Here is a 57,273-nt window from a genome sequence, read left to right on the forward strand (position 1 = left end):
GCCGCGGCCAGCGCGGCGGTGGGGTCCGGGGTGGTCACGACGCGACCCTACGGGCGGCGCGCGGACGGGGGCTCCCCACCGGCGCGGCGGTCAGGACCGCCGCGCCGCCGCCTGCGCCATCGTCTCCGACACCGCCCGCGCCAGCGACGCCGCGCGCTCGTTGCCGGGCAGGTCGTCCACGAGCACGACCTTCCCCTCGGAGTCGGTCAGCGGCATCCGCCAGTTCGGGTACTCCAGGGCCGTGCCGGGCTGGTTCTGCGTGCGCCGGTCTCCGACCGCGTCGACGAGCGCGACCCCCACCATGCGCGCCGGGGCGAGGGCGATGTGCCGGTGCAGGGCCTCCACGACCTCCTGCTCCCCCGCGCCCTCGGCGAGCAGGCCCTCCTCGCGCAGCAGCGCCAGCACGCTCTCCTGCTCGGCTCGGTCGGCGGCGTGCTCCTCCTCGGCGGGCCGGGTCAGCAGCCCCAGCCGCTCGCGCAGCTTGACGTGCTCGCCGGCCAGGTAACCGGCTGTCGGGGGCAGGTCGTGCACGGTCACGCTGGCCAGCGCCAGCTCCCGGTAGTCCTCGGGCGGCGTCGGCCGGCCGCTGTCCCAGTCCCGCTCGAACCACAGCACGGCGCTGCCGAGGATGCCGCGTTCGGACAGGTAGCGCCGCACCCAGGGCTCGACGGTGCCGAGGTCCTCGCCGATGACGACGGCGCCGGCCCGGTGCGCCTCCAGGGCGAGGATGCCGATCATCGCCTCGTGGTCGTAGCGGACGTAGGTGCCGTTCTGCGGCCCCTGCCCGGCCGGCACCCACCACAGGCGGAAGAGGCCGAGGACGTGGTCGACGCGCAGGCCACCGGCGTGGCGCAGGATGGTGCGGACCATGTCGCGGAAGGGCGCGTAGGCCAGCTCGGCGAGCCGGTCGGGGCGCCACGGCGGCTGGCTCCAGTCCTGGCCCTGCTGGTTGAAGGCGTCCGGGGGCGCGCCGACGCTCACGCCGCGCGCGAGGACGTCGCCGAGAGCCCACACGTCGGCGCCCTCGGGGTGCACCCCGACGGCGAGGTCGTGGACGATCCCGACGGGCATGCCCGCCGCGGTGGCGGTGGCCTGGGCGTCCTCGAGCTGCTCGTCGGCCACCCACTGCAGCCAGCGGTGGAACTCGACGCGGTCCGCGAGCTGCTCGGCGAGCTCCGCGACGGCGGGCGAGGTGGGGTCGGCGTACTCCTGCGGCCACTGCGACGCCGGCAGGCCGAGGCGCTCGGCGAGGGCGCACCAGGTGGCGAAGCCGGTGAGGCCGGGGTCCTCGGTGGCGACGTACTCGCGGAAGGCGGCCTCGCGGGCGCCGCTGCGGGGGTGGGCGAAGACGATCTCCAGGGCCTGCCGCTTGGCCGCCCAGACCGCGTCGCGGTCGATCTCCCCGGGGCTGCCGTTGGCCTTGCGCAGCTCCTTGGCGCACTTGCGCAGCTCGGCCTGCGCCTTGGCGGGCAGGTAGGCGCTCTCGCGGACGTCCTCCACCCGGATGTAGATGGGGTTGACGAACCGACGGGTGACGGGCAGGTACGGCGACGCCTCCATGGGCCCGACGGGCTGCGCGGCGGCGAGGGGGTTGACGAGCACCCAGCCGGCGCCCTGCTCCCGCCCGGCCCAGGAGGTGAGCTCCATGAGGTCGGCGATGTCGCCGAAGCCCCAGGAGGCCCTCGATCGCACGGAGTACAGCTGCGTCATGTAGCCCCAGGCGCGGCCGCCGGGCTCCCCGAGGACGCCCGGCAGCGGGAGCACGTCCGGGGTGATGACCAGCGGCGTGCGGGCCTCCGCGTCACCGCTGCGGGCGACGAGCGCGTGCCAGCCCAGGGGCAGGTCGTCGGGGACCTCGAAGGTGGCGCGGCCGGTGAGGACGCCGTCGACGTGCCGGGGGTCCACCCAGCGGTCGAGCTGGCGCAGGGGGGCCTCGCCGGCCCCGCCCTCCAGCTCGACGCGCACGTCGACGGGGGCGCCGTGCACGACGTGGACGGGGACGTCGACGGTGCGCCCCTCGCGCACGACGACCACGGGGGGCAGCATCCGCCGCCACGGCCGCTGCCGGACCTCGGCGAGGGCGTCGGCCGCCGCGTCCGGTGTGGAGGCGTCCACTCCGAGCGCCGCGAGCACGGCGACCACGGTCGCTGCGGACACGTCGCTGGCTTGTCCCTGCCAGTCCGTGAAGGAGGTGGCTACCCCCAGGGCCTCGGCGAGGTCGCGCAGTTGCGGGGTCAGGGTGGGCTGGCTGTCCTGCGACACGATCAGGAACTCTGCCAGAGGCCGTGGGCGACGGCTTCCCGAGGTCCGCCACGACGCGCTGATCCCTGCCCCACGCAGCGCGATGATGAGACCGGTTCCCGACAAGCCGGGCGGGCGGGCACCGCTGCGCTGCCTAGGGTGGGGGCATGGACAGCCCGACTGCCACGACCGGAGCCCCCACCCCTCCCCCGGCCCCGCGCCTGGACCTCGTGGAGGAGCTGCACGGGCAGCCCGTCGCCGACCCCTACCGGTGGCTGGAGGACGCCGACGACCCGCGCACCGTCGCGTGGTCCGCGGCCCAGGACCGGCTCTTCGACGCCTACGCCGCGGCGCTGCCGGCCCGCGACGCCGTGGCCGAACGCGTCCGCCGGCTGATGTCCACCGGGTCGGTGGGCGCCCCCGTGCACCGCGGCGAGCGCGTCTTCCGCACCCGCCGGACCCCCGAGCAGGAGCTGTCCGTGCTCGTCGTGACCGAGGGGGGCGAGGAGCGCGTCCTCGTCGACCCCCTGGCGCTCGACCCGGCCGGCACCACCACCCTCGACGCGTGGCGCCCGGACGCCGAGGGCCGCCTGCTGGCCTACCAGCTCTCCGAGGGCGGCACGGAGGAGAGCGCCCTGCGCGTCCTCGACGTCGCCACCGGCGAGGTCGTCGACGGTCCCGTCGACCGCACCCGCTACTCGCCCGTGGCGTGGCTGCCGGCCGCCGAGGGCGAGGCGCCCGCCTTCTACTACGTGCGCCGCCTCGCGCCGGAGCTGCTGCCGGAGGACGAGCGGCAGTACCACCGCCGGGTCTACCTCCACCGCGTCGGCACGGACCCGGCCGAGGACGTCGAGGTGTTCGGCGCGGGGATGTCGAAGACCAACTACTACGGCGTGTGGACCTCCCGCGACGGGCGCTGGCTCGTCGTGACCGCCTCCGACGGCACCGCTCCCCGCAACGACGTGTGGCTCGCGGACCTGGCCGCCACCGGCCCCGCCGCACCGCGGCTGCGGGAGGTCGTCACCGGCCGCGACGCCCAGAGCAGCGCCTGGGTGGGGCGCGACGGGCGGCTGTACGTGTTCACCGACCTCGACGCCCCCCGCGGCCGCCTCGCCGTCGCGGACCCCGAGCAGCCCGGCCCCGAGCACTGGCGGGACCTGGTCCCGCAGTCCCCCGACGCCGTGCTCGACGACGTGGCGCTGCTCGACGGGGAGGAGATGCGGCTGGCGGGGCGGGAGCCGCTGCTGGTCGTGGGCTGGACCCGGCACGCGGTGTCGGAGATCACCGTGCACTCCCTGGCCTCCGGCGAGCGCCTGCCGGGTGGGCGCGGCACCGTCTCGCTGCCCGGGGTCGGCACGATCGGCGGGCTCCTGGCGCGCCCCGAGGGCGGGCACGAGGTGTGGTTCGCCCACACCGACACCACCACGCCGGCGAAGGTGTGGCGCTTCGACGGCCGGGACGGCTCCCTCGCGCTGGAGGCCGAGCCCCCCGGGGCCGTGGAGGTGCCCGACGTCGTCAGCCGCCTGGTGGACTTCCCCGGCGCCGACGGCACGACGGTCCGCATGCTGGTCGTCGCCCGCGCCGACTCCCTGGCGGCGGACGGCTCCCCGCTGGCCCCCGCCCCGGCCATCCTCTACGGCTACGGCGGCTTCGGGATCAGCCTCAGCCCGCACTACTCCCCCGAGGCGCTGGCGTGGGTGGAGGCGGGCGGCGTCCACGTCGTGGCCAACCTGCGCGGCGGCGGCGAGGAGGGCGAGGAGTGGCACCGCGCCGGCATGCGCGGGTCCAAGCAGAACGTCTTCGACGACCTGCACGCGGCCGCGCGGGCGCTCGTCGCGGGCGGCTGGACGACGCCCGCGCAGCTGTGCATCGAGGGCGGCTCCAACGGGGGCCTGCTGGTCGGGGCGGCGCTGACGCAGGAGCCGGGCCTGTACCGTGCTGTGGTCTGCTCCGCTCCGCTGCTGGACATGGTCCGCTACGAGCTGCACGGCCTGGGCGCGACGTGGAGCGACGAGTACGGCAGCGCGGCGGTCCCCGAGGAGTTCGGCTGGCTGCTGGCCTACTCCCCGTACCACCGCGTGAGCGAGGGCACCGCGTACCCGGCGGTGCTGTTCACGGTCTTCGACAGCGACACCCGCGTGGACCCGCTGCACGCCCGCAAGCTGTGCGCGGCGCTGCAGCACGCCACGTCGTCGCAGCACCCGGTGCTGCTGCGGCGGGAGAAGGACGTCGGCCACGGCGCCCGCTCCCTGTCGCGGTCGGTGGCCCTGCTGCGCGACACCCTCTCGTTCGCGGCCGCGGAGACCGGGCTGGACCTCACGGCCCGCCGCCCCGCCCCGAACGATCCCGCCCCGAACGATCCCGCACCCGTCTGACGACCGACCGAGGAGGAGCCGCCCGTCGTGACCCTTGCACCCACGCTCATGCCCACCCCGCCGAAGCCGCCCGGCCCGGCCGCCGAACCGGAGTCCGCCGAGTCCGTCGAGCCCGCCGAGGCCCTCGGGGCCCTCAAGGCCGAGGTGGTCGGCGAGGAGTGCGTCCGGGGCGAGACCAGCGTCTGCGGTTACGTCTACGACTGGACCGACAACGAGCTGGTCGGACGCATCGCCGGGATCCTCGTCGACTGGCCCTTCAAGATCGCGCTGATCCTGCTGATCGGCTTCGTGGTCCGCTACCTGCTGATGCGGGTGATCGACCGCGTCACGACGAGCATCAGCGAGGGCGCGGAACGCCTCGGCGGCGGGCGGCGCAACCCCCTGCTGGACTCGAGCCCGCTGCTGTCGGAGCGGCGCAACCAGCGCGCCCGCACCATCGGCTCGGTGCTCAAGAGCGTCGTCACCCTGCTCGTGGCGGTCACCGCAGGCCTCATGGTGCTGGACACGATCGGGCTGCCCATCGGCCCGTTCCTGGCCTCGGCGGGGATCGCCGGTGTGGCGCTCGGCTTCGGCGCGCAGAGCCTCGTCAAGGACTTCCTCTCCGGCATCTTCATGCTCGCCGAGGACCAGTACGGCGTCGGCGACGTCGTCGACGTGGGCGACGCCTCCGGCACGGTCGAGGCGGTCGGCCTGCGCGTGACGCGGCTGCGCGACGTCAACGGCACCGTCTGGTACGTCCGCAACGGCGAGATCCTGCGGGTGGGCAACCAGAGCCAGGGCTGGGCGCGGGCCGTGCTCGACGTCGCCGTCGCCTACGAGGAGGACGTCGCCCGCGTCAGCGACCTGCTGGAGCGCATCGGCCGGCGCCTGGCCGAGGACGAGGACTGGAAGGACCTCGTCCTGGAGGAGCCGGAGGTGTGGGGCGTGGAGCAGATGGCCCCGGACTCCGTCGTCCTCCGCGTCGTGGTCAAGACCGCGCCGCTGGAGCAGTGGAAGGTCGCCCGCGAGATGCGCCGGCGGATCAAGGCGGCGTTCGACGCGGAGGGCATCGAGTTCCCCTTCCCGCAGCGCACGGTGTGGCTGCGGCAGGCGGAGCCGGGCGGGGCGCACCCGCCGGTGCAGCACACCGGCGACTCGGCCGAGGCGGCGCCCGCCCAGCCGCCGCCGTCCGGGGAGTCGCGCGTGGCCAAGGACCTCGACGCCGCGGCGGCCCGGGGCCTGTAGGACGCGCTCGCCGCGGTTGCGCTCGCCGTGGCTCCCCCGCGCTCGCACACTGGCCCGGTGGACGCAGACGAGCACGCGGGCGACGACCAGCAGCAGCGGCCCGGTCCCCCCGCGGGGGCCGGGCCGCTGACGCTCGTGACGGGCGCGACCGGCTACATCGGCGGCCGCCTGGTGCCGGAGCTGCTGCGGGCGGGGTTCCGGGTGCGGGCGATGGCGCGCAACCCGGAGGCGCTGCGCGAGCGCCCGTGGTCGGGACGGGTGGAGGTGGTCCGTGCCGACGCGTCGAAGCCGGAGGACCTGGCACGCGCGCTGGAGGGCGTGGACGTCGCCTACTACCTGCTGCACTCGATGAACGACTCCCGCCGCTTCGCCGCGGCCGAGCGGCGCACCGCCCGCGGCTTCGGGCGGGCGGCGCGGGCGGCGGGGGTGGGACGCATCGTCTACCTCGGCGGTCTGCACCCGGAGGGCGAGGAGCTCTCGCAGCACCTGGAGTCGCGTCGCGAGGTGGGCGAGGTCCTGCTCGACTCGGGCGTGCCGACCACCGCCCTGCAGGCCGCCGTGATCCTGGGTTCCGGCTCGGCGAGCTTCGAGATGCTGCGCTACCTCACCGAACGGCTCCCCGTGATGATCACCCCGCGCTGGGTGCACAACCGGATCCAGCCGATCGCCATCCGCGACGTCCTGCGGTACCTGGTGGAGTCGGCGCGGATGCCGCCGGAGGTGTCGCGGACCTTCGACATCGGCGGGCCGGACGTCATGACGTACCTGGACATGATGCGCGGCTACGCCCGGGTGGCGGGTCTGCGGCCGCGGCGCATCCTCCCGGTCAACGTCCTGACGCCGAGCCTGTCCAGCCACTGGGTGGGGGTGGTCACCCCGGTGCCGAGCAGCATCGCCCGCCCGCTCGTCGACAGCCTCGTGCACGAGGTGGTCTGCTCCGAGCGCGACATCGCCCGTTGGGTGCCCGACCCGCCGGAGGGGCTGCTGGGCTTCGACGACGCGGTGCGCCTGGCGCTGCAGCGGGTGCGGGAGGCGGACGTCGTCACCAGGTGGAGCTCGGCGTCGGTGCCGGGGGCGCCCAGCGACCCGCTGCCGACCGATCCGGACTGGGCGGGCGGGAGCCTGCACGTGGACGAGCGCACGACGGCGGTGGCCGCGTCGCCGCGGTGCCTGTGGGAGGTCGTGGAGGGCATCGGCGGGGAGAACGGCTGGTACTCCTGGCCGCTGGCGTGGACGGTCCGCGGTCTGCTGGACCGCGCCTCCGGGGGGCCGGGCCTGCGCAGGGGGCGGCGGGACCCGCACGCGGTGCGGGTGGGCGACGCGGTGGACTTCTGGCGGGTGGAGGCGCGCGAGGAGGGCCGGCTGCTGCGGCTGCGGGCGGAGATGCGGCTGCCGGGCCTGGCGTGGCTGGAGCTGCACGTGGAGCGCGACCCCGCGGGCGGGACGGTGTTCCGGCAGCGGGCGCTGTTCCACCCGCGCGGGCTGGCGGGGCAGCTGTACTGGTGGTCGGTGACGCCCTTCCACGGCGTGGTGTTCGGCGCGATGCAGCGCAACGTGGCGCGCGCGGCGGAGCGGCGGGCGCGGGGCACACTGGTCGGGTGAGCCAGCAGCCGAACCTGCCCTTCGTCCGCCCGGTGGCCCTGAGCGGGCGCACCCCCGGGGAGGCCCGGACGTTCTACGACGAGGTGGGCGGCGCGGAGACGTTCGAGCGGCTGGTGGCGCGCTTCTACGAGGGCGTGGCCGGTGACGAGGTGCTGCGCCCGATGTACCCGGAGGCGGACCTGGCCCCGGCGGCGGAGCGGCTGCGGATGTTCCTGGAGCAGTACTGGGGCGGGCCGACGACGTACTCGGAGCAGCGGGGCCACCCGCGGCTGCGGATGCGGCACGCCTCCTTCACGGTCGGCCCCCTCGCTCGGGACCGGTGGCTGCTGCACATGCGCGCGGCCGTGGACTCCCTGGGGCTGCCGCCGGCGCAGGAGGCGGTGCTGTGGGACTACCTGGAGCGGGCGGCGCACAGCCTGCTGAACTCGTTCGAGGACTGAGCGGGACGGCGCTGCTCCAGACGGGTGGCTCAAGCGGCCCCGTCCGGCCGCCGATGGACGGAGCGTGACCTCCGACACCACCGCATCCCGCGCCGTCCGCCGTCCCCGCCGCCGCGCGGCCGCCTGGCTGATCGCCCTGGCGGCGCCCGCGCTGGCGTTCGCGGGGGCGGTCCCCGCGCAGGCGAGCGGGAGCGGCTACACCGTGACCGTGCGCGCCGGCACCGGCACGGCGGAGGCCCTGGTGGGGCCGTCGGGCGTCGCCTCGGACGCGGCCGGGAACCTCTACATCGCGGACACCGCGGACCACCGGGTGTGGAAGCTCTCCCGCGGCGGGACGCTGTCGGCCGTGGCCGGCGACGGCACGCAGGGCCCGTCCGTGGCGGGGCCGGCCACGGCCTCTCCGCTGAGCTCCCCGGCCGGGGTGGCCGTGGACGCCGCGGGCACGGTGTACATCGCCGACACGGGCAACCACCGCGTCCTGAGAGTGACGTCGAGCGGGGCGCTGACCTTCCTCGCCGGCACCGGCGTCGCGGGGGCCCCGCAGCCCGGCACCGCCGCCACCTCCCCGCTGTCCTCCCCCGGCGGCGTCGCGGTCGACGCGGTGGGGGCCGTCTACATCGCCGACACCGGCAACAACCAGGTGGAGAAGGTGACCGGGACGACGCTCTCGGTGGTCGCGGGCACCGGTCGGGCGGCGGCCCCGGTGCCGGGGGCGGCGACCGCCTCGCCGCTGTCGGCGCCCAGCGGCGTGGCCGTCGACGCCCTCGGCGACCTCTTCATCGCCGACCGCGGCAACCACCGCATCGAGAAGGTCACCGTCGCGGGCGTGCTGTCCGTCGTCGCGGGCACCGGCACGGCCGGAGCGGCGACGGCCGGGGCGGCGCTCTCCTCGCCGCTGTCCAGCCCCACGGGCGTGGCCGTCGACGCGGGAGGCAACCTCTTCATCGCCGACCGCGGCAACCACCGCGTGGAGAAGGTGGCGCCCACGGGGTCGCTCTCCCTCGTCGCGGGCACCGGCACCGCTGGAGCGGCGACGGCCGGCGCGGCGCTGTCCGCGCCGCTGGACGCCCCCGGAGGGGTCGCCGTCGACCGCGAGGAGCGCGTCTACGTGGCGACCGCCGGGACGTCCCCGCAGGTGGTGGAGCTGACGTCGACCGCCGCCGCGACCGGGCCGCACGTGACGTCCGCGGCACCGCCGGTGGCCGCGGTCGGCGCCGCCTACTCGCACCGGTTCACGGCGACGGGCTTCCCCACCCCGTCGTGGACGGTGCTGGGGACGCTTCCCGCGGGCATGGTGTTCAACGGCAGCACCGGCGTCCTCTCCGGCGCACCCACCACCAAGGGCAGCACGACGTTCACGGTGCGCGCCACCAACTCCACCGGGCACGACGACCAGATCGTGACGCTCGTCGTCGGCACCCCCCCGGGCGCGCCGGCGAAGCCCACGGCGGTCGACGCCCCTGCCGGCGTGACGCTCACCTGGACCGCACCGACCGCCGCGGGCGACTCCCCCGTCACCGGGTACTCCGTCATCCCGCACCGCGCGGGCACGGCGGGCACCCCGGTGGTGTTCACGAGCACCGCCACCACCCAGAAGGTGACGGGGCTGGAGGCAGGCGCCTCGTACACGTTCACCGTCGCGGCGGTGAACTCCTTCGGTACCGGTGCGGCCTCGCCCGCCTCGGACGCGGTCGTGCCCGCACCCTCCGGCGGCGCGGTCGTGCCCCCGGCCGCGGGGCTGCACCGCTTCGACGGGGCGGACCGGGTGGCGACGTCGGTGCGGGTCTCGAAGGCGCTCTTCCCCGCGGCCGGCTCGGCGAGGGCCGTGGTCGTGGCGACCTCCACCAGCTACGCGGACGCCCTCGGGGGGGCTCGGCTGGCCTCGGCGTCCGCCGCCCCGCTCCTGCTGACGGGCACCGGCACGCTGCAGGCGGACGTCGCGGCGGAGGTGAAGCGCCTGCTGGCGGAGGACGGCACCGTCTACGTCCTCGGCGGCCCGGGCGCCCTCTCGGCTCCGGTGGAGTCCGCCCTGAAGGCGCTGTCGGCGAAGTACGTCGTCAAGCGGCTCTCGGGTGGCGACCGGTACGCGACGAGCATCGCCATCGCCGACGCGGTGGCCGCACCGGCGACCGCCCCGATCTACCTGGCCAGCGGCACCGCCTACCCGGACGGGCTGGCCGTCTCCGCACTGGCCGCCCGCACGGGCGGGGTGGTGGTCCTCACGGAGGGCCCGGTGATGCCGACGGCGACGCGGGCGTACCTGGAGAAGCACGACCCGACCGGGGCGCGCACGGTGCCCGTCGGTGGCCCGGCGGCCGCAGCGGCGGCGCAGCTGCCGACCGCGGCGGCGATCGCGCCGCGCGCCCTCGTGGGTGCGGACCGCTACGACACCGCCCGTCTCGTGGCGGAGCGCTTCGTCACGGCGCCCGCGCCGGGTTCCCCGACTCCCGCGCCCGTGAAGGTCGTCGGCCTGGCCCCGGGCCAGAACTGGCCGGACGCCCTGGTGGGTTCCGCCGCGATGGGCAACCTCGCCGGCCCCCTGCTGCTCAACATCGGCGACACGCTGCAGCCGGCGACGAAGACGGCCCTGACGACGCTGACGAAGGGCGGCGCGGTGAGCACGGGCGTCGTCTTCGGCGGGCGCGACGCGCTCAACGAGGGCGCGGCGACCGCCTTCGACGCGATGGTGCCGGACCCCAAGTAGGCCCGCTGCCACCCGCTCCCCCCGGCGGCGGTGACGTCCTGCCGCGCGACACGCCCGTGTCGCGCGGTGGGACGTCACCGCCGCCGCGTCCTCGCCGTCACTCGCGGGTGGCGTGCTCCTCAGTCGCGGGGTGCGTGCTTCTCCAGGAAGGCGTACACCTCGGCGTCGTCGACGCCGGGGAACGTGCCGGCGGGCAGCGGCGCGAGGATCTGCGCGTGCAGGGCGGCGCTGGGCCAGGCCCTCCCCTCCCACTGCCGCGTCAGGTCCACCGGGGGGCGACGGCAGCAGGACTCGTCGGGGCAGCGCGACACCTGCCGCACGCTGGTGTCGCGGCCGCGGAACCACTTCGCGTGCAGGTAGGGCACGCCGACGGTGATGGAGAACTGCCCCGCGGTCTGGGTGCCCGTCTGGCTGGAGCACCAGTACGTCCCGGCGGGGGTGTCGGTGTACTGGTAGTTCTCCGTGGTGCGGTCCTGCAGGCCGAAGACGGTGCGCGCGGTCCAGCGCCTGCACACCGGCTGGCCCTCGATGGCACCGGTGGCGTCCTGCACGAACGGCGCGCCGTCGTTCTCGTAGCCGCGGTACAGGGCGCCGTCGTCGCCGACGCGCAGGAAGTGCACGGGGATGTCGAGGTGGGACGTGGCGAGGTTCGTCAGGCGCTGGGCGGCGGCCTCGTGGGTGACGCCGAACGCGTCGCGGAAGTCCTCCACCGCGAGGTCCTTGGCGTTCTTGGCGGTGGAGAGGAACTCGACGGCGACGCCGCGGGGCATGAGGCAGGCGGCGGCGAAGTAGTTGATCTCCAGGCGCTGTCGGAGGAAGTCGGCGTAGCTGGCGGGGTGCTCGTGGCCGAGGATCCGGTGCGCGATGGCCTGCAGCGCCAGGGATCGCAGGCCGTGCCCGCCGGGGATCGAGGCGGGCGGCAGGTAGATGCGGCCGTTGGCGAGGTCGGTGACCGTGCGGGTGGAGTGCGGCAGGTCGTCGACGTGGATGATGCGGAACCCGAGCAGTTCGGCCATGCGCGCCACCGTGCGGTGGGTGAGCGCGCCGACGGTGTACCCGGCCTCGCGCACCATGGTCTCCGCGAGCTCCTCCAGCTCGGGCAGGTGGTTGTCGACCGTGCGCATCACCAGGCGGATCTCGGTGTTGGCGCGACGGGCCTCCTCCGGGGTGGCGTGGGAGGCGTTGTGCCGGCGTGCCAGTTCCGCGTGCAGTGCGACAAGGGACTCGAGCGCGTCCATGGGCAGGGTCCGGCCGGGGCGGACGGGTTTGATCCCGAGTCCGGCGAAGAGGGGGCTGCGCTGGGCGCGGTCGAGCTCGATCTCCAGTGCGGCGCGGCGGTCGGGCGGCGGCTCGGGGCTGACGAGGTCGGCGACCGGCACCGAGAGGGCCCCGGCGAGGGCGGTGAGCAGCGACAGCCGCGGCTCGCGCCTGCCGTTCTCGACGAGCGACAGCTGGCTGGGGGTGGCGCCGGCCCGGGCTCCGAGGTCGGCCAGGGTCAGCCCGCGCTGGGTGCGGAAGTGGCGGATGCGCCGCCCGAGGGTGACGGGGTCGACCGTCTCGGGCGCCGGAGGCGGTGCGGCGCTCTCCTGGGGGGCGCCGATGTGTTCGAGGGCTGCGACGCGGACTCGGGCCATAGGAGTTGACCGTAGCGAAACTTTGGCGATTCTTACACCCGTCCGGGTTTGAAGACGGCACCTCAGGCCGCCAGGATCGAAGAACACCGATCACCCAGCGACCGGAGGATCCCGTGACCGCGACCGTGACCAGCACCGCCCCCGACACCGCCGTCCGCACCGCCGGGAGCGACCTGCAGGTCTCCCTCCCCACCCGCAACCGCCGCCTCGCGGAGTGGGTGGGCCGCATCGCCGCGCTCACCCAGCCGGACCGGGTGGTGTGGTGCGACGGCTCGGAGGAGGAGTGGGAGCGGCTGACGTCGCAGATGGTGGACTCCGGCACCCTCATCCGCCTCGACCCGGCCAAGCGGCCGAACAGCTTCCTCGCCCGCTCCGCGCCGAGCGACGTGGCCCGGGTGGAGGACCGCACGTTCATCGCCTCCCGCCGCAAGGAGGACGCCGGTCCGACGAACAACTGGCGCGAGCCCACCGCCCTGCGCGAGGAGCTCGACGCGGTGTTCGAGGGCTGCATGCGCGGGCGCACCATGTACGTGGTGCCCTTCTCGATGGGCCCCCTCGGCGGCCCCATGTCGCAGCTCGGGGTGCAGTTGACCGACTCCCCCTACGTCGTCGTGAGCATGCGCACGATGACGCGCATGGGCGAGGGCGTCCTCGACCTCATCGACGAGGACACCGAGTTCGTGCCGGCCGTGCACAGCGTCGGGTACCCGCTGGTGGACGTCCTCGGCCGCGCCCGCCCCGACGTGCCGTGGCCGTGCAGCGACCTGAAGTACATCGCGCACTTCCCCGAGACGCGGGAGATCTGGTCCTACGGCTCCGGTTACGGCGGCAACGCCCTCCTGGGCAAGAAGTGCTTCGCGCTGCGCATCGCCTCGGTCATGGGCCGCGACGAGGGCTGGCTCGCCGAGCACATGCTCATCCTCCGCATCACCTCCCCCGAGGGGCGCCGCTTCCACCTCGCCGCAGCGTTCCCCTCGGCGTGCGGGAAGACGAACCTCGCCATGCTGCAGTCGAAGCTGCCGGGCTGGCAGGTGGAGACCATCGGCGACGACATCGCCTGGATGCGCCCCGGCCCGGACGGGCGCCTGCGCGCCATCAACCCGGAGGCGGGGTTCTTCGGCGTGGCGCCCGGCACGGGTGAGTCCACCAACCCCGTCGCCGTGGAGATGCTGCGGGAGAACACCATCTTCACCAACGTCGCCCTGACCGACGACGGGGACGTGTGGTGGGAGGGGCTCACGGACGAGGTTCCCGAGCACCTGACCGACTGGCGCGGGCAGGACTGGACGCCGCGGTCCGCCACTCCGGCGGCGCACCCGAACTCGCGTTTCACGGTCTCCGCAGCCCAGTGCCCGTCCATGGCCGCGGACTGGGAGGACCCCGCCGGCGTGCCGATCGACGCGATCCTCTTCGGTGGCCGCCGCGCGAGCAACGTGCCCCTGGTGACCGAGGCGCTCAGCTGGGACCACGGCGTGTTCCTCGGCGCGACGGTCTCCTCCGAGCGCACCGCCGCCGCGGAGGGCACCGTCGGGGAGCTGCGCCGCGACCCGTTCGCGATGCTGCCCTTCGCCGGCTACCACATGGGCGACCACTGGCGGCACTGGCTGCGCGTGGGCCGTGACCTGCCTGCGCAGACCCGGCCGAAGATGTTCGCCGTGAACTGGTTCCGCAAGGGCGCCGACGGCCGCTTCCTGTGGCCGGGTTTCGGCGAGAACGCCCGCGTGCTGGCGTGGATCTGCCGGCGCGTCGAGGGCAGCGCCGCCGCGGCCGCGTCCCCGATCGGCTGGGTCCCGGCGCGCGACGCCCTCGACCTGGACGGGCTGGACCTGCCCGAGGACGACCTGGCGCAGCTGTTCGCGGTCGACGGCGACAGCTGGCGCGCGGAGTGCGACGACACGGAGACGTGGCTGGAGCAGTTCGGCCCGCGGGTTCCCGTGGAGGTCTGCGACCAGCTCGAGGCGCTGCGCTACCGCCTCTCGGCGCTGTAGGAGCGCCGCCCGAACGCGCCCCCGCGGCGGCCGGTGTCCCGGGCAGGGACCGGCGGCCGCGGGGGCGTTCCCGTGCGGGGAGACCTGAGTCCGCGAGCCGGGAGGTCTGAGCGGCGGCCGGCCTCGGGCAGGATGTCGCGGTGACCTCCGCGAACCGCTCCCCGGCAGTGCAGGCGCCCTGGTGGCACGACGCCGTCATCTACCAGGTGTACCCGCGCTCGTTCGCGGACGCCGACGGGGACGGGGTGGGGGACCTGCCGGGCATCACCTCCCGGCTGGACCACCTCGCCGCCCTCGGGGTCGACGCGGTGTGGTTGTCGCCGTTCTACCGCTCCCCTCAGCGCGACGCCGGCTACGACGTCAGCGACTACCGGGACGTGGACCCGGTGTTCGGAACCCTCGAGGACGCCGACGCGCTGCTCACCCGCGCGCGCGAACTCGGCCTGCGGGTGGTGGTGGACCTCGTCCCCAACCACACGTCCTCCGACCACCCCTGGTTCGGCGCGGCCCTGGCCGCAGGCCCCGGGTCCCGGGAGCGGGCCCGCTACGTGTTCCGCGACGGCCGCGGACCGCGCGGCGAGCAGCCCCCGAACAACTGGCGCTCGGTGTTCGGCGGGTCGGCGTGGACGCGGGTGGTGGAGCCCGACGGTCGCCCGGGGCAGTGGTACCTGCACCTCTTCGACAGCAGCCAGCCCGACCTCGACTGGACCGACCCCGAGGTCGCCGACGAGTTCGACGCCGTGCTGCGGTTCTGGCTGGACCGCGGTGTCGACGGGTTCCGGGTCGACGTCGCGCACGGCATGGTCAAGGCGGAGGGCCTGCCCGACTGGGACCACGAGCAGGCGCTGCTGCAGGGCAGCACCCCCAGCGGGGAGCGCCCGCCCATGTGGGACCAGGAGGGCGTGCACGACATCTACCGTCGCTGGCGCCAGGTGCTGGACTCCTACCCGGGCGACCGCATGATGGTCGCCGAGGCGTGGGTGGCGCCCCAGGAGCGCCTGACGCGCTACCTGCGGGGCGACGAGATGCACCAGGCCTTCAACTTCGACCACCTCAAGGCGCGCTGGGGGGCGCGGGAACTGCGGGAGGTGGTCGACTCGACGCTCGCGGCGCACGCGGTGGTGGGTGCTCCCGCGACGTGGGTGCTGTCCAACCACGACGTCCTGCGCCACACCAGCCGCTTCGGGTACCCCCCCGAGCGCATGCCCGCCGGGGGCGTGGGCCCCGACGACCCCCAGCCCGACGCCGACCTGGGGCTGCGGCGGGCGCGGGCGGCGACGCTGCTGATGCTGGCACTGCCCGGGGGCGCCTACCTGTACCAGGGCGAGGAGCTGGGGCTTCCCGACCACACCACGCTGCCCGACGAGGTGCGGCAGGACCCGCAGTTCGCCCGCACCGGCGGTGCGGACGTCGGCCGGGACGGCTGCCGGGTGCCGATCCCGTGGTCGGGGACGGCGCCCTCCTACGGGTTCGGCCCCGCTCCGGCGGCGTGGCTGCCGCAGCCGCCGTCGTGGGCGGAGCTGTCCGTCGCCGCGCAGGAGGGGCGGGAGGGCTCGACCCTCGAGCTGTACCGCGGCGCGCTGCGGCTGCGCCGGGAGCTGCGGCTCGGCCTGGGCGGGGTGCGCTGGCTCGGTCCGCGCGAGGACGTGCTGGAGTTCGCCAACGGCAGCACGACGGTCGTCGCCAACCTCTCGGGGGAATCCGTGGACCTGCCCGCCGGGGAGGTGCTGCTGGCGAGCGCACCCCTGGTGGGCGGGCGCCTGCCGGTCGACGCGACCGCCTGGATCGCGGCGGGCTGATCCGTGCCCACCGCCGCCTTCCGCGCACCTGGCGCGGGAGGCGGCGGTTCGTCGGGACCGGACCTGCTAGGGGACGAGGCGGATCGGCGGGGTCGGGGCGGCGGCCATACCGAAGCCCAGGAAGTAGCTCGTGTGCGGGGGCTGGTTGTACCCGACGTTCTGCCAGGCGATGCCGAGCCGGTACACCGGGTCGTGCAGCAGGGTCGGCATCCGGTGCTGGGTCCTGTAGGGCGTGCTGTACAACCGCAGGGCCCTGCTGTCGGACGTGCGCCAGATGACCTCCTCGCGCCAGTCGCCGAACAGGTCCGCCTGCAGCACCGGGCTGCCCTTGGTGTCGTTGTTGGACTGCGTGCCCGTGGCGGTCAGCAGGTTCGTCACGGTCGACGTGGCCGGGTTCCACTCGTCGATGCGCCCGACACCCGTGCGCGTGGCATCGTCGAAGTCGTGGTCGAGGATCTCGTAGCCGAGGTCGCCGTCCCACTGCACGACGAAGTTCGCGGCGGGGATGGCGTTGGACAGCAGCTGCCCCCGAGCGGTGAACAGCCAGCCGACGCGGCTGTTCCACGGCCCGTCGACCGCCCACGCCTCCGCGCCCGGGTGCCCCGGGTCGATGTCGGCGGCCACACCGCGGCCCGTGTCCTGCCCGGTGCGCCGGCCCCAGAGGATCTGCCCCGTCCGGGCGTCGCGCATCTCCAGGCCGTAGGCGGCGTCCTTGCTCTCGTGGACGGAGAAGACCTCCAGACCGGGGCGGGCCGGGTCGTGGTCGGAGAGGTGCTGCGCATCGCCGTGCCCGAGGCCGGTCGTGTGCAGTCCGCGCCCGTCGTCGTCGACGACCATCGACCCGTACGTGATCTCGTCGCGGCCGTCGGCGTCGACGTCGGCCACGGAGAGGGCGTGGTTGCCCTGACCGGCCCAGGCGGGACCGTTGGTGCTGCTGTTGGAGTCGAACGTCCAGCGCCTCGTCAGCGCACCGCCCCGGTAGTCGAACGCGGCGAGCACGGTGCGGGTGTAGTAGCCGCGGGCCATGACGATGCTGGGGCGCTCCCCGTCGAGGTAGGCGACCCCGGCGAGGAACCGGTCGACGCGGTTGCCGTAGCAGTCACCCCAGCTGCAGACGTCCCCGCGGGGCGGGACGTAGGACTGCGTGGCCAGGGCGGCACCGGTGACGCCGTTGAACACCGTCAGGAACTCGGGGCCGGTGAGCACGTAGCCCGAACTGTTGCGGTAGTCGGCGTTCGGATCGCCGATGACGCGCCCCGTCCCGTCGCGGGTTCCGTCGGCGGTCTTGGCGACGACCTCCGCCCGGCCGTCGCCGTCGAGGTCGTAGACGAGGAACTGGGTGTAGTGGGCGCCCGCGCGGATGTTGCGCCCCATGGAGATCCGCCACTTGCGGGTGCCGTCGAACTCGTAGGCGTCGAGGAACACCTCACCCGTGTAGCCGGCCTTGGAGCTGTCCTGGGAGTTGCTGGGATCCCACTTGAGGACGATCTCGAGCTGCCCGTCGCGGTCGAGGTCCGCGACGCTGGCGTCGTTGGCCCGGTAGGTGTACCTGCTGCCGTCGGGGTTCGTCCCGTCGGCGGGCTTGGTCAGCGGGATGTCGCGATGGGTGCCGGACCACGCGGTGACGGCCGTGCTGCGCGCCTGCTCCACGCCGTTGACGACGGCGCTCACCTGGTAGGACGCCCCGGCGGTTCCGGAGGCGTCGAGGTGGTTGGTGCTCGCGGTGATCGGCTGGGACGTCAGGCGGGTGCCGTTGCGGTACACGTGGAAGCCGACGGTGCGGGCCTCGGTGCCGAGGAGGCGCCAGCTCACGAGCACGCCGGCGGTCGTGGTGACGGCCACCGTCCCCCGGTCGAGGCGCTCGGCCTGGCGCAGCAGCGGGGCGGCCTCCGCCGGGGCCGCGCCACCGGCCGCCAGGAGCGAGGCGGCGAGCGCGAGGGGGACGAACGGGGCGGTGCGACGTCGTCGGCGCACGGTTCCTCCAGCATCAGCGGGGAAAGCGATTGCCGAGACATTGACAGAGAGTGAACTCTGATCGCAAGAGTTCGGCTGAGGGGTTCCGCCCCCGCCGCAGGGGAATCTCCTCGCGGGACTCCGCTCAGACCGTGACGACGACCTTGCCGCGCGCCTGCCCGCTCTCCAGCCGCTCGAACGCCGCGCGGGCCTCGGGAAGGGGGTGCACGGAGTCGACGGCGGGGGCGAGGTCGCGCAGCTCGCAGAAGCGCACCATGCGCTGGAACTCCTCCAGGGTCCCCATGGTGGAGCCCAGCACCCGCAGCTGGCGGAAGAAGACGTGCTCCAGCTGCGCGGGGGCGTCCCCCCCGGTGGTGGCACCGCAGACGACGATCGTGCCGCCGGGGCGCAGGGCGCGCACGGAGTGCTGCCAGGTGGCCTTGCCCACGGACTCCATGACGGCGTCGACCTTCTCCGGCAGCCGCTCCCCCGCCGCGAAGCCCCGGTCGGCGCCCCACGCCACGGCCTGCTCCACCCGCTCGGGATCGCGGCCGGTGACCCACATCCGCAGGCCGGCGGCGGAGCCGAGCGCCACCAGCGCGCTGGACACGCCCCCTGCGGCGCCCTGGACGAGGACCGTCTGCCCGGGGGTGGCCTGCGCCTGGGTGAACAGCATCCGGTAGGCGGTCAGCCACGCCGTGCCCAGGGACGCCGCGCGCTCGAACGTCCAGGAAGCCGGCTTGGCGACGAGGTTGCGGGCGGGGACGAAGACCTCCTCGGCCAGCGTGCCCGGGTGCAGCTCCGAGAGCAGGGTGCGGCCGGGGTCGAGGGTCTCGTCACCGCGCCAGTCGTCGGAGGAGACCACGGCGTGGACGAGCACCTCGCGGCCGTCGTCGGTGACGCCGGCCGCGTCGCAGCCGAGGACCATCGGGAGCAGCTTCGCGGGCAGGCCCGCCCCGCGCAGGCTCCACAGGTCGTGGTGGTTGAGGGCCGCGGTGCGCACCCGCACCCGCACCCAGCCCTCGGGCACGGCACCGGGCGGGCCGTCGGCGACCTCGAGGCCGGACAGCGGTTCCTCGGCGGACTGGCGGACTGCACGGGCGGCGAGCACGGACCGACGCTAGCCCAGCGGTGCCCGCCGCGCCGCCGAGGACGCCGGCCGCGGCGACGCGACGGTGCGCGGTGGCGGGGGTCACGTCCGCCCGCACACCCCCGCCCCGGTGCCCGCGGGTAGCGTCGGCTCCATGGCCAGCACCCCGGAAGCGACGCCCCCGAACGGCTCGAGCGACCCCGCCGCGGAGGCCGAGGGCAAGCTGCGCCGCCTGCTGTCCGTCGTGGAGCTGGAGCCGGTGCAGGGCCGGCCCGACGTCTTCCTGGGGCAGAACCTGCCGCAGCCGCACGGGCGCGTCTTCGGCGGGCAGGTGGTCTGCCAGGTGGCGCTGGCGGCGGGGCGCACGGTCGAGCCGGACCGGGTGCTGCACTCGATGCACGGGTACTTCCTGCGCCCGGGCGACGTCTCCGAGCCGGTGGAGCTGTCGGTGGAGCGGCTGCGCGACGGCCGGTCCTTCAGCGCCCGCCGCGTCCAGGCGCTGCAGAGGGGCGAGCCGATCTTCTCGATGATCGCCTCGTTCCAGACGCCGGCCGGGGGGCTGGAGCACTCGGAGGAGATGCCGGACGTGCCCGGCCCGGACGAGCTGCCCTCCGACGACGAGCTGCTGGCGGACATCGACCACCCGCTGGCGAGGCAGTGGCGGGAGGGGCGGCCGGTGGAGGTCCGCCACGTCCAGGCCCCGCCGTACCTGCCCGCACCGCCCGCGGCCCCCGGGGAGACGCGGGCGGTCTGGATGCGGGTGCCCGGCCGGCTGCCCGACGACGACCTGCTGCACCGCGGCGTCCTGGGCTTCGTCTCCGACTACGTCCTCTTCGAGCCGGTGCTGCGCCGCCACGGCCTGATCTGGGCCACCCGCGGGATGAGCGTGGCGAGCCTGGACCACGCGCTGTGGTGGCACCGGCCCGCGCGCGTCGACGAGTGGCTGCTGTACGTCGTGGAGAGCCCGGCGGCCACGGGCGCCCGCAGCCTGATGACGGGCCGGTTCTTCAGCGCGGACGGCACCCACGTGGCCAGCGTCGCCCAGGAGGGCATGATCCGGCTGCCGTGAGCGGGCGCCCGCCCGGGGCTCAGTCCCGGGCGGGCGCCTCGAGCAGCGGGTGCCCGGCGAGGGCGGCGAGGACGCGCTCGGCGACCTCCTCCGCACTGCCCGCCCCGGCGTGCACGTGCACGTCCGCGGCGTGCTCGCCCACGGCCGTCCCCGTCCGCTCGCCCGAGAGGTCCACCACGGCGCAAGGCAGCCCGGCGGCGGCGTGCAGGGCACGCGCCGTGGACGGGGACCCGGCGGCACCGGCGACGGCGACCGCGCCGGCGTCGGCGAAGAGCCGGGCGAGGTCCGCGACGCGGCGAGTGCGCTCGATGCCGTCGCCGGGCCCGTCGCCGAGGTCCTGCAGCAGCCCGTGCCGCACCGCGGGCGCGTCCACGACGTACGCGAGGCGCCCCGCGGCCAGCAGGGCCCGCTCCAGCGCCGTGGCGACGGTGGCGGCCGGGCCCGCGGGCAGGCCTGTCAGCCACAGGGTGCCGCCGCGCTGGCCGGTAGCGGCGGCGCGCTGCTCCCGGCTCACGGCGGAGGGGTGCCAGACCGCGTCGGCGGCGGCCGCCGCGACGGTGGCTGCGTCGCGGGCCTCCAGCACGGTGCCGGCGCCGACGGTGTCGTTCGACGTCTCGTCGATGAGGATGAAGGCGCCGGTCTCGCGGTTGCGCGCGTACGGGTCGGCGAGGACGACGGCGCTCGTGCGCAGGGTGACGGTGCCGATGTCGTTGAGCGCCAGCTCTGCCGGGTCGGCGGAGGTGTCCAGCGTCTCCGGGTCGAGGCGGTCGTGGAGGCGCTGCACGATGGCGCGCACGGTCCTGCTCGTGTGCTTCAGCGCCACGCGGTCGCCGACGCGCAGGGGCCGCTCGCTCATCCAGCAGATGCTCGTGACCAGCTCCCGGGCCGCCGGCGGGGTGTCGGCGGGCGAGACGAGCAGGTCGCCGCGGCCGACGTCGATGTCGTCGGCCAGCGCCACCGACACCGACAGCGGCGGGATCGCGACCTGCCGCTGCGCGTCGAGGGTGTCGAGGGCGGTGACCCGGCTGCGGGAGCCGGCGGGCAGGACCAGGACCTCGTCGCCGACGGCGAGGGTGCCCGCGGCCATCCGGCCGGTGTAGCGGCGCCGCTGCTGGCGCCCGTCGGGGCCGGCCTCGGGCCGCGAGACCCACTGCACCGGCAGCCGCAGCCCGCCGACGCCGTGGTCGGGCGGGGTGACCTCGACGGACTCAAGGTGCTCCATCAGGGTGGGGCCGTCGTACCAGGGAGTGTTCGCCGAGCGGTGCACGACGTTGTCGCCGTGCTTGGCGGCGATCGGCACGACGAGCAGCTCGACACCGCCGAGGCGCTCGGCCACGTCGTGCAGCTGGGCGGCGACCTCCTCGAAGCGGGCCCGGTCGAAGCCGACGAGGTCCATCTTGTTCACCGCCGCCACCAGGTGCGGCACGCCCAGCAGGGTGGCGATGCGCGCGTGGCGGCGCGTCTGGCGCAGCACGCCCGCGCGGGCGTCGACGAGGAGCACCGCGACGTGGGCGTTGGAGGCGCCGGTGAACATGTTGCGGGTGTAGCGCTCGTGGCCGGGGGTGTCGGCCAGGACGAAGTTGCGCTTCGGCGTGGAGAAGAACCGGTACGCCACGTCGATGGTGATGCCCTGCTCCCGCTCGGCGCGCAGCCCGTCGGACAGCGCCGCCAGGTCGGGCACGCCCTCGGCGTCGCGCACGGAGTCCAGGTGGTCCAGCGGCAGGGAGTCGGTGTCGTGGAGGATCCGCCCGATGAGGGTGGACTTGCCGTCGTCCACGGAACCCGCGGTGGCCAGCCGCAGCAGCTCGCGCGGAGCGCGTTCCGCGACGGGAGCGGTGGCGGGAGCGGGGACCGCGCCGGGGGCGCCGAGCAGTTCGGTCATCAGAAGTACCCCTCGCGCTTGCGGTCCTCCATCGCGGAGGCGGACGTGCGGTCGTCGGCGCGGGTCTCGCCGCGCTCGGAGGTGGTGGCCCGGGAGATCTCCGCCATCACACCGGTGATGTCGGTGGCGGTGGAGCGCACCGCGCCGGTGATGGTGAGGTCGCCGACGGTGCGGTAGCGGACCATCGCCTCCTCGAGAACTTCTCCGGCGCGCGGCCGCACGAACTCGGATTCCGCCAGCAGGATGCCGTCCCGCTCGAAGACCTTGCGGGAGTGGGCGAAGTAGATGGAGGGGAGTTCGAGCTGCTCCAGCTCGATGTAGCGCCAGACGTCGAGCTCGGTCCAGTTGCTCAGCGGGAAGACCCGGACCTGCTCCCCGCGGCGGATGCGGCCGTTGTAGAGCGACCACGGCTCCGGCCGCTGGGCCCGCGGGTCCCACTGGCCGAACTCGTCGCGGAAGCTGAGCACCCGCTCCTTGGCCCGCGCCCGCTCCTCGTCGCGACGGGCACCGCCGAACGCGGCGTCGAACCCGCCGGCGGCCAGCGCGTCCAGCAGCGTGCGGGTCTGCAGCCGGTTGCGCGAGGAGCCCGGGCCGCCCTCCTCGCGGACGCGGCCGGAGTCGATGGCCTCCTGGACCGACGCCACGATGAGGCGGTGACCCGCCTGCCCCAGCCGGCGGTCGCGGAACTCGATGACCTCGGGGAAGTTGTGGCCGGTGTCCACGTGCATCATCGGCATGGGCGCGGGAGCGGGCGCGAACGCCTTCTCCGCCAGGCGCAGCAGCACGATGGAGTCCTTGCCGCCGGAGAACAGCAGCACGGGCCGCTCCAGCTCCGCGACGACCTCGCGGATGATGTGGACGGCCTCCGCCTCCAGCACGCGCAGCTCGTCGACGACGGTCGAGGAGGTCATCGCCACCTGCTCCTTCCGGCCAGGTCCGCGGGCCCCGGCGTCCCGCCGGGGGCGGGGACGCCACCACCGCGGGAGGCGGTGGGCGCGCCGCAGCGGCGCGAGGGGATCGGCATGCGTTCAAGGGTATAGCGGCGCGGCGACGGGCCGGACCACCCGCGGAGTCCGCATGCTGAGACGGAGCGTCCACCATCCGTCTCGTCCAGCGCACGCCCGGATTGACACCACTCCCCCGCATCGGCACTCTTCGAGACATGCGCGCGACCGGGCTCCTCGTCGAGCTCCGTCTGACCGCTCGCCACCACGTCGACCTGCGACGGTGCGCGAGCGCGATCTGTTGCGCCCCCACTCCCCGCTGAGGCGTTCCCCCGCACCTGACGGCCCCTGAGCCGAACCGCGCCGCCCCTCCCGGCCGCGCCCCGTGCCCCCGCCCCCACTGGCCGCCCGACCGCGCCCGGTGCACCCCCGCGGAGTGATCCCACCCCATGCGCTCGCTCGTCCTCCTGGCCATCGTCGGACTCGCCGCCCAGCTCGTCGACGGCAGCCTCGGCATGGCTTACGGCGTGACCTCCACGACCCTGCTGCTCGCCATCGGCGCCAGCCCCGCCGCTGCCTCGGCCAGCGTGCACCTGGCCGAGATCGGCACCAGCCTGGCCTCGGGCGTGTCCCACTGGAAGTTCGGCAACGTCGACTGGAAGGTCGTCGCCAAGATCGGCATCCCGGGTGCGCTGGGCGCCTTCCTGGGGGCGACGGTGCTCTCCAGCATCTCCACGGTGGCCGCGGCGCCCGTGATGGCGCTCATCCTCATCGCGCTGGGCAGCTACATCCTCATCCGGTTCACGGCCTTCGGGCTGCCGCGCCGCACCCTCGACAAGCCGCTGGGCAAGAGGTTCCTCAGCCCGCTGGGGCTGCTGGCCGGCTTCATCGACGCCACGGGCGGCGGCGGCTGGGGCCCGGTGGGCACGCCCGCCATCCTGGCCAGCGGCCGGCTGGAGCCGCGCAAGACGATCGGCTCCATCGACACCTCGGAGTTCCTCGTCGCCCTCGGCGCCAGCGCCGGATTCCTCCTGGCGCTGGGCTCGCAGGGCATCAACTTCGCCTGGGCGCTGGCGCTGCTGATCGGCGGCGTCATCGCCGCCCCCATCGCGGCGTGGCTGGTCCGCCACCTGCCGCCGCGCATCCTCGGCTCCGCGGTCGGCGGGATGATCATCCTGACGAACACCCGGTCGCTCATCCGCAGCGACTGGATCGACCAGGGCGACAACCCCGTCCGCTTCCTCGTCTACGGCCTGATCGTCGCCGTGTGGGTGGCGGCGTTCGCCCACTCCCTGCGCGAGCACCGCAAGACGCCGGCCGCCGACGCTCCCGTGGCCACCAGCCAGGCGGAGCAGCGGCAGGCCGAGCAGGACGAGCGCGCCGGGCAGGAGCAGCGGGGCACCCAGCCGGACCCCGTCTGAGGGGCGCGAGACCACCCGTTCGGAGGACCGCCCCGGCACTGCACGCGGACGTGAGCACCGGGGCAGGGACCCGAGGACGAGACGAGGAAGGGCCCCCGGGGATTCCCGGGGGCCCTTCCTCGTCTCCCGCCGGAGGCGGTCAGTCGCGCGTCAGCTTGCGGTAGGTGACGCGGTGCGGGCGGGCCGCGTCGGGCCCGAGCCGCGCGATCTTGTTCTCCTCGTAGCTGGCGAAGTTGCCCTCGAACCAGTACCAGCTCGCCGGGTCCTCCTCGGTGCCCTCGTAGGCGAGGATGTGGGTGGCGACCCGGTCGAGGAACCAGCGGTCGTGGCTGACGACCACGGCGCAGCCGGGGAACTCCAGCAGCGCGTTCTCCAGGCTGCCCAGCGTCTCCACGTCGAGGTCGTTCGTCGGCTCGTCGAGGAGCAGCAGGTTGCCGCCCTGCTTGAGGGTCAGCGCGAGGTTCAGGCGGTTGCGCTCACCACCGGAGAGCACCCCCGCCGGCTTCTGCTGGTCCGGGCCCTTGAAGCCGAACGCCGAGACGTAGGCGCGCGAGGGCATCTCGACCTGACCGACCTGGATGAAGTCCAGGCCGTCGGAGACGACCTCCCAGAGGGTCTTGTTCGGGTCGATGCCGCCGCGGCTCTGGTCGACATAGGAGATCTTGACGGTGTCTCCGACCTTGAGGTCGCCGCCGTCGAGCTCCTCCAGGCCCACGATCGTCTTGAAGAGCGTGGTCTTGCCGACGCCGTTGGGGCCGATGACCCCGACGATGCCGTTGCGGGGAAGCGAGAACGACAGCCCGTCGATGAGCGTGCGGTCGCCGAAGCCCTTCTTGAGACCCTTGGCCTCGATGACCTGGCTGCCCAGGCGCGGGCCCGGCGGGATGGAGATCTCCTCGAAGTCGAGCTTCCTGGTGCGCTCGGCCTCGGCGGCCATCTCCTCGTAGCGGGCGAGGCGGGCCTTGGACTTCGTCTGGCGGCCCTTGGCGTTGGAGCGGACCCAGTCCAGCTCCTCCTGCAGGCGCTTCTGCAGCTTCTGGTCCTTCTTGCCCTGGACCTTCAGCCGCTCGGACTTCTTCTCCAGGTAGGTGGAGTAGTTGCCCTCGTAGGGGTAGGCGCGGCCGCGGTCCAGCTCGAGGATCCACTGCGCGACGTTGTCGAGGAAGTAGCGGTCGTGGGTGACGGCCAGGACGGCGCCGGGGTACTTGGCCAGGTGCTGCTCCAGCCACTGCACGCTCTCGGCGTCGAGGTGGTTGGTGGGCTCGTCGAGCAGCAGCAGGTCCGGCTTCTCCAGGAGGAGCTTGCACAGCGCGACGCGGCGGCGCTCACCGCCGGAGAGGTTGGTGACGGGCGACTCCGGCGGCGGGCAGCGCAGCGCGTCCATCGCCTGCTCGAGCTGGGAGTCCATGTCCCACGCGTTGGCGTGGTCCAGGGCCTCCTGCAGCTCGCCCATCTCGTTCATCAGCTCGTCGGTGTAGTTGGTCGCCATCTCCTCGGCGATCGCGTTGTAGCGATCCATCTTCACCTTGAGCTCACCGAGGCCGTCCTGGACGTTCTCCAGGACGGTCTTCGACTCGTCGAGCGGCGGCTCCTGCAGCAGCATGCCGACGGAGTAGCCCGGCGAGAGCCGGGCCTCGCCGTTGGAGGGCTGGTCCAGGCCAGCCATGATCTTCAGCACGCTCGACTTGCCGGCGCCGTTGGGGCCGACGACGCCGATCTTGGCGCCCGGGTAGAAGGCGAGCGTCACGTCGTCGAGGATGACCTTGTCGCCGTGCGCCTTGCGCGCCTTCTGCATCGTGTAGATGAACTCGGCCATGGACCCAGGCTAGTCGCTCCGCCCCGCGGCGCCGCCGCCCCGCTCCCGCGGCCGGGGAAGCGGCCACGGGAGCGGGACCGGCGCCCCGGCTCGCCCCGCTCAGCCCACGAGGACACGCGCGGGATCCGGCAGCGGCTCCCCCGGTGCCGCCGGGACCTCGTCGAAGCTGGCCGCGAGCGCGTCGGCCGCCTCCCGGTGCGCGGGCTCGGCCCGCTCCACCTTCGACACCCGCTGGAAGTCGCCCACGCCGTACTGCAGGTCGTGGCCCACGGACGCGGCCTCGATCTCCAGGCTCCAGCGGCGCACCCCCTCCACCTCGTACTCGCGCACCCGCAGCCGTCCCTGCACCGCCACCGGCTGGCCCTTGCGCAGCGAGCGGGCCGCGTTGAGGGCGAGGGAGCGGAAGCAGGTCACGGTGAACCACGTCGTCTCCGCGTCGTACCAGCGGCCCTCACCGTCGCGCCGGCGCAGCGTGGAGGCCAGCCGGAAGCTCGTGATGGGCGTCGTGTCGTTGACCACCACGTGGCGCACGTCCGTCGTCACGTTGCCCGTCACCGACACCTGGATCTCGTTCACGTCGTCCTCCCCTTCCCCGCACCCTGCGGGGTCGGTCCGAGGCTGCGGCCCGCGGCGCGGTCGCGGGGACGCCCCCGCTCCCGGTGTGGACCCCGGGGCCGATCCGACCGCTGTGGACGGCTCGGGAGTCGCCAACACGAGCGGTCCGGGCGGGGGTGCGGCGCTAGGCTCAGCGCCCTGGCGCCCGTAGCTCAGCGGATAGAGCACCCGACTTCTAATCGGACGGTCGAAGGTTCGAATCCTTCCGGGCGCGCCCTCTCCCCCGGCCTGCGAGGCGCTGACCTGCAGGAACGCGCCCCAGGGAGGGCGCGGGCGGTGGGCTCGCCATCCGACCGGAGCCCCTTGTCAGCAGACTGTCAGCAGCGGTGCTGCGTGAGCAGCTTCGTCGCGGCCTCGACCTGCTCGGCCGCGGCCCTGCGGAGCATGTGGGCGTAGACCTGACGGGTCACGTTCGGTGAGGAGTGCCCCAGGATCATCTGGACCACCTCGATGGGCACCCCGCCTGCGATGAGCAGGGAGCACGCCCCGTGCCGGGCGTCGTGCAACCGGATCGGCGGGAGGCCGCACGCTGCCGCGTGCACGGTGAACGCCTCGGTGACGGCACCCGGCCGCAGCGGGGTGCCGTCCACCTCGCAGAACACGAGACCGTGATCGGAGTAGTCCGGCCCGAAGTCCGCCCGCTCTTGCTGCTGCGCCTCGTGGTGACCGCGCAGCGCCTTCTGCGCTGGACCAGCCAGGGGGACCCATCGCCGTCCGGCCTGGGACTTCGGCCCCTTCACCAGCCGCCCTACGTGCTCGCGACTGCAGTGCGGGCAGACGCGGTCCTCGGGGCGGATGTCCTTGCTGGGCACCTCCACGATCGTCTGCCGCACCGTCAACCCGAGGTAGCCGGTGTCCAGGTCGCTCCAGCGCAGCCCGCACAGCTCTGCCCGGCGCAGCCCGGCGTAGGCGGCCAGTTCGTAGAGCGCGGCCAGGCGGTCTCGCGCGACATGGCCGAGGAAGGCGGCGGTGGACTCGGGCTCCCACAGGCGCAGCTCCCGGTGCTCGCGTTCCGGCAGGGCATCCATCCGGCCCTGAGCCGGGTTCGCGAGGACGAGCCCTCGGCGTACGGCCATGGAGAGTGCGGCCCGCAGCGTGCGGCGGTAGCCATCCACCGTCGCAGCAGTCCGCACGGGCACCGGACGGCCACGCCGTCCGGTGCGAGCAGCCGTGATCGGCCGGCACAGATCCGCCAGGACGGCCTCGACGTGGCGCCGCTGGAGGTCGCGTAGCCGCATGTGCCCGACGCGGGGCTTCCAGACGTCGCGGACGTGGCCGCGGTAGTTGGCCATGGTCTTGGCCGAGCGGCGCTGGCTCAGTTCTCCGAGCCACTGGTCCAGCCACTCCCCCACGGTGGTGCGCTGGTCGTCGGTCCAGGTTCCCGAGTTGAGTCGCGACAGGACGTCGGTCAGCTCCGCTTCGGCCTCGCGGCGGGTGCGGAAGCCGGACTTGGCGACCTGCTTGCGCTTGCCGGTGACGGGGTCGGCGTCGAGGCGGACGAAGTAGGTCCAGGAGCCGTGCGCCTTGCGGCAGTCCTTGACCGTGCGTCCCTCGGCGTCGCGGCACTGGCACCGCTTATAGACGGCGCCCCTCACCAGCGCACCTCCGTCCCGGTGCTGCGCAGCGACGCGGGTTCGGGCGCCTCGTTGAGCCAGGTGTCGAAGCGGTGCCGGGCGATGATCCAGCGGCTCCCGACGCGGCGGGCGGGCAGCTCGCCAGCGCGCAGCAGGGCGTAGACGGTCGCGCGGGACAGGCCGAGCACGCCGCAGACCTCCGCGACGGTGTAGGTCGCGCGAGCGACCGAGACGGGAGTGGCTCGGTAGTTGCTGAGACGGGTGACAGACGCCAAGGCGAGGTTCGGGTGCGGGGCGCTCAAGGGGGTGTTCCTCCGGTGTCGGTGGCGCGGGCGGTTGGGGGCGTGTCCGAAAGGCCGGGAGAACGGCGTCACTGCCGTCATCGCCGTCACATGCGGGTATTGGTGCAGGTCAGGGGCTCGCGGTCGGTGACGGCGGGGGTGACGGCGTGGTGACGGCATGGCGGGGTCGGTGACACCAGTGACGGGGCGGTGCCGTGACGGTGTCACCGCCCCGTCACCCGTCGCGGGGGTGTTTGTGCAGGTCAGGACGCCGGGTGTCGGCAGTGACGGCGATGACGGCGGATTCCGGCCGTATCGGAAAGGTGGGGGTCTGCGCCTCCTCCCCCCGCCTGTTGACGTCGTCGGTGGGGGGCGTGCGGCGAAGGTTGAGGAAGCGACCGGCGCCGGTGCGCTGCTCGGTCACCTCGATGCCGGAGGCCCGTAGCGCGGGGGCGAGGCGTCGCAGGCTGCCGCCGAGGACGCTGGCGTTCTTCGGCCAGTTCCTCGGTCGCGGGTCGGGGGCGTGGTCGTTGAGGGTGGCCAGCAACTCCGTGGAAGTTCCGGACCAGCCGACCGCCTGCCGGTCGAGGAGGTCTCGGACCGCGGTGGCGAGGGGGTCGGCTTCCATGACGGCGCGGTTGGCTTCCTCCGCCCGCGCCAGGTACGCGGCCAGGGTGGTCCAGCCGGTGACGGCGTCGAGGGCTGCGAGCAGGCGGGCGAAGTCGGCCATGCGCGGCAGTTGGGGGAGGTGGACGTCGGGCAGGGCGGCGAGGACCTCGGCGAGCAGGTCCAGCAGCCCGGCCAGGGTCAGGGGTGCGGTGGCGCGGTAGTCCGTCTCCACGTCGGCGTCGGGGCGGCGCCGCTGCGGTGGGATGCGTTCCAGCTCGACGGGGATCATCCGCTCGGCGAGGTCCCCGGCAAGGGCGCCGGCGTCGATGCTCGTGAGTGCGATGACCCGGCGGAAGGACAGCACGGTGACGTCGTCGTCGGTGAAGAGGGAGCGGTCCACGATGCCGTCGCCGGTGACGGCCTTGCACAGGGTGTCGCTGAACCAGGCCGGGATGGTGGAGACGTTGTCCAGCGCCACCGTCCACGACGCTGCTGCCGTGACGGCCCAGGACTTCACGTCCTTCGGTGCGGAACGCAGGGGTGCGGGTGAGGGGTCGAGGATGCGCACGCAGAACTTCGCCGCAGTCGACTTCGCCGTCCCCTGCTCCCCCAGCAGCGCCAGGATCGGATGCGGGATGTCGGGCACGAGGGCGGCCAGCAGCCAGCCGACGACGAGGGAGAACCCGGCGTCATCGACGTTGAGCAGCCCCCGGAACCCCGCCAACGCCGCGACTCCACGGGGGCGGTGCCCCATCGCGGGCACCGGGAGCGCAGAGGTCAACGCGGTGCGGCGGAACAGAACTGGCGAGGTGTCCTCGATGCCCCACCAGCCCGGCCCGATGACGACGACGCGGCCGGTGGGGTCGCCCAGGTCCAGGACCACCCCAGCACTGCCCGGCTGCCCCGACATCGAGCCGGTGTCGGGGCGGGGTGCGTAGGAGGCGACCCGCAGAGCGACCTCGACCGCGGGACGGCCGGCGGCCATGCCCTCCAGCACGCCCATCGCGTCGGTCAGGGCCGAGCCGCCGGGAGCGGTGCCGGTGTGGGCGTAGAACGTCCGCGCCAGGCGCTGGCGGAGCCCGTCACGGCCCCGCAGCGGCAGGGCGATCTCCGGGCCACCCCGGTCCACGGCGTACGCCTTGCCGTCGCTGCCCTGCACCAGGCGATAGGACTCCTCCGCGAGTCTGACGAGCTTGGTGGCCTGGGAGGGGGCGGCCTCCTTGTTCGCTGTGCCCTTGCCCGGCGCGCCGGCCTGCTGCGGTGCCTGCCGCTCCTCCTCGGCTGCCTGCGGGGGGCGCTGCTCCTGCTCGGGGGCGTGGGTGTTCACGCAGCGGCCCCGGGCAGGGAGCGGGGACGGCGGGCGCCGACGCGCAGACCCGACGTGATGGTCCGGTGGGCCTCGGCGGCGGTGAAGCCGTCGCGGCCGACGTGGACGGCGGCGGCCTGGTCCAGCACCTCACGCACGTAGGCATCGCTCACCGCGCCGCCCGCGACGAGCTGGCCCAGCGCGATGGCGGCGACGAACAACGCGCGGTTGCGCTGCCCGCACGGCGCCTCCTCCACCCGCCGAACCTCCCGGGCGATGGCCGAGCGCAGGTAGGCCGCCTGGCGGCGAGAGACGACGCCTGGCCGCAGTCGGATCGCTGTGGGCTGGTTCACCGGGAGAGGCGCCGGGCGCAGTCGCTCGGACAGCCATGCAGGCAGCGGGACGGGTGGGCGGCGGTCGAGGACGACGTAAGGGTTGCCGTTCACGGCACTGCCTGGCGCGAGGACGTAGCCGCCTGCGGCGCGGGTGTCGATGTGCGGGGCGAGGCGCCCGGCGCTGTTGCGCAGTTCCTGCCTCTGGGGGACGAGGTGGTAGCGGTGGAACCCGCCCCGCCCGGTCAGGACGGTGAAGGTGTCGGGCACCTCGTGCCCGGCCTCGTGGGCGAGGTGGCGCAGTTCCCGCTCCCCGCTGCAGTCGGGGTCCTCGCCCTCCTTGGGGACGTCGAGATCCACGACGAGAAGGCCGGAGGGGCCGGTGGCGATGCCGATGTTGAACGGGATACGCGACCACCAGGTGATGAGCATGTCCGGGTCGAGCGTCGCCTTGGACTCCCACCCGCAGACGGACGGGACCTTCGTGCCGGGCAGGAGCGGGAAGACGTGCCAGCCCCGCCGGACGCAGCTCCTCGCAGCGGCCAGGAGGGCAGCGGGGGCGGGGTAGGTCTCGGCCCGGTTGGTGGCGGCAGGGTTCTCGGACGGCTGGACCACGGGGGGTTCCTCCACATCGAGTTCGTCACGGTGAGTAGCGAGCGGTGGGCATAGGAATGCCCGGGGACTGCAGGGTTAGAGGGTCGGGCGACGGCCCGGAAAGGTGTCCTGACCTGCGGTTTGATGCTTGCTGCGCCGTGGGGCGCTATCGCGCTAACGGGCAGCTCAGCGGCGGTGCTGGGGTGTTAGCGGGGTCGCTAACGCTAGCGGTGGGTGAGCCTCGTGTTAGCGGCCCGGGCCGGGGCTGGCGCCGCCGTCAGGCGCCGCACTTCTCGTCACGCTCAGTGAGAGCAGCGCGAATGTCGGTGCGGGTGATGCCGCGCCGGTTGACGACCTTGCCGCCCTCGCGCCGGCCGATCTGGACGGTGTCGATGCCGAAGGGGGCGACGGCTCCGGCGAGGTCCCCGGCGTCCCAGCCGGTGTAGACGTCCGGGCGCAGCTCGGCGAGTTTCTCCACCAGGACCTCCGACCATTCCTTCTCCGGTCCGGTGACCATCACCTCGGCGAGATCGTCCAACACGGTGGGGACGGGGACGTTGTCGTCGGTGTCGGGGTCGAAACCGGCGGCGTGGCCGGTGAGGCGTCCGGCGGCGAGGCGGGCGGTGCGGGCGCGGGCGGTGATGGCGGCGGCGGCGGGGGCGTCGAGGTAGGCGGTCTTGACGATGACCGGCTCGCTCCCGTCGCCGATGAGGTAGCCGATGCCGAGGTCGGAGCGGGTGAAGGTGGTGGCCCGGATGCCGGCCTTGTACATCGAGGTGCCCAGCACCATGTCGTTCTCGGTCTGGCCCATGACCCGCAGGCAGAACCGCAAGGTGGCGTTGGCGCTGATGCCGGTGGGCAGGGACTTGGCGTCGGGGCGCTGGGTGGCAACCAGCACGACGATGCCGACGGCGGGGCCGCGCTTGACGAGGTCGGTGACCAGGGTTTCGGCGTCCTTGCCGTGGACGGGGTGCTCGAAGAGGAACTGGCACTCGTCCAGCCCGAAGGCCACCGGGTGTAGGCCCAGCTCCTTGCGGGCGGCCAGGTCGGGGGTGACCTTGTTCTCCGGGCACTCGGTGCGGGGCAGGTTGCGGATCACGGTGTAGCGGCGGCGCATGTCGGCGACCAGGGCCCGCAGGTCGGCCATCAGGTACGCCAGGTCCTCCTCCTCATCCCCTGCCCGGTAGCGGTGCGCCACGGCCTCCAGGGCGGAGAGGTCCCCGGAGCCCTTGAGGTCGTAGACGTGCACCTCCGCCAGCGGGTCCAGGGCAGCGGCCAGCAGGAGCAGGCGCAGGGTGAAGGTCTTGCCCATCCGGGGCGTGGCGCCGATGACCATGGAGGCGTACATCAGCGTGAGCGTCGCGGGCCGCCCTCGCTGGTCGACCCCGACCGGGAACGGGGCGAACAGCGACACGCGTCCGCTCTTGGTCAGCGGCCACGTCACGGGCTTGCCGGCGGACAGGGCGCGGTCGCCGACCCAGAGGACCAGGCGCCCGGCGTGCTGCTCGGAGTCCGGCTCCGGCCACACACACCCCAGCGGGCGGCGCAGGCCGGAGGCGAGGCGGTCGCGTCGCTCGATGACGTCCCCTGCCGTCACTCCGGGGGGTAGGTCGCAGTCGGCGCGCCAGCCCGGCCCGTCGCGGTGGATCGGGGCGACGAACCGCACCCCGTCCCCGGTGCGCAGGTGCTTGTTCAGCTCCGCCACCCCCAGCGACCCCAATGCCGTGAGGATGAGCTCGGACGTGAACCTGGGCACCGAGGCCGCACTGACAGCGGAGCCGGTGATCCGCTCGTCGGGCTTGCGGCCGAAGCCGCCGAGGCCGGCGAGTGCTGCCGCCGTGGCCGCGAGGGTTGCCCAAGCCGTCGCCGTCGTCAGGGCCACGTACACCGCGACGAGCACCGCTAGCAGGGCCGCGCCCAGCAGCGCCACACGCCAGCGCACCCGGTCCCGGTGCTGCTCGCTCACCCGGTGGAAGGCGGTGGCCTCCGCTGAGCCCATCACCTGACCCAGCGCGATGGCTCGACGGACCTGCCGGCCGTTGCCGTCACTGGCCCACCAGAACAGCGCGACCACGATGCGCCATGACCCGCGCGGGGACCGCTGGGCCAGGCGCAGCCAGTACAGCGGCAGGCGCAGCAGGTGGAACAGCAGCGTGCGTCCGGCCGCGTCGAGGCGATCGCGGACCAGTCCCGTCACGGCGTCGCGGTCGAACCACCACGAGGGCACGACCTGCTTTCGCTGCCGCGTCCCCACGGCCGGGGCAGCGCGCACCGCCTCGTCGACGTCGAGGATGACGCCCTCGACCACCTCGCCGTATCCACCGGGTCCGGCATCCTCGTGCCGGTCCTCATCGAGGTGGCGGCGTGCCCGGGCGGCGCTCAGGTCCACCACCTGGCCCGCCGCCACGTCTCCATGGGTCCCGGTCCTCGTCGCCTGGTCGTCCTTGCGCAGGTCCACGGCCTCTCCCGCCTCCTCCTCGCGTGCCTGGTCGTCGCCTGCCTGCTCGTTGTGGTGCTGACTCACGCCGCACCCCCGGTGTCCATCGGACCCAGCCGCCTCGGTGCGGCGACCGGCCGCGCGCCGTGGTGCAGCTCGTTGTGGACCCCGGCCAGGAACTCCGCCTCCGCCGCGCTGTCCAGCGCCCGCCCCTCCAGGCGGCACACCAGGCACACCACCGAGGCGGGCAGCGGCCTCGCCTCGCCTACCTGTGCGGTGCAGTCCAGGCGCAGCAGCCGTGCCGTGATGCCCACTGCGCAGGTGATGCTCAGGGCTGCCAGGACGCTCGTCGGATCGATGCTCGTCATCGCGCTCACGCCCCGAAGAAGCTGGCGCCGACGCTGTCCAGCCCCGTCCGCACACCGTCGACCAGCGACTGCGACACCCCAGCCAGCGCCCCGTCCGACCCCGCGATCGTCAGACCGAGCATCACCGCCAGGACGGCGACGAAGGTCGCCCGTCCGTCCTTCCAGCAGGCAGCGACCAGCGCACCGAGCATGAAGAGTCCGAAGACGGCGAGGCTCATGCCGCCGCCTCCGCCGTCATCCCCGCACGTCGGCCGGCCCACGAGCGGGCCTCCACCGCGACGCGAACCTCGGCCCGGCGCACCCGGCGCCGCGCCAGCTCCGACACCGCCGAGCCGGCCGCCAGAGCGGCGACCTCGGCGTCCACCAACGCCAGCTCGGCCGCGATGAGGGACCACTCCGCCTCGATGGCGGTCAGCTCGGCGCGGGTCGGTCCTGCGTTGTTCCTGAGTGCGGCACGTGGCCGCCGGTGCAGCTTGCTCACATCAGCCCCTTGGCGTGTCTGCCGGGCCCCGTTGACCCGTAGATCCAGGCAAGCGGCAGGAGGGGGGACGTCCCCACCACGCATCGGGGACTTGTGGGGACGTTTGATCTCGTGCAAGTGTCCCTAGGTGACGTTCTGACGTCCCTACCGGAGGTCCTCGATGGCGAACGACCGGCTCCGCAGCACCCTGCACAGCAACGGCTACAACGCGACCAAGCTCGGTGAGGAGCTGGGCGTGGACCCGAAGACGGTCCAGCGGTGGGTCACCAAGGACAGGAGTCCGCACCGCAACACCGCCAACCGGGCCGCGAAGCTGCTCGGCGTCCCGGCGAACTGGCTGTGGCCGGATCTGGAGAAGGCCGACAGCGCCGAGACGTCAGGCGAGGTGGTCAACTTCTACGCGCACCGCTCACAGGTGCCGAAGAACTGTTGGCTGGAGCAGGTCATCGGCGCGAAGGAGCGCATCGACTTCCTCACCTACGCCAGCCTCTTCCTCGGCGAGGCCAACCCCGAGGCCATCGACATCATCAAGCACAAGGCCGCCAACGGCGTGAAGGTCCGCATCGCCCTCGGCGACCCGGACAGCCCCGAGATCGCCCGCCGCGGCGAGGAGGAGGGCCTGGGCGAGGCCATCGCCGGACGCATCCGCATGGCACTGGCCTACTACCGCCCGCTGGTGGGGGCGCCCGGCGTGGAGTTCAGCCTGCACCGCACGACGCTCTACAACTCGATCTACCGCTTCGACGACCAGATGCTGGTCAACCAGCACATCCTCGGGACCTACGGCTACGTCGCACCGATCCTGCACCTGCGCAAGATCGAGGGCAGCGACCTCTTCGACACCTACGCCAGGAGCCTCGACCTGGCGTGGTCCCAGGCGTACTCCTACGCCCCGGCCTGAGCCCTCGGCGTCGCCGGGCCCAGCTCCCGAACGGTGCGCAGGGCGTCCATGAAGGCGTCAGCGTCCTCCAGGCCGGGCAGGACGGCATGGGCGCCCGCCTCGCGCAGCTCCTCCACGGAGGAGATGCCGGTGGCCACCGCGATGACGCGGGCGCCGCCGTCGAGGCCGGCCTCGACGTCCAGTTCTGTGTCTCCCACGAGCACGGTGACGTCCTGATCCGGGGCGAAGCCGAACCGGTCGGCCGCCTTCCTCTGTGCCACGGGCACGAGGTGGGCTCGCACGGCGCTCTCCCAGCCGAAGCCACCGACGGTGAAGTCCAGCCAGCGGTCCAGGCCGAACGTGCCCAGCTTGATCCGCGCGTTCGGCTCGACGTTGCCCGTCAAGACCGCCTGGATGACGTCGGGCTCGTCCGCGACGCGGGCGAGCACCTCCTCAGCGCCGGGCATCGCGTGCCCGCGGGCAGCGAGGGCAGCCTGGTTGCGGGCGCCGGCCTCGATGAGGGCCTCCCACTGCCGCTCGGACGAGAAGGCCGCCGGGTCTTCGCCATTGGCCCTCAGCAGGTTGGTCATGATGCCGACGTCCGTGCGGCCGTCCGTGCGCGGCTGCGCCTGAGCTGGCCGGCTGGTCAGCAGCTCAAAGGCCAGGGCGTAGTTCTCCTTGCTGACCCCACCGTTCTCGATCAGCGTGTGATCGACGTCCCAGAGCAGCAGCGCAGAGCCCGTAGCCATGCGCGCATGGTCGCACCCCGGCCTCACGCGCCGAACAGTGCTCATGCCGAGGGGCAGAGCTGTCGCGGGTTCGTCCCGTGGGGTCTCCCGGGCTTGGCGATCTTACTCTCATGCCGATGAGCGAGTAGTCGGTGGGCTGGCTCACATCTCGTGCAGGCGCGGGGAGATCGTGCCCGACAGCTCCGAGTGGATGACCAGGGCAAGCTCCAACCAGTCGTGGAGGTTGACGCCTCCTGTGCTGCCGGGACCTTCCGCCGCGCTGGCGAGAGCGCGGTCCAGACGACCAACCACGTCCTCGCAGGCCGCCACGTTCCCGCTCGCCCGGGCGCGGGCCAGCGCAGCCAGCTCGGGGTACACCAGGTCCTCATGCGCTTCGCCGTCCGCAGCGGCGAGCTCACCCATCGCCACGGCCTGGTCATCGCGCCCCAGCAGGAGGAAGACACCGACCAGGATGTCCTCGGCGTCCTCGGGATCGTCCCGAAGGATCCTGTAGACCTCCAGCAGCAGCTCCCTCGCTCGGTCCTCCTCCCCGGCGAGCCGGAAGAGGTTCGCTGCGGTGAGCAAGGTGTGCGCGCTCCGACCACGCATCGTCCGCACGTAGGTCTCCGCGCTGCGGTGGAGTAGGTCTAGACCACCGCGGTCACCGGCGTAGCGCAGGAGCTTGCCGGCGCTGGCCACGGTCGACCAGCCGCCCGGGTTCAGCGCGTCCCGCCGCCTGGTCAACTGCAGTTCGGCTTCGATCAGCTCTTGCGGGACACGCAGCACCAGCATGGTCTCGCGCTTATCGAGCGTCATGGCGGGGTCACCTCCACGGTGATGACTTCCGCACGGGCCCCGCTGTTGTGGAGCTTTTCAAGTGTCTTGTCGACTTGGCTCACCTTCGCCCCCTTGGCTGCACCGACGATGATCCCGTCGAGGTCGTCGACGTTGTCGATAATGCGCTGGAGGCGGCGTGCGGCTTCAAGCACGCCCCAGGACCAGCCCCACAGAGCTTGACGAAGAATTGATGATCTTCCGCTCACTGGTCAGACTCTTCCTGCCGGCGAGTCCCTGAGGCACCGTTGCCGGTGCCGGCAGCACGGGGCTGCTGGTGCACCTGGTCCCACCGGGCCACCGCCTATCATCCGCTGACCTTCGAGGTCCGGCATGAGATCCGCGGGGTCCGGTGGCCCCAGGCCGCGAGTGACTGGCGACAGGGCTACGCGCCGTTTGAGCGCCGATCAGTGAGCGACCGGCTTCGTGGCCCGAGACCACCGGGTGCCCACCTGCTCACTGGTCAGACTCTTCCTGCCGGCGAGTCCCTGAGGCACCGTTGCCGGTGCCGGCAGCACGGGGCTGCTGGTGCACCTGGTCCCACCGGGCCACCGCCTATCATCCGCTGACCTTCGAGGTCCGGCATGAGATCCGCGGGGTCCGGTGGCCCCAGGCCGCGAGTGACTGGCGACAGGGCTACGCGCCGTTTGAGCGCCGATCAGTGAGCGACCGGCTTCGTGGCCCGAGACCACCGGGTGCCCACCTGCTGCAGCAACAGCACGGAGGACTCCATGAGTGTCGAACAGCACCACAGCGGCCGTCGAGAGGCGACAGCGACGGCGGCGAAGCTGACCGCGGGAATCGACTGGTCCAGCACCCACCACGCCATCGCACTGGTCGATGAGCACGGCGGTCAGGTCCAGCGCCTGGACGTCGAGCACACCGCCGCCGGGCTGCGCCGGCTGGTCCACTGCCTGCAGCAGGCCGCGGTCACCGGGGTCGGCATCGAACGCGGCGACGGACCGCTGGTCGACGTCCTCCTCGAGGCGGGCCTGACGGTCTTCGTCATCGCCCCCAACCAGGTCCGCAACCTGCGCCGCCGCTACGGCTCGGCGGGCAACAAGGACGACGCCTTCGACGCCTACGTGCTGGCCGACACCGTCCGCACCGACCGGCTGCGGCTGCGCCCACTGACTCCGGACTCCCCGGCGACGGTGACGTTGCGGATGAGCGTGCGGGCCCGGCAGGACTTCGTCGCCGCCCGCGTCGCGATGGCCAACCAGCTGCGGGCGCACCTGCAGCACGTTCTGCCCGGTGCCATCGGCTTGTTCAGCCACCTGGACTCCGCCGTCAGCCTGGCGTTCCTGACGCGCTTCCCCACCCAAGACAGAGCCGACTGGCTCTCCCCGCGTCGGCTGGAGAACTGGCTACGGACTCAGCGCTACTGCAACCCCCGCCGAGCCGACGTCCTGCACGCCCATCTGGTCGCGGCCGCCCGCGGGGCCACTGGCCCTGAGGCCGAGGCGCGAGCGGGCGTCACTGCGGCTTTGGTGGCTGGGCTGTCGTGCTTGCGGCAGCAGATCGCGGCACTGGATGAGGACATCGCCCAGCAGCTGGCGCGGCATCCCGACGCGGTGGTGTTCACCTCCCTGCCCAAGGCCGGCGTCGTCCGCGCGGCCCGGCTGCTGGCCGAGATGGGCGATGCCCGCGGCCGCTTCCCTACCCCGGAGTCCCTGGCCTGCCTGGCCGGCGCCACCCCTTCAACGAGGCAGTCGGGCAAGGTCAAGGTCGTCGCCTTCCGCTGGGCCGTCGACAAGCAGCTGCGCGGGGCGGTCATGGACTTCGCCGGAGACTCCCACCACGCCAACACCTGGGCCGCCGACCTCTACCAACGAGCCCGCGCCAAGAACCACAGCCACTCCCACGCCACCCGCATCCTCGCCAGAGCCTGGCTGCACGTCATCTGGCGCTGCTGGCAAGACGGCGTCGCCTACGACCCCGCCCGCCACCGCGCCCTACAGGCGCTGGAGAAATCAGCTGCGTGAGGTAGGACGCCTGCTGACGCCGATCGCGCACGATCGAGTCGTCCTCGATGGCCTGTTGGACACTGCGTCGGTGAGTGATGACGAGCCGGAAGTGACGCGCCAGCAGGTTGAGCAGTGGTGGCGAGACGTCGCTGAAGGCCGCTGCAGCCGGCTCAGCGCCTCGCGCTGGGCCCAGAGCTGGCTGGACAGGGGCCCGTCCCGCATCGAGGAACTGGGCATCCAAGGTCTGCTCCACCTGCATGCTCTGCGGCATCAGCCCGCGGCGGGACTTCCCTCCACTTCCACCTTCGGCACGCCCGACGCCGAAGCGGCAGACGCCTTTGAACACTGGCTCGCTGAGTGCCGACGCTACGACTCCGATCCCCAAGCTTGGGATCGGGCCTACTTCCGATCGATGATCACCAAATTTGCAGAGAAGCACGGCCAAGAGGCAGCAGACCGGTTCGGGCGAAAGCTCATGGCCAAGGACCTGTTCACTGAGTCGGACCTGATGGCTGCTCTGTCAGCGGCTGCGCACCGGCCATGACCAACACCTTCCCAGACGGCAGCCGTTGACACAGGGCATCTCATGCCGCGCTGAGGGCGCGATCATGAGCGACCCGAGACGACCTGCGTCGCCGTCAGGTCGGGTAGTAGCCCGTCCAGGAGGCGCCCGTCCACAGCTCGTAGGCGCCCGGCCGCGCCGGTGAGGGGTAGAGGCCGGGCGGGTCGTAGCCGGGTTGCGGGGCGGACTTCACGCGCCCGTCCTGGTGGAGGACCCAGGTGCCGCTGTAGTCCCAGGGCGGGCCGGCGTCGGTGTCGCGCACGTGGCTGCCGCCGCCGAAGTGGAACTGACCGAACACCCGCACGTGCGTGGTGTAGCCGCGCTGGAGCTCCTCGATGTTGCGCCTGCCCACGGCAAAGCCCCACCGCCACGCCAGGACGATAGGCGCCATCATCACCGGCAGCGCCCACCAGGGCAGGGTGTCACCGGATGGCCCCGGCTCGGCAATCAGGTTGATGACCACCAAAGTCAAGGGGAAGGCGATGGCGCCCTTGAGCAACGCACGCACGAACATCTGGTGCGCCGTCAGCCCCGGTAGCAGTGGTGGCGGCAGGAGCGGCACCTGCGGTGTCCGCCCCTGAGCCCGCGCCTCGGCATAGCCGGGCACCTCCCGGGGCCTGACGTAGCGCAGGCTCTGGAAGCTGCGCGCAGACACCGTCAACCCCACCCGGCGCGCAGAGGAGCACCCGTCATACGGCCCCGCAGGGCGCCGTCGAGAAGGGCACCCGCCCGGCCGCAGCCCTCGCCGCCCGCGTCGGCGACCTCGATGTCCACGATGACCACCGTGCCCTGCGGCACCGGCATCGTGGACGACGACGGCGCCGACATCAGCCGATGAGACCAGCGCACATGCCAGCCTGATGCCCTTCGGTCTCAGCGGAGGCACGAGACTGCGTCGCTCCAACATCCGCCTACGCCGCCGTGCGGGCGCGATCATGGGTGACCGGCGGACGTCCGTCTTCGCCGCGAGTGGGGTGCGGTCGTCTCCTCGCGCGGCCTGCGAGGGGTGCTACGGCACGTCGCCGGCTTGGCGGATCCACCACTCGACGTCGGCGGCGCTCTGCGGCTCGGGCATGAGGGACCCGCCGGTGAGCCAGAGCCGCGCCCGCAGTTCACCCGCCAGCTCGTACAGGCCGGTGAACACCGCCCGGGCATCACCAGTGCTGGCGGCGGTGGGGCTGAGGTAGTTCATCGAGCCGTCCATCATCCGCAGCCGCCCGTCACTGCCCCGGCACAGCAGGAAGTCGTAGGCGACGCTGCCGCGCAGCCAGCATCCCTCGTTCTCCCCCTCCCCCAGCTCCGCGCCCAGCTGCGCCAGACGCGCCCGCAGCAACGCCTCGTCCAGCACCGGCAGCGAGTCCAGCTCCTGCCCGTCCTCGTCCACCCACTGCGCGGCGAAGATCCCGAAGTGCTCAGCCACCGTCACCGTCCCCGATCAGGTTGATCTTGCTGCTGGCCCAGCGGTGCAGGATGCCCAGGTCCGGCGTCTGGCCACTGCTGATCGGCCCGATGGCCTGCTTGTAGACGACGGCGACAGGGTCGATCACCCCGAACGGGCCTTCCAGCACCGTGCGGTGCTGCTTGATGTCGCGGTACTTCGGGTCGCGCCGGTAGATGGTCCACTGCGCCTCTGGCACCGAGGCCTGCACGACGTGGGCCAGGTAGGCGGCCACCTCATCGATCAGCCGGACCTGACGCAGGGACGGCGCGGGCTCTCCGAAGAAGCCCTTGCTGTTCTCCGCGCCCGGCTGCCACCACATCGGGTACTCCGACAGTCCGTCCTCTGCGTCGGCCGCCAGCTGCTCGAAGAACCAGCCACCCAGCGGCTGCACGCTGTCCACGCCGCCATCCAGCACCGGCCCGCCCGTGCGCTCAGCCCGCCGCCGCAGCCGCTCCACCAATTCAGGCAATGCCGCCACGTACGCCTCGCGGTAAGCTTGCGCCTCGTCATAGCTCAGCAGGGAGAACGTGCGCACCTAGCGAGCCTAGGAGCGCCACCACCGGCACAGGACCGGACAGACGTGGCATCCCCCACTCGGCCCGGCCTCTACATCCACACATGACGCGAGTGGGGCGCGATCTTCGTCTCGGAAGCAGTCGATTGCGAGACCCAGTCCACGCTCGCGCGGGCGACCGGCCAGTGAGACCCGACCTGCCCTGGAGGCGGGCCTTGTGCAACAGGCTGTTGCACAAATGCCCGGGACTGCCCCGTGCTCAACGCCTGGGTGCCAGAGGCCACGGCGGCGGCAGACACCCCGTCGCAGGCCCTCGCGTCGTTCGCTCGGATCCTCCTGGGCGGCGAGGAGGTGACGCGTGCGACGAGAGTCGCGCACCTGGCACTCCTCGCGCGTTCCGCGGCCGACGAGTCCGTCGAAGAAGAGCTCCGCCGAGGCCGGGCGGAGCTGGGAGCGATCCACGACGGGGTCCTGCGTCGACCGGGTGGAGATCGCGGGCGCCCCGGGTTTCCGAGCCGCTTCCGCGGTTCGGGTCACGCGCTACCCCCCGCCGTGCCGTACTCCGCGGCGATCCGCGCGACGGTCTCCTCGTCGAGGACGAACAGCTCCTCCCCGTCGCCCGGCGCCGCGACGGTGAGGACCGTGGCGCGCACCCCGTCGGGGCCGACCTCCACCAGGCACGCGCCGCTGCCGCGGACCGCCCGCTCCAGCCCGTGCGGGACGAGGACGTCGGTGCGGTTGGCCACCCCGGGCGCGACGACGAGGGTCAGCCCGCCGGCGGTCGCCACGTACGGGTGGTGGTAGTGCCCGCTCAGCACGGCGCGGACGTCCGTGCCCGCCACGGCCGCCAGCAGCGCGTCCGGCTCCTGCAGCCGCAGGGCCTCGTGCAGCACCGTGGGGGCGGGCAGCGGCGGGTGGTGGACGACGACGACGCTGCCGCGGGGTGCCGGTGCGGCCAGCACCTCGCGCAGCCGCGCCAGCTGGGCCGGGCGCAGCTCCCCGTAGCCGCGGCCGGGCACGGAGCTGTCCAGGACGACGACGCGGAGCCCGCCGACGTCGTGCACGGCGTCCAGGGGGCCGCCGGCGTCGGCGCCGTCCAGCAGCACCCGGGCGAAGGGGCCGCGCACGTCGTGGTTGCCGACCGCCCACACCACCTGGGCGCCCCGCTGCGCGGCGAAGCCGCCCACGAGGTCGCGCGCCGTCGCGTACGACTCGGGGGAGCCGTCGTCGGAGACGTCGCCGGAGACCACGACGGCGTCCAGCGGGCCGATCCCGGCGAGGGAGGCGAGCAGGCGGCGCAGCACGGCCGTGGTGTCGACGAGCCCCTGGTGCAGGGCCCCACCGCCGAGGAGGTGGGTGTCGGACAGGTGCAGCAGGCGCGCGGCGGTCACGGGCCGATCCTGCCCCAGCCCTGTCCCTAGGATCGTCGCCGTGCAGCGACGGGCACCCAGCCTGCCGGGCCTCGACGCGTGGGTGCGCGCCCGTCCCGGGCTCGTCGACGCCCTCTTCGCGGCGGCGCTCGCCCTCGTGGCGTTCCCGTCCGCGGTGGCCCTGGTGGGCGCCGCGCCGTGGCCGCCCGCCGCCCGCGCCGCCCTGCTCGGGGTCCTGCTCGCCGGGCACGTCGCCGTCGCGTTCCGCCGCAGCCGTCCCGTCGCCGCCTTCGCCGCCTGCTGCGCGGTGATGCTGGTGCTGGTCCTCACCCCGGACGTCACGGGTCCCGTGGCGGGTGACCTCGCGGGGGTGAGCGTCCCGCCGGTGCTGCTGCCCAGCTCCGCGGTGTTCCTCGTGGTGCTCTACGCGGTCGCCGCCCACGCCGCGCCGCCGTGGCCGTCGCTGTCCCTGGCGGGTGCGCTGGCGGGGGCGGCGGCGGTGACGGCACGGCTGTGGTCGGACCCGAGCTGGATCAGCGGCCAGCCCGTCCCCGCGGGCCCGGGCTGGCGGCTGTTCGTCGTCCTGGGGCTGGTCACGGCCGTCCTCGCCCCGTGGGGCCTGGGCCGCTTCCGCGCGGTGCGCGCCGCCTACGTGCAGGCGCTGGAGGAGCGGGCCCGGCGCGCGGAGGAGGAGCAGGAGCGGCGGGCGGAGCAGGCGGTGCTGGCCGAGCGGGCCCGCATCGCCCGCGAGATGCACGACGTGGTCGCCCACTCCCTGGCGGTGATGGTGCGGCAGGCGGAGGGCGGGCGCCTGGTCGCGGCGAAGGACCCGGCGCGCGCCGTGCAGGCGCTGACCGCCGTCGCGGGGGCGGGGCGGGAGGCGCTGGCGGACATGCGCACGGCCCTGGGTGCGCTGCGCCCGGACGAGCCCGCCGCGGCCGCCCCGCAGCCGGCGGTGCAGGACGTGCCGGCCCTCGTGGAGCGGGTGCGGGGTGCGGGGCTCGACGTGGAGCTGGTGGTGGTGGGGGAGCCGGTGGAGCTGGAGCGGGCGGTGTCGCTGGCGGCGTACCGGGTGGTGCAGGAGGCGCTGACGAACGTGGTGAAGCACGCCGGGGCGGGGGCCCGGGCCCGGGTGGAGCTGCGGTGGCGGCGCGACGGGCTGCGGGTCGCGGTGCGCGACGACGGTTCGGGCGGGGCCGGTTCGGGGCGGGAGCGAGTGGACGGGCAGGGCCTGGTGGGGATGCGGGAGCGGGTGGTGCTGGCCGGCGGGGAGCTGAGCGCCGGGCCGGGCGGGGATCGCGGCGGGTTCGCCGTGGCGGCGGAGCTGCCCGCGAGGGGAGCGCGCAGGTGACGATCCGGGTGGTCCTCGTCGACGACCAGGAGCTGGTCCGCACGGGCCTGGCGATGGTGGTGGACTCCGCCGACGACATGCGCGTCGTGGGGGAGGCCGCCGACGGGGAGCGGGCGCTGGACGTGGTGGCGACCACCCCGGCGGACATCGTGCTGATGGACGTGCGGATGCCGAGGCTGGACGGGGTGGAGGCCACCCGGCGCCTGCTCGCCCGCTACCCGGACGGCCCGAGGGTGGTGCTGCTGACGACGTTCGACCTCGACGAGCACGTCTTCGCGGCGCTGAAGGCCGGTGCCAGCGGCTTCCTGCTCAAGGACGCCACCGCCGAGGACGTCCTCTCGGCCGTGCGCGCGGTCCACGCCGGGGACGCGGTGCTGGCCCCGTCGGCGACGCGGCGGCTGCTGGCGCGGGTGGCGCGGGACCTGCCCGGTCCGCGCCCGGGCCCGGACCCGCTGGAGCGGCTCACCCCGCGGGAGCGCGAGATCCTCGCGGAGGTCGCGACCGGGGAGTCCAACGCCGAGATCGCCGCCCGGCTGCACCTGTCGGAGGCCACGGTGAAGACGCACGTGGGCCGGCTGCTGGCGAAGCTCGGCCTGCGGGACCGGGTGCAGGCGGTGGTCCTGGCCTACGAGAGCGGCGTGGTCCGGCCGGGGTCCTGAGCGCGGGTGTGCGGCGCGGCGGCGGGCCGGGCGTCCTCCTGCAGGCGTACGCGCCTGCGCTCCCGGGGCGACGACCGCGCCCGCCGGCCCGAGGAGCCTCGGACCGGGTGCCGGCGCGGCGCCCGGGATGAGGGGAGAGCGCGATGAGCGTCCTGCTGGAGCAGCCGACGAGGGTGACGGCCACCCGCTGGTGGCTGGTGCTGGTGCCCGCCGCGACGTGGTCCCTGGCGTACCTGGGGCTGGGTCTCGCGTGGTCGCTGGGTGCCGGCGGCAATCCGGCGGATCCGGCGGTCGACCCGGCGGTGCGGGAGCTGTCGCTGCTGGGCCTGCTGACCCCTGCGGGTGGCGCGGCGCTGCTCGCGGGGCTGGGGGCGCTGGGGGTGCTGCTGACGGCGGCGCTGCTGCTGGGCCGGCCGGGGGGCGGGCGCGCGGGATGGGCGTACCGGGCGGCGGCGGCGCTGGCGGGTGCCCTGGGGGTGGTGCTGGTGGTGCTGCTGCCCGACTACCGGCTGCTGGCGGCGGTGGGGTACACGCCGATCGTGGGGGTGCTGAGGCTGGTCGGGGCGGCCCCGGCCGGGGTGCAGGTGTGGCCGTGGCCGGTGGTGAACATGGTGCTGCTGAGCACTGCGGGGCTGGCGTGGCAGGCGGTGGCGGTGCTGGCCGCGCGGCGGGCGGCGGGCGCCTGCCAGGTGTGCGGGCGCGACGGGGCGGCGGGGTCGTGGCGGTCGCCGGAGCGGGCCGCGCGCTGGGGGCGCTGGGCGGTGGCCGTGGCGGTGGCGGTGCCCGTGGGCTACGCGGTCACCCGCTTCGCGTGGGCGCTGGGGGTTCCGCTCGGGGTGTCGCAGGAGCTGCTGGACGAGCTCGGCAGCGGTGTCTGGGCGGGGGCGGGGCTGGCGGCGATGGCGGTGGGCGGGGCGGTGCTGACGCTGGGGCTGGTGCAGCGCTGGGGTGAGTTCTTCCCCCGGTGGATGCCGCGGGTGGGCGGACGGCGGGTGCCGGTGGCGCTGGCGGTGGTGCCGGCGCTGGCGGTGTCGGGGGTGGTGGCCTCCGCGGGGCTGATGTTCGTGCGGGTGACGGCGGCCGGGGAGTTCGCGGCGCAGTTCCCGGGGGACGGGGGCAACGTGGCGGCGTGGCTGCCGGAGCTGTTCTGGCCGCTGTGGGCGGTGGCGCTGGCGGTGGCGGCGTACGCGTACTGGCTGCGCCGGCGCACCGCCTGCCGCCGCTGCGGCCGGGGCTGAGCCTGCGTCCCCTCCCCCGGAAAGGACCCTTTCCGGGGGAGGGGTGGGGGGAGGATGCTGATCGTTGCCGAGGTCCGGGCCGGGGAGCTGATCCACGACCTGGGGCGGGCCGTCCTGCGCACCGCCCTGGACCAGGCGGCGCGGTGGCAGGCGCTGCACCCGGGCCCGGAGGTGGCGGTCGACGTCTCCCCGGCGCAGCTGCAGCGGCCGGGGTTCGCCGAGGAGGTCGCGGGGCTGCTCGCGCAGACCCGGGTGCGTGCCGGCGACCTGTGCCTGGAGGTCACCGAGGGCGTCCTGCTGGAGCCGCACGGGACCAGCAGCGCGAACCTGCGCGCCCTGCACGAGTCGGGGGTGCGGCTGGCGGTGGACGACGCGCTGATCCTGCGGGCGGTCGCCGACCTCGGCAGGGCGCGGCAGTGCCAGGTGCTGGCGGAGGGCGTGGAGACGCCGGAGCAGCGGCGGGTGCTCGCCGAGCTGGGCTACCGGCAGGCGCAGGGCTTCCTGTGGTCGCGGCCGGCGGGGGCGGCGGCGATCACGGACCTGCTGCGCTCCGCGGGGGTGACCACGGGCAGCGCCTGACCTCCGGACGGACCCTCCGGCCTGCGCTCACCGACGGGGCGGGCTGCGGCTCTCTCTGGATCCTCCGGGCGGCACGCGCGATGCTGGGACGACCTCGGTGCCGGCGCCACCGCGCCCGGGGTGCCACCGTCCTCGAGCCCAGGGGGTCCTCGTCGTGCAGGAGACCGGCAGCGGGCTGCTCCGGCGCACCCGCCCCACCGAGGGCCGGCTGCCCGACCAGCTGCTCGCCGCGGCCCTGCTGGGCACCGCCGCGATCCAGGCCGGGGTCCTCCTCAACCCCGCGAGCCTCCTGTTCCCGGTGGTGCACACCCTCACGGTCCTCGGCCTGGCGTTCCGGGTGCTGGCCGGGAGCTGGCTGCTGCTCACGGTGGGCCGCCCCCGGCGCGCGGGGACGCGGCTGGCGGTGCTGCTCGTGGACTGCCTCCTCCTGGTCGGCGGGTTCGCCCTCATCCCCGCCACCGTCACCGGCATCCTCGTCCTGCTGCTGGCCCGGTTGCCGTTCGTCTGCTCGGTCCTGCCCCGGCGACAGGTGGTGGCCGCGCTCGCGCTCATCCTGCTCGGCCCCGCGGCGGTGCTGGTCCACCGGGCGGCGACCACCGACGTCTGGCAGCTGGCCACCCTGTGGCTGTACCTGGTGGCGGCCTTCCTCATCGGGGGCAGCACCCTGCGGGTGACGCGCGCCCTGGCCGCCGCGGAGGCCCGTGCCCTGCGGCTCGCGGTCCGGGCGCAGGCGTCGGAGGCGCAGGCGCAGGCGTCGGCGGCGGCAGCGCGGGAGCAGGCGGCGCGGGCGGAGGAGCTGGCCGCCCGCCGCGAGCACGAGGCGGTGCACGACACCCTCACCGGCCTGCCCAACCGCCTGCTGTACGCGGACCGCCTCGCCACCGCCGTCTCCCACGCGCAGCGCTCCGGCGGGGACGTGGCGGTGCTGCTGCTGGACCTGGACCGCTTCAAGCTCGTCAACGACAGCCGCGGTCACGCCGCCGGCGACGAGCTGCTCGTGGCCATCGGCGACCGCCTGCGCGAGCACCTGCGCTCCAGCGACACCCTCGCCCGCCTCGGCGGGGACGAGTTCGCGGTGATCGTGCAGGACGTCCGCGACCCGGACGACGCCCTCGTGGTGGCCGCGCACCTGCACCAGGCGCTGCGCGCCCCCTTCGTCCTGCGCGACGGCGGTGCCGGGGGCGCGGAGGGGGGGCCGGGCGGTCCCGGGTCGGTGTACGTCACCGCCAGCTGCGGGGTCGCCTTCGCCCGTGGCCGCAGCGAGGACCTGGGCGTGGTGCTGCGGGAGGCCGACGCGGCGATGTACAAGGCCAAGGCGCGCGGGCGGGGGCTGGTGGAGGTGTTCGACGACAGCATGGGGGCGGTCGCCGAGCGCCGCCTGCACCTGGAGACCCAGCTGCGGCACGACCTCGAGACCGGCTCCGGTGCCCTGACGGTCGCGTTCCAGCCGGTGGTCGAGCCGGCGGGCGGCCGCATCGTCGGGGTGGAGGCGCTGGCCCGCTGGAGCTGCGCCCGCTACGGCGCGGTGGGGCCGGACGAGTTCATCGCCGTCGCCGAGGACGCCGGCCTGATCCACGACCTCGGCCGGTCCGTCCTGCGCATCGCGCTGGAGCAGTCGGTGTGGTGGCACCGGCTGCGTCCCGACCTCGAGGTCGCCGTCAACGTCTCCCCGGTCCAGCTGCACCGCGCCGACCTCGCCGACGAGGTCGGGCACCTCCTGGCCCGGGCGGGCGTGTCCCCGCAGCTGCTGTGCCTGGAGGTCACCGAGGGGGTGCTGCTGGACCCGCACGGTGCGAGCGCGGCCAACCTGCGCGCCCTGCACGAGCTCGGCGTGAAGCTGGCCGTCGACGACTTCGGGGCCGGCTACTCCTCGCTGTCCCAGCTGCGCCGCTTCCCTCTGGACGTGCTGAAGGCGGACAGGTCGTTCGTGGACGACCCGCCGATCCTGCGCGCGGTCGCCGACCTGGCCACCGCCCTCGGCGCGCAGGCGCTGGCGGAGGGGGTGGAGACGCCGGAGCAGCGCCGCCAGCTCGTGGAGCTGGGCTACGCCCGGGCGCAGGGCTACCTGTGGGCGCGCCCGCAGCCCGCCGACGCCGTCACCGAGGCGCTCCGCGCGGCGGGGGGTGCGCTGCAGCCCTCGCCGGCCGGGCACCCGTGACGCGGCGTGGAGGGGTTGTGCGGGACTGCGGCGGGTCGCTCATGGTGGGCGTGCGGCTGCCGAACGGTCGCTTATGGTGACGTCCGTGCCGAGATCCGAGTCGCCGACCGAGCGTCCGCCCGTGCAGGGCACCGCGCCGGTCACGGGCGTCCCGGGTGCCGGCCGCTCCGCGCGCGGCCGCCACGCCAGCCAGGAGCACGGCCTGGCCTACCGCCTGCTGCGCGCCGCCGGTGTCGGGGTGCTGGCGTTCTCCACGGTCGGCGCCGCGGGTGGGGCCTACGCCTGGTACCAGCTCGAGGGCAACATCAACACCCAGGACATCGACGCCTGGGTGGGCGAGGCACCGCCGGACGAGGCGGCCGCCGATCCGACGACCGGCCAGGAGCCGCTCAACATCCTCGTGATGGGCAGCGACACCCGGGACCTCGCGGACGGCACGGGCGGGCAGTACGGCGGCGAGTCCGCCGACCCGGGGGCGCGCTCGGACACGACGGTCCTCGTCCACCTGGCCGCGGACCGGGAGAGCGCCGCGTTCGTGAGCATCCCGCGCGACTCGATGGTGCAGATCCCCGACTGCACGCGGGAGGACGGCACGGTCGTCCCCGGCCGCCGCGGCATGTTCAACGACGCGTTCTCCGAGGCCGGCCCGGCCTGCACGATCAAGACCGTCCAGCGGCTGACCGGCGTCCCGGTCGACCACCACGCCGTCGTGGACTTCAGCGGCTTCCGCTCGATGGTCGACGCCCTGAACGGGGTGGAGATCTGCCTGCCGAAGAAGATCGACGACAAGAAGGCCAACCTCCGCCTGCCCGCCGGGCGCCACCAGGTCGACGGCGAGACCGCCCTGGCCTACGCGCGGGTCCGCTACATCGGTGACGGCTCGGACATCAGCCGGATCGCCCGCCAGCAGGCGCTGATGTCGTCGATGGTGCAGAAGATCACCAGCTCCGAGACGCTGTTCCGCCCGGACCGGTTGTACTCGTTCCTGGACGCTGCGACGAGCTCCGTGACGACGGACCCCGACCTCGCGAAGCTGAACTACCTGCGCAAGCTCGCCATGGGCCTGAAGGACATCCCGGCCGACGGGGTGCAGTTCGTCACCGTGCCCAACGAGCCGGACCCGAAGGACCCGAACCGCCTGGTGTGGACGCCGGCGGCGGACCTGCTGTGGAAGCAGATCCGCACCGACACCCGCGTCGGCGCGCCGCCGGCCCCCGCCCCCACGTCCAGCGCGGCCCCGTCGGCGTCCTCGGCGCTGACGGTGCCGCCGGCGAAGATCTCCGTGGAGGTCCTCAACGTCGGTGGGGTCAAGGGCGCCGCCCGCACGGCCGCCGAGGGGCTGACCGGGCAGGGGTTCACCGTCACGCGCACCGGCGACGCCGAGCCGACGGCCTCCGCCTCCGGGGTCCTCGTCCGCTACGGCCCCGACCGCAAGGACAGCGCCGCGACGGTGGCGGCCGCCTTCCCCGGCGCGAAGAGCAGGCTGGACCCGGCGCTGGGGAAGACGGTCGTCGTCGAGGTCGGCACGAAGGCCCCCGCAGTGGTCGACGTCCGGCTGCGCCTGGGGCAGGCGCCGGCGCCGTCCGCGGCCCCGGGCGCGAAGCCGTCGGCGGGCACCACCCCCGCGCCCGCGCCCACGATCGAGGCGCGCGTCGCCAGCGACGACATCTGCGCCTGAGGGGCGGGGTGGACGCCGTCGGGCGCCGCCCGAGTGCTCGGACGGCGCCCGAGGGGACGCTGCGGGTTCCTGCGGCGCGGAGCGGCCGCCGTCAGGCGGGGAGCGCGATCCGAGCCGCCGGCCGGCCGGCCTCGGCCGGGCGGGGTGCGGACTGGGCGGGCCGGACCGGGGCCTGCTGCGCGATCTGCACCTCGCGCCAGCGGACGTAGCGCAGGGCGTTGCCGAACTCCCCGGCGGTGAGGGCGAGGCCCCACACCTCCACCAGGTGGTGCAGGTAGCCCAGGCTCAGCGGCTGGCCGGGCGCCAGGGCGCGGCTGCGGCGGTCGCGGGCGACGTGGAAGGCCAGCGGCGGCAGGGGCCGGCCCTCCGCGACGGGCGCACCGGTGGTGGCGCGGAGGAACTCCCGGTCGCCGGGGGTGAGGGTGGCGAGGACGCGGCGGTCCTGCTCCTCGACGAGCGCCGGGCGCCGGCGCACCACGGCCGGGGGAGCGCCTGCCGGCCGGAGCGCGGGGCTGCTGGAGGCCGGGGTGCTGGGGGCCAGGACGTCGGTGCTCATGGGTGCTCCCGGGTGCCGAGGGGGTCTCGCGCTGCTCATCGGCACGTTCCCCTCGGCACTTGAGCCCCGGTCCTGGATCGCCCGACCGGGTGATCCGCGGCGGCTCCCGGCTCAGCCCCCGACGGCGCCCGCTCCCCGGGTCCGCCGCTGCGCCCAGTCCACGACGAGCCGCACGACGCGCGGGTCGAGCGGGCCGCGGACCTCCTTGCGGTAGGCGCTGAGGGAGGCCGGGCCCGGCTGCGGGCGCAGCACGTGGGTGACGTCGGGCACCCGGTGGGCCTCGACGGGCGCGGGGACGAGCGCGGCGATCCGGTCGAGGTCCGCGGCGTCGACCTGGAGGTCCTTCTCCCCGGTGACGGCCAGGACGGGCACCCGGATGCGGGCGAGGTCGGCGGAGGGGTCGTACGCCATGAACTCCCGGTGCCACCGGGCGTTGAAGCGGACGCCGCCGATGCGGGCGACGTCGGTGGTGGTGGCCTTGACGCGGGCGTGGTTCTTGCGGATCTTCGCGGTCAGGTCGGTGCGCAGGAGGCGCAGCAGGAGCCGCACGGGTGCGGGCAGGGTGGGGCCGAGCTGCTGCGCCTGCCAGATCAGCACGTCCTCGCCGCGGGTGGCGGTGCTGCTGAGGAGGGCGGCGCCGCAGGTGGGGGCGCCGTCGCCGGCGAGGATGGTGGCGAGCAGGGCGCCCTCGCTGTGCCCGACGAGCAGGACGCGGTCCGGGTCCACGCCGGGGGCGGCGCGCAGGGCGTCGAGGGCGGCGCGGGCGTCGGCGGCGTTGTCGGAGAAGCCCGCGGCCCGCCAGTCGCCGTCGCTGGCCCCGACGCCGCGCTTGTCGTAGCGCAGGGTGGCGATGCCGGCGGTGGAGAGGGCGGCGGCCAGTTCGCGGGTGACGCCGAGCCTGGCCCGCCGGTGGTCGGAGTCGCGGTCGAGGGGTCCGGAGCCGGGGATGAGCAGCGCGGCGGGGTGCGGCCCGGGGCCGGGCGGGACGGTGAGGGTGCCGCTCAGGGTCAGCGCCCCGGAGGGGAAGGTCAGGGTCGTCTCGGGCACGGGGCTCCTCGGGGGCGTCGGTGCCGGCGGGGCGGCGGGCGTCGTCACGGTTGCGATGGTTCTCGAATGGGAGAATGATGTCAACTGTGAGAACAGTTAGGGTGGTCCGACCGTGAAGCTCGCCGAACTGCTGCTGCACCCGCTGCGGCTGCGCATCGTCCAGGCCTTCCTCGGCGACCGGACCCTCACCACGGCCGACCTGCGCGCCGAGCTTCCCGAGGCGGCCGCGGCGACGCTCTACCGGCAGGTGGCGCTCCTCGCCGACGCCGGCGTGCTCGAGGTCTGCGCGCAGCGCCGCGTGCGGGGGACCGTCGAGCGGACCTACCGCCTGCGCACCGGCGCCGCCTCGCTGGAGGCCGCGGACCTCGCCGGCATGAGCGTGGAGGAGCACCGGCAGGGCTTCCTCGCGTTCACCGCGAGCCTGCTCGCCGACTACGACCGCTACCTCGCGGGCGCGGACCCCGACCCGGGCCGCGACCTCGTCGGCTACCGGCAGGCGGCGCTGCACCTGTCGGACGAGGAGCTGGGAGACCTCGCGGCGGAGCTGCGCGAGGTCGTGCTCCGCCGCCTGGCCCTGGCCCCGGCCCCCGGGCGCCGCCGCCGGCTGCTGAGCACCGTGCTCATGCCCGCCGACGTCCCCGCCGACGTCCCCGGCGGTGGCACCGACGCGCAGGACGAGGATGCGCCGCCCCCCGAGCCTCCCGGCGCGTGACCTGCGACCCTGTGACTGTGAGCGACGAGACGCCGCAGCAGAGTGCAGGAACGGTGCTGGCCGGGGAGCCGGACCGGGCGGAGCCCGCGACGTGGGAGGAGCGGGTGGCCGCCCTGTGGGAGCGCGCCGAGGAGCTGCACGAGGAGGAGGTGCTCGCGGCGGTGGAGGAGCTCGCCGCCGAGCGTCCCGCCGGCGACCCCCTCGCGCTCTTCGAGCGGGCCGGCGCCCACGACTTCGCCGGGCGCGACGCGGAGGCGGCGCCGCTGTACCGGGCCGCGCTCGACGCCGGCCTGGCGGGGGAGCTGCGCGCGCAGGCCCTCGTCCAGCTCGCCGCGTCGCTGCGCGCCGTCGGCCGCCCCGCCGACGCCCTCGACGTGCTGGGCTCCGAGGGGCCGGGTCCCGAGGTGCTGGACCCCGGGGCCGCCGACGACGCCGGGGACGACGGGTTCGCCGCCGCCTCCGAGGGCATCGCCGCGCTCTGCCTGGCCGACCTCGGCCGCGACCGCGAGGGCCTCGTGCGGGCGCTGCTCGCACTCGCCCGCCACGCCGGCCCCTACGGCCCCGCCCTGGAGGCGTACGGGGCGGAGCTGCGGCAGGCCGGCGCCGAGGAGGTCGACGGCCCGTGATCGTCAACCTGCGGCGGGCCGCCCCCTCCGACGCCGACGCGGTGACCCAGGTGCTGCTGCGCTCCCGCGAGGAGTCCGCCCTGGCGGTGGTCCACACCCCGGTGGAGGTGCGCCGGTGGGTGGGGGAGGACCTCATCCCCGGTCGCTGCACGTGGATCGCCCTGGTGGACGAGCGCATCGTGGGGGTGGCCGCCGTGGAGGACGACTGGCTGGTGCAGCACTACGTCGTCCCGGAGGCCCAGGAGCACGGGGTGGGCCGCGCGCTGCTGGACGTCGCCAAGGAGCACAGCGCCGGGGCGCTGCAGATCCACCTGTACCAGCGCAACGTGCGCGCGCAGCGCTTCTACGCCGCGGCCGGTTTCGTGGTGACGGCTGCGGGCAACGGAGAGGCCAACCCGGACGGCGAGCCGGACCTGGTGATGTCCTGGCGGCAGGAGTGACACTGAGGGCCCGCACTCCCCGGGGGGCGTGAGGCCGCCCCGGGGTGGATGCTGGGGGCGAAAGCCGGAGAAGGGGGCGGACGGTGGGCGACAGCCGGCCCGAGGACCCGCACGCGGTCGTGCTGGAGATGCTGAACCGTGCCCACACCCTGCCGCCGTGGCTGCTGGCCACGTGGGTGGAGCGGTACTCCCACCGCATCGGCGCCACGTCCGTGCGCATCTACCTCAACGACTACGAGCAGCGCGCGCTGATGCCGCTGACCGTCTCCGGGGAGGCGCCGGACGCCGTCCGCCCGGTGCCCGTCGACGGCACGCCCGCCGGCCGGGCCTTCGCGCACACCGAGCAGGTCGAGGCGCTGACCCCCGGCGACGGCCGGCTGTGGACGCCGATGATCGACGGCGCCGACCGGCTCGGAGTCGTGGAGCTGGGCTTCCCGGAGGTCGACGAGGACACCCGTGAGCTGGCCCGGCGCTTCACGGACGTCGTCACCGTCCTCCTGATCAGCAAGGGCGGGCACACGGACGTCTACTTCCGCGCGCGCCGCAACCGCGCCATGACCCTGCCCGCGGAGATGCAGTGGCACCTGCTGCCGCCGCTGACCGTGGTCGATCCGCGCGTGGCCCTCACCGGGGTCGTCGAGCCGAGCTACGAGGTGGGCGGGGACGCCTTCGACTACGCCATCAACCACGGCACCGCCCACCTCGCCATCTTCGACGCGATGGGCCACGGGCTGAGCGCGAGCGTGATGTCGGCCGTGGCGGTCGGCGCCTACCGCCACGCCCGGCGGGCGGGGGTGCCCGTGGAGAAGATGTACTCCCTCATCGACGCCGAGTTCTCCCGGGAGTTCGGAGCGGAGCGGTTCGTCACGGCGCAGCTCGCCGACCTGGACCTGGCCACCGGCTGCCTGCGCCTCGTCAACGCCGGGCACCCCGCGCCGCTGCTGGTGCGCGGCTCGCGGGTGGTGGACCGGCTCTCCGGCCCCGCGACGCTCCCCATCGGCCTCGGCGGGACGGAACCGGACGCCACCGTCTGGGACCTGCAGCCGGGGGACATGGTGCTGCTCTACACCGACGGGGTCGTCGAGGCGCGCCGCCACGGCGACGAGTTCGGCGAGGAGCGCTTCGTCGACCTCGTGGAGCAGGAGGTGCGGACGGGCCTGCCGCTGCCGGAGGTGCTGCGCCGCATCAACCTCGCGGCCCTGGACTGGGCGGGGTCGGAACTGCGGGACGACGCGACGATGCTGCTGGTCGAGTGGCGCTCCCCGGACCTGCCCCCGTACTGACCCGCCCCTGCCCGCCCGCGGGTCGGCCTCCTACCGGGCCGCCGCCAGCAGGATCCGGGCGAGGTCCTCCGGCCGCGACAGCATCGGCCAGTGCCCCGTGGGCAGGTCCACGTAGGTGGCGTCGAGGCCGCGCAGCTCGGTGAAGTACGGGTGCCCCGACGCGACGAGCTCCTCGACCTCCTCCGCGGGGAAGACGGAGCACACCACGGTCACGGGGACCTGCCTGCGGCGGGGATCGCGCAGGTGCAGGACGTCGCGGGCCACACCCGCGGGCTGCGGCAGCGCGCGGGCTCGGAACTCCGCCAGGTCGGCGTCGGTGAGGCCGTCGGTGGCGGCGCCGCTCTCGGCCAGCTCCGCCCACGACGGCAGGGGGATCTCGGTCAGCTCCGCGGGCACGTCGGCGTCGAAGGCGCTGCCGTCGGGCATGGGGCCGCTGTCGACGTACACCGCCCGGTGCACGAGCTCCGGGACCCGGTCGGTGGCCCCGTACACCGGGCGCCCGGCGCCGCTGTGGCCGACGAGGACGCCTCCGCCGGTGGAGCGCAGGGCCTCGACGACGGCCTCGACGTGGTCCTCCAGCCCGATGCGGGAGCGGTCCTCGCCGGCGGAGCCCAGGCCGGGCAGGTCGACGCGCGCGACGGGATGCCCGGCGGCTTCGAGGTGCGGGGCGACGCGGTCCCACGCCCAGCCGCCGAGCCAGAACCCCGGGACGAGGACGAAGGGGACAGCGGTTCCGCTCTGCGCACTGGTCATGGCCCGAGCCTCCTCCCCACCTCGGACAGCTCCACTGGCAGCCGGTCCCGGGCGCTGGAACGCTGGGCGCATGACCTCCGTCCCGGACTTCTCGCAGGCCACCGCCGCCGCCGCCGTCGAGCGCGTCACGCCGGAGGGGGGCGAGCCGATCACCGCCGCCGACGCCGAGGCGGGTGCGGCCGGTCTCGCGGCCGACGACCAGCAGGACTGATCCCGCCTCGGTGATCCCCGCTCCGTCGACGGGTGCGACGCCGCACCGTCGTTCCCGTCGAGGAGCTGCGGATCACGCGCGCGGGGGTGCCGTGCTCTCCCGGACGACCAGGCTCGTGGCCAGTTCCACCCGGGGGTTGTCCGCGGTCTCGCCGGCGGCCATCGCCAGCACGGTGCGGGCGGCCAGCGCTCCCATCTCCGCCAGCGGCTGCCGCACGGTCGTCAGCGGCGGGGACGCCCAGGCCGCCAGCGCCAGGTCGTCGAAGCCGACGATGCTGACGTCGTCGGGCACGCGCAGCCCGCTGCGGCGGACGGCCTCGTACACCCCGAGGGCCATCTGGTCGCTGGCGGCGAAGACGGCCGTGGGCGGCTGCGGCAGCGCCAGCAGCTCGGCCCCGAGGCGGTAGCCGGACTCCTGGTAGAAGTCGCCCTCCCGCACGAGGTCGGGGTCGAGTTCGAGCCCGGCCGACTCCAGCCCCGCCCGGTAGCCGTCCAGGCGGGCGCGGCTGCACAGCAGGCCGCGCGGGCCGCCGACGAGGGCGATGCGCCGGTGCCCGAGCTCCACGAGGTGCTCCGTGGCCGCGAGACCGCCCGCCCAGTTCGTCGCGCCCACGGTCGGCACGTCGTAGGGCGGGACGCCCGCCGGGTCGACGACCACCACCGGCACGGCGAGCTGGCGCAGTTCCTCGGTGAGGGGCGGGTCGAGGTCGGAGGTGACGAGGATGACGCCGTCGCCGCCGCGGGCCTGGAGGTTGGACAGCCACTGCCGCGCCGAGTCCGAGGTGCGGTGGACGGCGGAGACGACCGTCCCGGCGCCGGCGGCGTGCGCCACGTCCTCCACGCCGCGCAGGATCTCCACGGCCCACGGGGAGTCCAGGTCGTTGAAGACGAGGTCGAGCAGTCCCGCG

At 74.4% G+C, this 57,273-nt stretch carries 52 protein-coding genes and 1 tRNA gene (2 of these 53 only partly in view); 24 read left to right on the forward strand and 29 right to left on the reverse strand.

Features of this window, described 5'->3' with window-relative positions:
* Positions 1-38 carry the 5' end (the start) of an aminotransferase class V-fold PLP-dependent enzyme gene (locus CLV92_RS12460; protein WP_211291090.1) on the reverse strand. Its footprint begins 1,030 nt before the window's first position, so the window shows 38 of its 1,068 coding nt (coding positions 1-38); its start codon is at positions 36-38; the stop codon falls past the left edge of the window.
* A gap of 52 nt (positions 39-90) precedes the next feature.
* Positions 91-2,262 carry a 4-alpha-glucanotransferase gene (gene malQ, locus CLV92_RS12465; RefSeq protein WP_245886762.1) on the reverse strand — a complete coding sequence of 724 codons (2,172 nt, stop codon included), beginning with the start codon at positions 2,260-2,262 and terminating at the stop codon, positions 91-93.
* A 146-nt stretch (positions 2,263-2,408) separates the two neighbouring features.
* On the opposite strand from malQ, the gene CLV92_RS12470 reads away from it, so the two are divergent.
* The 5 genes from CLV92_RS12470 to CLV92_RS12490 all read left to right on the forward strand — a co-directional run bounded on the left by CLV92_RS12470 (position 2,409) and on the right by CLV92_RS12490 (position 10,586).
* Positions 2,409-4,616: a prolyl oligopeptidase family serine peptidase gene (locus CLV92_RS12470; protein WP_104433151.1), complete on the forward strand. Its 2,208-nt coding sequence runs from the start codon at positions 2,409-2,411 to the stop codon at positions 4,614-4,616.
* 27 nt (positions 4,617-4,643) lie between these two features.
* Positions 4,644-5,840: a mechanosensitive ion channel family protein gene (locus CLV92_RS12475; protein ID WP_211291091.1), complete on the forward strand. Its 1,197-nt coding sequence runs from the start codon at positions 4,644-4,646 to the stop codon at positions 5,838-5,840.
* Between the two features lie 57 nt (positions 5,841-5,897).
* Entirely contained in the window at positions 5,898-7,442 is a 1,545-nt protein-coding gene (locus tag CLV92_RS12480) for an SDR family oxidoreductase (protein ID WP_104433153.1), read from the forward strand.
* A 14-nt stretch (positions 7,443-7,456) separates the two neighbouring features.
* Positions 7,457-7,882, forward strand: coding sequence for a globin (locus tag CLV92_RS12485; RefSeq protein ID WP_342762339.1), 426 nt, complete (start codon positions 7,457-7,459; stop codon positions 7,880-7,882).
* 64 nt (positions 7,883-7,946) lie between these two features.
* A complete protein-coding gene (locus tag CLV92_RS12490) occupies positions 7,947-10,586 on the forward strand; it encodes a cell wall-binding repeat-containing protein (RefSeq protein WP_104433154.1) in 2,640 nt (879 codons plus the stop codon).
* Between the two features lie 119 nt (positions 10,587-10,705).
* Here the strand turns inward: CLV92_RS12490 and CLV92_RS12495 are convergent, their stop codons facing one another.
* Entirely contained in the window at positions 10,706-12,220 is a 1,515-nt protein-coding gene (locus CLV92_RS12495; protein ID WP_104433155.1) for an XRE family transcriptional regulator, read from the reverse strand.
* Positions 12,221-12,393: 173 nt separating this feature from the next.
* On the opposite strand from CLV92_RS12495, the gene CLV92_RS12500 reads away from it, so the two are divergent.
* Together CLV92_RS12500 and CLV92_RS12505 are read left to right on the forward strand one after the other, a co-directional pair.
* Positions 12,394-14,208, forward strand: coding sequence for a phosphoenolpyruvate carboxykinase (GTP) (locus CLV92_RS12500; RefSeq protein WP_104433239.1), 1,815 nt, complete (start codon positions 12,394-12,396; stop codon positions 14,206-14,208).
* Between the two features lie 140 nt (positions 14,209-14,348).
* On the forward strand, positions 14,349-16,007 hold the full coding sequence (locus CLV92_RS12505) for a glycoside hydrolase family 13 protein (RefSeq protein WP_245886764.1): 1,659 nt from the start codon (positions 14,349-14,351) through the stop codon (positions 16,005-16,007).
* Positions 16,008-16,073: 66 nt separating this feature from the next.
* Here the strand turns inward: CLV92_RS12505 and CLV92_RS12510 are convergent, their stop codons facing one another.
* Positions 16,074-17,981: a rhamnogalacturonan lyase gene (locus CLV92_RS12510; protein ID WP_158257225.1), complete on the reverse strand. Its 1,908-nt coding sequence runs from the start codon at positions 17,979-17,981 to the stop codon at positions 16,074-16,076.
* Between the two features lie 124 nt (positions 17,982-18,105).
* Positions 18,106-19,071: a zinc-binding dehydrogenase gene (locus CLV92_RS12515; RefSeq protein WP_104433156.1), complete on the reverse strand. Its 966-nt coding sequence runs from the start codon at positions 19,069-19,071 to the stop codon at positions 18,106-18,108.
* A gap of 133 nt (positions 19,072-19,204) precedes the next feature.
* Here CLV92_RS12515 and CLV92_RS12520 point away from each other — a divergent pair, with 133 nt between their 5' ends.
* Positions 19,205-20,119, forward strand: a complete 915-nt coding sequence (locus CLV92_RS12520; protein ID WP_104433242.1) for an acyl-CoA thioesterase — start codon at positions 19,205-19,207, stop codon at positions 20,117-20,119.
* Between the two features lie 19 nt (positions 20,120-20,138).
* Here the strand turns inward: CLV92_RS12520 and CLV92_RS12525 are convergent, their stop codons facing one another.
* The gene (locus CLV92_RS12525; RefSeq protein ID WP_104433157.1) at positions 20,139-22,001 is read right to left on the reverse strand and encodes a GTP-binding protein; all 1,863 of its coding nucleotides are present in this window, start codon (positions 21,999-22,001) and stop codon (positions 20,139-20,141) included.
* Positions 22,001-22,918, reverse strand: a complete 918-nt coding sequence (cysD, locus tag CLV92_RS12530; protein ID WP_281256931.1) for a sulfate adenylyltransferase subunit CysD — start codon at positions 22,916-22,918, stop codon at positions 22,001-22,003. Before cysD ends, CLV92_RS12525 begins: the two co-directional genes overlap by 1 nt.
* A gap of 476 nt (positions 22,919-23,394) precedes the next feature.
* On the opposite strand from cysD, the gene CLV92_RS12535 reads away from it, so the two are divergent.
* The gene (locus CLV92_RS12535; protein WP_104433158.1) at positions 23,395-24,366 is read left to right on the forward strand and encodes a sulfite exporter TauE/SafE family protein; all 972 of its coding nucleotides are present in this window, start codon (positions 23,395-23,397) and stop codon (positions 24,364-24,366) included.
* 139 nt (positions 24,367-24,505) lie between these two features.
* Here CLV92_RS12535 and ettA read toward each other — a convergent pair whose 3' ends face one another.
* Positions 24,506-26,182, reverse strand: coding sequence for an energy-dependent translational throttle protein EttA (ettA, locus tag CLV92_RS12540; protein ID WP_104433159.1), 1,677 nt, complete (start codon positions 26,180-26,182; stop codon positions 24,506-24,508).
* Positions 26,183-26,281: 99 nt separating this feature from the next.
* Entirely contained in the window at positions 26,282-26,758 is a 477-nt protein-coding gene (locus CLV92_RS12545; RefSeq protein WP_158257226.1) for a single-stranded DNA-binding protein, read from the reverse strand.
* Between the two features lie 180 nt (positions 26,759-26,938).
* On the opposite strand from CLV92_RS12545, the gene CLV92_RS12550 reads away from it, so the two are divergent.
* Positions 26,939-27,011: transfer RNA gene (locus CLV92_RS12550), tRNA-Arg, on the forward strand.
* Between the two features lie 103 nt (positions 27,012-27,114).
* On the opposite strand, the gene CLV92_RS12555 is transcribed toward CLV92_RS12550, so the two are convergent.
* The 8 genes from CLV92_RS12555 to CLV92_RS12590 form a co-directional block, all read right to left on the reverse strand.
* Positions 27,115-28,392 carry a site-specific integrase gene (locus CLV92_RS12555; RefSeq protein WP_104433161.1) on the reverse strand — a complete coding sequence of 426 codons (1,278 nt, stop codon included), beginning with the start codon at positions 28,390-28,392 and terminating at the stop codon, positions 27,115-27,117.
* The gene (locus tag CLV92_RS12560) at positions 28,389-28,673 is read right to left on the reverse strand and encodes a helix-turn-helix domain-containing protein (RefSeq protein ID WP_211291092.1); all 285 of its coding nucleotides are present in this window, start codon (positions 28,671-28,673) and stop codon (positions 28,389-28,391) included. The genes CLV92_RS12555 and CLV92_RS12560 overlap by 4 nt, the downstream gene beginning before the upstream one ends.
* 214 nt (positions 28,674-28,887) lie before the next feature.
* Positions 28,888-30,588 carry an ATP-binding protein gene (locus tag CLV92_RS12565; RefSeq protein ID WP_104433163.1) on the reverse strand — a complete coding sequence of 567 codons (1,701 nt, stop codon included), beginning with the start codon at positions 30,586-30,588 and terminating at the stop codon, positions 28,888-28,890.
* On the reverse strand, positions 30,585-31,514 hold the full coding sequence (locus tag CLV92_RS12570) for a bifunctional DNA primase/polymerase (RefSeq protein WP_104433244.1): 930 nt from the start codon (positions 31,512-31,514) through the stop codon (positions 30,585-30,587). Before CLV92_RS12570 ends, CLV92_RS12565 begins: the two co-directional genes overlap by 4 nt.
* 256 nt (positions 31,515-31,770) lie before the next feature.
* Entirely contained in the window at positions 31,771-34,017 is a 2,247-nt protein-coding gene (locus CLV92_RS22890) for an FtsK/SpoIIIE domain-containing protein (RefSeq protein ID WP_211291093.1), read from the reverse strand.
* The gene (locus CLV92_RS12580; RefSeq protein WP_104433164.1) at positions 34,014-34,307 is read right to left on the reverse strand and encodes a hypothetical protein; all 294 of its coding nucleotides are present in this window, start codon (positions 34,305-34,307) and stop codon (positions 34,014-34,016) included. The genes CLV92_RS22890 and CLV92_RS12580 overlap by 4 nt, the downstream gene beginning before the upstream one ends.
* Complete coding sequence (locus tag CLV92_RS12585; protein WP_104433165.1) at positions 34,304-34,516, reverse strand: hypothetical protein; 213 nt, start codon at positions 34,514-34,516, stop codon at positions 34,304-34,306. Before CLV92_RS12585 ends, CLV92_RS12580 begins: the two co-directional genes overlap by 4 nt.
* Complete coding sequence (locus CLV92_RS12590; protein ID WP_211291094.1) at positions 34,513-34,779, reverse strand: DUF6284 family protein; 267 nt, start codon at positions 34,777-34,779, stop codon at positions 34,513-34,515. The genes CLV92_RS12585 and CLV92_RS12590 overlap by 4 nt, the downstream gene beginning before the upstream one ends.
* A 160-nt stretch (positions 34,780-34,939) precedes the next feature.
* Between CLV92_RS12590 and CLV92_RS12595 the strand changes: the two genes are divergently transcribed.
* Positions 34,940-35,680: a helix-turn-helix domain-containing protein gene (locus CLV92_RS12595; protein ID WP_104433166.1), complete on the forward strand. Its 741-nt coding sequence runs from the start codon at positions 34,940-34,942 to the stop codon at positions 35,678-35,680.
* Here CLV92_RS12595 and CLV92_RS12600 read toward each other — a convergent pair.
* The 3 genes from CLV92_RS12600 to CLV92_RS21450 all read right to left on the reverse strand — a co-directional run bounded on the left by CLV92_RS12600 (position 35,665) and on the right by CLV92_RS21450 (position 37,376).
* Positions 35,665-36,408, reverse strand: a complete 744-nt coding sequence (locus tag CLV92_RS12600) for an HAD family hydrolase (protein WP_158257227.1) — start codon at positions 36,406-36,408, stop codon at positions 35,665-35,667. The two genes, CLV92_RS12595 and CLV92_RS12600, sit on opposite strands and share 16 nt — an antisense overlap.
* Before the next feature lie 141 nt (positions 36,409-36,549).
* Complete coding sequence (locus CLV92_RS12605) at positions 36,550-37,203, reverse strand: hypothetical protein (protein ID WP_104433168.1); 654 nt, start codon at positions 37,201-37,203, stop codon at positions 36,550-36,552.
* Positions 37,200-37,376, reverse strand: a complete 177-nt coding sequence (locus CLV92_RS21450; protein ID WP_158257228.1) for a hypothetical protein — start codon at positions 37,374-37,376, stop codon at positions 37,200-37,202. Before CLV92_RS21450 ends, CLV92_RS12605 begins: the two co-directional genes overlap by 4 nt.
* Positions 37,377-37,952: 576 nt before the next feature.
* Here CLV92_RS21450 and CLV92_RS12610 point away from each other — a divergent pair.
* The gene (locus tag CLV92_RS12610; protein ID WP_104433247.1) at positions 37,953-39,206 is read left to right on the forward strand and encodes an IS110 family RNA-guided transposase; all 1,254 of its coding nucleotides are present in this window, start codon (positions 37,953-37,955) and stop codon (positions 39,204-39,206) included.
* 70 nt (positions 39,207-39,276) lie between these two features.
* Positions 39,277-39,732 carry a hypothetical protein gene (locus CLV92_RS12615; protein WP_146099513.1) on the forward strand — a complete coding sequence of 152 codons (456 nt, stop codon included), beginning with the start codon at positions 39,277-39,279 and terminating at the stop codon, positions 39,730-39,732.
* Positions 39,733-39,826: 94 nt separating this feature from the next.
* On the opposite strand, the gene CLV92_RS12620 is transcribed toward CLV92_RS12615, so the two are convergent.
* The 5 genes from CLV92_RS12620 to CLV92_RS12635 form a co-directional block, all read right to left on the reverse strand.
* The gene (locus CLV92_RS12620) at positions 39,827-40,405 is read right to left on the reverse strand and encodes a hypothetical protein (RefSeq protein WP_104433170.1); all 579 of its coding nucleotides are present in this window, start codon (positions 40,403-40,405) and stop codon (positions 39,827-39,829) included.
* 2 nt (positions 40,406-40,407) lie between these two features.
* A complete protein-coding gene (locus CLV92_RS21455; RefSeq protein WP_158257229.1) occupies positions 40,408-40,578 on the reverse strand; it encodes a hypothetical protein in 171 nt (56 codons plus the stop codon).
* A 181-nt stretch (positions 40,579-40,759) separates the two neighbouring features.
* Entirely contained in the window at positions 40,760-41,170 is a 411-nt protein-coding gene (locus CLV92_RS12625) for a hypothetical protein (RefSeq protein WP_104433171.1), read from the reverse strand.
* Entirely contained in the window at positions 41,163-41,726 is a 564-nt protein-coding gene (locus tag CLV92_RS12630) for a hypothetical protein (RefSeq protein WP_146099514.1), read from the reverse strand. Before CLV92_RS12630 ends, CLV92_RS12625 begins: the two co-directional genes overlap by 8 nt.
* 512 nt (positions 41,727-42,238) lie before the next feature.
* A complete protein-coding gene (locus CLV92_RS12635) occupies positions 42,239-43,096 on the reverse strand; it encodes a metallophosphoesterase family protein (RefSeq protein ID WP_104433173.1) in 858 nt (285 codons plus the stop codon).
* A gap of 40 nt (positions 43,097-43,136) precedes the next feature.
* Here CLV92_RS12635 and CLV92_RS12640 point away from each other — a divergent pair, with 40 nt between their 5' ends.
* The 6 genes from CLV92_RS12640 (at position 43,137) to CLV92_RS12665 (ending at position 50,738) form a co-directional block, all read left to right on the forward strand.
* Positions 43,137-44,426, forward strand: a complete 1,290-nt coding sequence (locus tag CLV92_RS12640; protein WP_104433174.1) for a sensor histidine kinase — start codon at positions 43,137-43,139, stop codon at positions 44,424-44,426.
* Entirely contained in the window at positions 44,423-45,085 is a 663-nt protein-coding gene (locus CLV92_RS12645; RefSeq protein ID WP_104433248.1) for a response regulator, read from the forward strand. Before CLV92_RS12640 ends, CLV92_RS12645 begins: the two co-directional genes overlap by 4 nt.
* 143 nt (positions 45,086-45,228) lie before the next feature.
* On the forward strand, positions 45,229-46,323 hold the full coding sequence (locus tag CLV92_RS21460; protein ID WP_158257230.1) for a hypothetical protein: 1,095 nt from the start codon (positions 45,229-45,231) through the stop codon (positions 46,321-46,323).
* Between the two features lie 54 nt (positions 46,324-46,377).
* Positions 46,378-46,902: an EAL domain-containing protein gene (locus CLV92_RS12655; protein ID WP_104433175.1), complete on the forward strand. Its 525-nt coding sequence runs from the start codon at positions 46,378-46,380 to the stop codon at positions 46,900-46,902.
* Positions 46,903-47,056: 154 nt separating this feature from the next.
* A complete protein-coding gene (locus CLV92_RS12660; protein WP_104433176.1) occupies positions 47,057-49,060 on the forward strand; it encodes a putative bifunctional diguanylate cyclase/phosphodiesterase in 2,004 nt (667 codons plus the stop codon).
* Positions 49,061-49,145: 85 nt separating this feature from the next.
* A complete protein-coding gene (locus tag CLV92_RS12665; RefSeq protein ID WP_158257231.1) occupies positions 49,146-50,738 on the forward strand; it encodes an LCP family protein in 1,593 nt (530 codons plus the stop codon).
* A gap of 91 nt (positions 50,739-50,829) precedes the next feature.
* Here CLV92_RS12665 and CLV92_RS12670 read toward each other — a convergent pair whose 3' ends face one another.
* On the reverse strand, positions 50,830-51,294 hold the full coding sequence (locus CLV92_RS12670) for a hypothetical protein (RefSeq protein ID WP_104433178.1): 465 nt from the start codon (positions 51,292-51,294) through the stop codon (positions 50,830-50,832).
* A 111-nt stretch (positions 51,295-51,405) separates the two neighbouring features.
* Complete coding sequence (locus tag CLV92_RS12675; RefSeq protein WP_104433179.1) at positions 51,406-52,341, reverse strand: alpha/beta hydrolase; 936 nt, start codon at positions 52,339-52,341, stop codon at positions 51,406-51,408.
* A 112-nt stretch (positions 52,342-52,453) separates the two neighbouring features.
* Between CLV92_RS12675 and CLV92_RS12680 the strand changes: the two genes are divergently transcribed.
* The 4 genes from CLV92_RS12680 to CLV92_RS12695 all read left to right on the forward strand — a co-directional run bounded on the left by CLV92_RS12680 (position 52,454) and on the right by CLV92_RS12695 (position 55,402).
* Complete coding sequence (locus tag CLV92_RS12680) at positions 52,454-53,053, forward strand: helix-turn-helix domain-containing protein (protein ID WP_104433180.1); 600 nt, start codon at positions 52,454-52,456, stop codon at positions 53,051-53,053.
* Between the two features lie 17 nt (positions 53,054-53,070).
* A complete protein-coding gene (locus CLV92_RS12685) occupies positions 53,071-53,679 on the forward strand; it encodes a tetratricopeptide repeat protein (protein WP_211291095.1) in 609 nt (202 codons plus the stop codon).
* A complete protein-coding gene (locus tag CLV92_RS12690; protein WP_104433181.1) occupies positions 53,676-54,119 on the forward strand; it encodes a GNAT family N-acetyltransferase in 444 nt (147 codons plus the stop codon). The genes CLV92_RS12685 and CLV92_RS12690 overlap by 4 nt, the downstream gene beginning before the upstream one ends.
* Positions 54,120-54,202: 83 nt before the next feature.
* Positions 54,203-55,402, forward strand: coding sequence for a PP2C family protein-serine/threonine phosphatase (locus tag CLV92_RS12695; RefSeq protein WP_104433182.1), 1,200 nt, complete (start codon positions 54,203-54,205; stop codon positions 55,400-55,402).
* Between the two features lie 30 nt (positions 55,403-55,432).
* Here the strand turns inward: CLV92_RS12695 and CLV92_RS12700 are convergent, their stop codons facing one another.
* Positions 55,433-56,155: an alpha/beta fold hydrolase gene (locus CLV92_RS12700; protein WP_104433183.1), complete on the reverse strand. Its 723-nt coding sequence runs from the start codon at positions 56,153-56,155 to the stop codon at positions 55,433-55,435.
* Positions 56,156-56,225: 70 nt separating this feature from the next.
* On the opposite strand from CLV92_RS12700, the gene CLV92_RS21465 reads away from it, so the two are divergent.
* Positions 56,226-56,366, forward strand: a complete 141-nt coding sequence (locus CLV92_RS21465; protein WP_158257232.1) for a hypothetical protein — start codon at positions 56,226-56,228, stop codon at positions 56,364-56,366.
* A gap of 72 nt (positions 56,367-56,438) precedes the next feature.
* Here CLV92_RS21465 and CLV92_RS12705 read toward each other — a convergent pair whose 3' ends face one another.
* Positions 56,439-57,273, reverse strand: partial view of a LacI family DNA-binding transcriptional regulator gene (locus tag CLV92_RS12705; RefSeq protein ID WP_104433184.1) — the 3' portion only. The gene runs 185 nt beyond the window's last position; only the last 835 of its 1,020 coding nucleotides appear in the window; the start codon falls outside the window, past its right edge — the gene reads right to left on this strand; it ends in the stop codon at positions 56,439-56,441.

Origin of the sequence: Kineococcus xinjiangensis, from assembly GCF_002934625.1 — a bacterium.
Classification (GTDB): Bacteria; Actinomycetota; Actinomycetes; order Actinomycetales; family Kineococcaceae; genus Kineococcus_A; species Kineococcus_A xinjiangensis.

What these genes read in the sequence shown, in the direction of transcription:
- CLV92_RS12470 (WP_104433151.1), top strand. Translation starts at nt 2,409, where the DNA reads ATGGACAGCCCGACTGCCACGACCGGAGCCCCCACCCCTCCCCCGGCC.
- CLV92_RS12495 (WP_104433155.1), bottom strand. Translation starts at nt 12,220, where the DNA reads ATGGCCCGAGTCCGCGTCGCAGCCCTCGAACACATCGGCGCCCCCCAG.
- CLV92_RS12520 (WP_104433242.1), top strand. Translation starts at nt 19,205, where the DNA reads ATGGCCAGCACCCCGGAAGCGACGCCCCCGAACGGCTCGAGCGACCCC.
- CLV92_RS12525 (WP_104433157.1), bottom strand. Translation starts at nt 22,001, where the DNA reads ATGACCGAACTGCTCGGCGCCCCCGGCGCGGTCCCCGCTCCCGCCACC.
- CLV92_RS12535 (WP_104433158.1), top strand. Translation starts at nt 23,395, where the DNA reads ATGCGCTCGCTCGTCCTCCTGGCCATCGTCGGACTCGCCGCCCAGCTC.
- ettA (WP_104433159.1), bottom strand. Translation starts at nt 26,182, where the DNA reads ATGGCCGAGTTCATCTACACGATGCAGAAGGCGCGCAAGGCGCACGGC.
- CLV92_RS12585 (WP_104433165.1), bottom strand. Translation starts at nt 34,516, where the DNA reads ATGAGCCTCGCCGTCTTCGGACTCTTCATGCTCGGTGCGCTGGTCGCT.
- CLV92_RS12595 (WP_104433166.1), top strand. Translation starts at nt 34,940, where the DNA reads ATGGCGAACGACCGGCTCCGCAGCACCCTGCACAGCAACGGCTACAAC.
- CLV92_RS12600 (WP_158257227.1), bottom strand. Translation starts at nt 36,408, where the DNA reads ATGGCTACGGGCTCTGCGCTGCTGCTCTGGGACGTCGATCACACGCTG.
- CLV92_RS12605 (WP_104433168.1), bottom strand. Translation starts at nt 37,203, where the DNA reads ATGACGCTCGATAAGCGCGAGACCATGCTGGTGCTGCGTGTCCCGCAA.
- CLV92_RS12610 (WP_104433247.1), top strand. Translation starts at nt 37,953, where the DNA reads ATGAGTGTCGAACAGCACCACAGCGGCCGTCGAGAGGCGACAGCGACG.
- CLV92_RS21455 (WP_158257229.1), bottom strand. Translation starts at nt 40,578, where the DNA reads ATGTCGGCGCCGTCGTCGTCCACGATGCCGGTGCCGCAGGGCACGGTG.
- CLV92_RS21460 (WP_158257230.1), top strand. Translation starts at nt 45,229, where the DNA reads ATGAGCGTCCTGCTGGAGCAGCCGACGAGGGTGACGGCCACCCGCTGG.
- CLV92_RS12655 (WP_104433175.1), top strand. Translation starts at nt 46,378, where the DNA reads ATGCTGATCGTTGCCGAGGTCCGGGCCGGGGAGCTGATCCACGACCTG.
- CLV92_RS12670 (WP_104433178.1), bottom strand. Translation starts at nt 51,294, where the DNA reads ATGAGCACCGACGTCCTGGCCCCCAGCACCCCGGCCTCCAGCAGCCCC.
- CLV92_RS12700 (WP_104433183.1), bottom strand. Translation starts at nt 56,155, where the DNA reads ATGACCAGTGCGCAGAGCGGAACCGCTGTCCCCTTCGTCCTCGTCCCG.
- CLV92_RS21465 (WP_158257232.1), top strand. Translation starts at nt 56,226, where the DNA reads ATGACCTCCGTCCCGGACTTCTCGCAGGCCACCGCCGCCGCCGCCGTC.